This window comes from Cysteiniphilum marinum (assembly GCF_014857925.1).
GTDB classification, from domain to species: domain Bacteria; phylum Pseudomonadota; class Gammaproteobacteria; order Francisellales; family Francisellaceae; genus Caedibacter; species Caedibacter marinus.
In genome coordinates, this window is sequence record NZ_JACYVZ010000019.1 from 1 (window position 1) to 50,136 (window position 50,136).

The following is a 50,136-nucleotide window of genomic DNA, read 5'->3' on the forward strand; positions in this document are numbered from 1 at the left end:
AAAAACAAGAACTAACAACCCGCAAAAATTTTTGCTCAAAGTATTTAAGTATCTACATTTTATATCTCTTTAAACATCTTCAAAACCTTGCTACCAAGGCATTCTTGCGAACATTCTCGCTGAGAACGAGGTGCCATTATACACACCAATTACAACCCCGCAACCCCTTTTTTTATCTTTTTTAACTTTTACAACTTTTTATTGGATTTTGGTTGAATAGCGACCTGAAAATCCATAATTATGACCACGCCCCTCTACTCTTTGATTTATTCCTAATATTACCTTGGTTTTAACATCAATCTATGACACCCTTGAAAAGAACTGGATATTAAAACCTTATATTTCACGATGAAAAAGTCTCTTATTAGCTTCGCTCGTCTTTCCTTTGGTAATATTATCGAATGGTATGATTTCTCTTTATATATCTACTTTGCGATCTATATAGCAAAAGATTTCTTTCCAAGCCATGATCCTTATGTCAGCTTACTGCTAACCTTTACCACATTTTTTCTTGGCTCACTGGTTCGTCCTCTAGGTGGTTTTTTGATTGGCTGGCTCAGTGATTATTATCACCCCAAGATCATGATTAACTTCTGTGTCATTGCGATGGGCATCTCAACTTTTCTAGTTGCGCTATTACCTGATTATCAGATGATTGGCGTTTGGGCGCCAATATTATTAATTATATTGCGCATCATCCAAGGTCTATCCGTTGGTGGACAATTTCCCGGCCTTATCTCACTATCTGTAAAAGATCATCATAGTGATAAAGGCTTTGCAGTTGGCATGGTGTTTTCCATATCATCATTAGGCTTTCTTCTTGCCTCCATTGTTGGTTTTTTTGCCTCTAGCGTTTTTTCACATCATGATACACAGTGGATTTGGCGCATCCCTTTTGCTTTAAGTGGTATTTTATTCCTTATCTATCTTTATCTTAATCGCAATGAAAGCTACCCAAGTATTAATAAGAATAAAAGCGCACGACAAAATGTTTTTATTTGGCTTGCCAGTCAATACAAAGCCGTAATTGCTGTCAGTCTTTTAACAACGATGGCAGCATCACTATATTATATTGTCTTTACCTATTTAGTGAATTATCAAATTACTGAGCTTAACATCTCTGAACAGACCGCCTTTTTAATTAATAGCCTCACCTTGGTATTAGCCTGTATCTTCTATCCTATCTTTGGGCAACATGCCGATAAAATTGGTGCTAAGCGACTTTTTTATATCGCTGCAATCTTGTTTTTCCTTTTAACCATTCCACTGATTTATTTGATACAAACCAAATCTCCAACATGGGTGTTTTTGGCAATCACCATCTTGACTCTGCTAATGGCAGCCATTCAAGGCGCTATCTCACCATTGTTTGCTGAGGCGTTTGATAGCCAATGGCAAACAACAGGATGCGCACTTTCCTACAGCATTGGTAATGGCATCAGTGGCGGGGCCCCTCTTGTGGCACTATCACTTGTACATATCCATCCAGTATATGGTCTGAGCATATTAATTATGGGATTACTCTTTCTTGGTGGCATTGGACTATTGCTCATTGGACGCATTAAACATTTGAAACAGCAATTAAGTTATCCAGTGAGCGTTAATTAACCAAGCGCTTGAGCAAGATCATCAACAATATCCTGTGGGTGCTCTCCGCCCACACTTAAGCGAATAAGGTTTACTGGAATATCAGCAATATCACGTCCAGACTCTCCTTGCTGTTGATGCGTTGATATCGCAGGAATCGTTGCAACTGATTTAATACGTCCTAAATCCGTTGCTCTAAAAATCATTTGCAAACGACTTAATACTGATTTAGTTTTCTCCAAATCACCCTTAACTAAAAAGGATAACAAGTGCCCGTAGCGATTCACCCCATTACCTGCATCAACTAAAGTAAAATAAGACTGCGCTAAATCATGCTGCGGATGATCTTTAAGCCCTGGATAAATCACCTTTTCAACCATCTTATGATCATTTAAGAAATTTGCCACCGTAAGCGCTGTTTGCGACAGTTGATCTACGCGCATCCGCAAAGTACGCAATTCAGACAAAGTAAGAAACGCACTCATTGATGATAAACATGCACCATTATCACGATTTGGCAATAGCTTAAGATATGATGCAAAGTCTTTTTTCATCTCATCAAGCAAATAAGATCCACGCATATTCGCTCGACTAATAATAGCTCCCCCTATCACCATTCCAGAAGCACTCATAATTTTTGACAGCGAGTGAATGACAATATCAGCACCATATTGCAAAGGTCTTAACAAGGCAGGTGTTGCCAAAGTTGAATCAACAATTAATGGAATATCATGCCTTTGCGCAAGATTAGCTAAAGATTCAATATCACAAATCGTTAAGCCGGGATTTGAGGGGATTTCAATATAGATAAAACGTGTTTGTTCATCGATTGCTGCTTGCCATATCTCAAGTGCCGAAGATGCTGCCACCCAACGAACCTCGCGCCCCTTTTCATGCTGGCGCACGCTAAATTGCTGAAATGTCCCACCATATACTTGAGAGCATGCGACAAAATTAGCTTTTTTTGCATTTGCCAGTAATGCATCAGCTACTGCTGTAATAGCCGCCATACCTGAGCTCATCACACAACAAGAAGCCTCTTGTGATGTTTGATAGGACTCCAATAAAGCAAGCGTTGATTCCAAATAATAAACACTCGGGTTATGGATGCGTGAATATGCCCAACTGGGGATTTCATAGGCTAGCGCCTGCTGCAACGCGTCAGCACTGGAGAATGCTTGTGCTGTGGTCATATAAACCGGCTCAATAATGGATCCTTGATTTAACGTTACTTCATGTAAATCATAGACGCCATGCGTAGCAATCGTGTCAAATGACTTGGTTGAGATTTTCTTATAGGCTTTCTCTCTTGCATCAATAAGTGCGGCTATTTTATCCCTATCCACAAACTGGCCTCCTTATATAGTAATACTGGAGTTATGCACTTTTTCTAAAGTACATAACTTCAGTTTAATTATTAAAGCGCTTCCCTCTTAATAATCTTAGGTGTAATAAAAATTAATAACTCTTTGTTTTCAGAACTATTACTAACACTGCTAAATAGCCAACCGAGTAATGGAATATCACCTAAGAAAGGTACCTTACTTTTTGAGTGTTCAACTGTTTTCTCGTAAATGCCGCCTAATACAACCGTCTGACCATTCTTAACCATAAGCTTTGTCTCGATTTCACGCTTATCAAGCGCAGGCTCCCCAGAAGAACCCGTTGTGCCATCAGTTGATGGTGCGTCTTTTTTAACAGTCACATCCAAGACCACATGACCATTTGGCGCAACCTGTGGTTTTACTTTAAGTTCAAGTACGGCTTCTTTAAAGGCAATACTTGCAGCCCCTGAGGCACTGCTTTCATTATAAGGGATCTCTTTACCTTGTTTGATATAGGCCTCTGTATTCTCAGCAACAACTAAATGAGGGGACGAGACAATCTTAGCGTCACCCTCAGTTTCAAGCGCTGATAACTCTAGGCTTAAATCAATACCACCAAATAAGCCACTAAACGCCAAGCTTGCATTGGTTGAACCGCCTTTATTATCAGATGGCTTTAAATAGTTTGGTAAAATACTAATGGTACTTCCTGAGCTGTTTTTAGCTGTGTATCCGATCCCTAAATCAAATGCTGATTTTCTTGAGACCTCGACAATACGCGCTTCAATGAGCACTTGGTCAACTGGCTCATCTAAACTTTCAATCATTGCGCGCACGGAATTGATATAGTCCTTGGTATCGGTAATCACAATAGTATTGGTACGCTCGTCGGTAGCAATTGACCCACGTGATGATAAAAATCCAGACTTCCCCGCTTCAATTACTTTCATCACTTCTTCTGCTTTAGCATAGTTAAGATGAATATACTCAGTAACAAGCGGCGCTGCTGCTTGATTGGCTTTTTGCGCTGCTGCTGCTTCTTGATCTTGTGCTGCAATTTCTGCATTCGGTGCAATATACAAAATATTACCCATCAAGCGCTTCCCAAGACCCTTTGATACAAGGATAATATTCAAAGCCTCTTCCCAAGGAACTTGATTCAAGTTTAACGAAACATTACCTTCAACCCCTTCGCTGACAACAAGATTAAGACCAGCAAACTGCGCCATTGTTTGTAGTAACGCGCGCACTGACACGTCTTGAAACTTTAACGATATCTTTTTATTAACATTAAAACCATCAACCTCTGTCTGCTGATTAGTTAAATCAACCTCAAGCATCTTATCTGTTGTTTTGCGGGTAAAGTTAAATGGCACAGCACTGTGAACAACAATAACGACATCATTGCCTTCTTGTGACAAATCAATCGAGTTGACAATTGTATTAAAGATTGTTGTATCAATATTATGCAGCCAATAATCAGCAATACGAGTATTTTTTAAGGTAATCAATAATGCGTTTTTGTGCTCTGAAAACTCAACGTGTTGTGGTTGTTTTTTCCAAAGCAGCTTCAACACGCCACCATTATTCAATGAACGCTGATAACGAATATCGTCAATATAGGCTTGTGAGCTGTTTAAATTAACTTTACTTGCTTCTTTAATTGATGTTAATACGTTTTGCTCAACAACACTTTTCTTACCATTTGTTGTCGATAAATTTTTAGGAGAGTGAGTACTAGTTGTCGCAGAAATTTTAGCAGCATTCTTTAAATAATGCGCCATATCTATATCAAGCGTCACTTTACCAAAATGCAACGTATCCGCCGCAATTGGTATCGTCACTGCACATGCCAACACACATGCTGTTAATCTTAAGACACTTGCCTTTAATAACATATTATTCCGCCTGATCTAATTTTAATACGGTATCTACTTTGAGCCATTGCCCCTCTTTTCCTTTCTTCCTTTCATCAATCTCCACATACTTTGCCGTAATTTTATCAACGCGTCCATAATCACGTCCAATATAATCACCAACTTGGACGATATTTGTATGTTGATTTTTTACATTGGTTATAATAGCCCAAAAATGTCCATTTTGCTCGATAACACCTGAAAATTTAAGATTTTCTAACGGGATTTTTTCCAATGGAGTCTTGCGTCGCGCCAAATCAGGTTCATGTTGTTTGTCATCAATTACCTGTGTTGGTGCCTCTTTTACTTTAAGCTTTGCGGGCGTGTCAAATGGATTACGCATTCCCTTTGTATTCATGGCTTGGGTTTTAACCATTCTAAGTTCTGGCAAAGGTTGTATTTTATCAGCCAAGGTTTGCGTCTTGGCTTCCTTAACAAAGAGCACAAGATCTTTTGGTGTTGCGAAGCCCAAACCTGATGAGCCAAACGCAATAATAGCCAATATAATACGGTTAAACATCTACACACCCTCCTTGCCCAGCTTTGACTTCAGGCTAAAGGTTTGTAGATTCATATTCATCTGCAGAATGCCATTTTCACTCACCGTGTTATAAGGAACAATGCGATAACTCTCAATCAAAATAATTCGCGGTAATGTTTCAAGCTTATTAACAAAATTCGTCAGCTGCTCAAATGTGCCGTCACACGCCAGTTGAATATGAAGCACTGCATAATTATCTTTATAATCCAAAGGCTGTGGGTTTAGCACTTTCACGCGCAAACCATTTTGAAATGCCAAATCCGATAACTGTTCAATTAATTGTGGTAATTCACTATCGGTTGGCAATGCTTGCAGTGATGTATTGAATTTATTATGTAGGATCTCGACTTGTTGCTGCAAAATAGGTAAAGACTTGCTTCGTGCAATATTCTTGATTAGCTCATTTTTATATTGCTCTTCTAGGGCAAAGGCATTTGTTCTCTCTTGATAGCGCATACTAACAATGGTTGAATAGCCTAGTAGCACAACAAGAATAAGCACAACAGTTGACACAATCAACTTCAACCACAAAGGTTGTGTGCTTAGCTTATCTAGCAACAAAATGAGCTTTTTCTTCATTTTGTCACCTCCTGTTTCACACTTATTTTAAAGGCATTTTCAGCGCCAAAGCCAGGCTTTCCAATCAAACTGATATTCGCTAGAGTAGGTCGGTCAAACTCCGGTGAGTCTTCTAAGGCACGCATAAACTGTGCTACTGCTTTGCTATTTTCAGCGCGCCCTTCTAGCAGCAACTCGTTTTTGTTTTTCTCAATACTAATTAGATAAGCAGTATCCGGTAGCGTTTGTGATAATCCAAACCACACACCTAAAACTTTTTGCCTTTCTTTCTCTAAATTATTTAACAGTTCAATTTTGCGAATGAGTTCTAGCTTCTCTTTTTCAAGCTTAACCAACTCTGCATTATTCTTTAAAAAATCAACATTTTGTGTGCGTAAATATTCATTGCGTGCATACTGGTTAGACAACCCTTTTGATGCAATGATAAGCCAAATAAATGTAATGACCACACCCACAAGTACAACAAACCCAAAATCAAGTGCCAAAGATTTTAAATGCTTCTTTTGGCGCATTTCACGCCATGGTAAAAGATTAAAGTTATGCATCAGTTCACCTCCGGTCGCGTTGCCAGAGCAATAGTCAATAGATATGACGCCTTGTGTTCAATATTCACCGCTACCTGTGAATTCCCTAAATGTACAAATGGATCTAATACCATCACATCTAATTGCATCATTTCTTTAAAACTGGCAATGATATTTTCAATCTCAACACGATCACCATATAACACAATTTTTTGTGGCTTTTTACCACGATTAGATACTTCAAACATCTGCATATTACGCATTAACCAAGCATTCAAAGCATTTAAGTACTCTGCTTCACTTAAGCCCGCTGAAATGGTTTTCTGCTCAGAAAGGTAAATTTGATTTTCATCAAGAATGTGCAATTTAAAACGTTTAAAGTTCAAACAAATCAACGCCCAGCAGTCTTGTTTTTCCTCAGGATAAAAGATCTCAACAAAACGCTGTAATACATAATTATCAATATCGATAACCTCAAGATGTAAACGGCATATGTGGGCTAACTGTTCATATTGTGCAATTTGATCTTTATGCGCTGCGATAAACAACACTTGCTGTTTGCCAGAATTAGCACTTTCTTTTTTTTGCACCTCGAAATCATAAAAGGTTTCTTCTGGAGGGTAGGAAACATGCTTATTAAAGTCTATCACGATTCCATCATGAATTTGTGCATCAGTCAATCCTTCATCAAATCGCAAGCGCTTACTGATAACATTCGTACCATTGATGACAAAGGCTGCCTGTTTATGCTTAATCTTATTGCGTTTTAAAAGTCCTAACAAGCGCTCTGCCACTTCAGCAAAGTCAATGATCTGTCCATTTTCAATCATGCCGTGTTCAAGCTCAGCACTATCAGCTGCGACTAATTCATAGCCTTGATTTTTTTTTCTTAATACAACAATACGCAGGAAATAATCTGACCAATCAATAGCGACCAATCCTTTGCTTTTGAAGCGTGTCATCATATAAGAAAGCGGCATGCTCATTCGTCCTTTTAACTTCAACTTCTGACAGTATAGCCAAGCTTAAAGCAAAAAACAGCGTCAATACTATATTTTGTAGGGTTTTAAGAGGTATTCACCGTTTTCATAACCTGATAACTCGACCAAATCTGTAATTTTACGCTTACCTGCTTTATCTCGCGAAATAAATACAATCAGATCAATTGCTTGCAAAATAAGCGTTCTAGGCACAGTAACGACTGCTTCTTGAATCAAGTCTTCAAAACGATAGGGCGCTGACTCAACGCTATTGGCGTGAATCGTACACACCCCGCCAGGATGCCCTGTATTCCAGGCTTTCAACAAATCAAGCGCTGAACCGTCTCTTACCTCACCGATAACAATTCTATCCGGACGCATTCTTAATGATCCCTTGACCAAATCACGCATTGTCACCGATGTTGTTGTTGTCATCGTCACCAAATCATCAACTTCCACTTGGAGTTCAGGCAAATCCTCAATCACTAAAATACGATCTTGGCTACCTTGCAATTCTGCTAATAACGCATTACAAAACGTTGTTTTACCAGAGCCTGTGCCACCAACAACGACAATATTTTTGCGCTCAAGAACAGCACGCCTTAAGCCTTCTGCTTGATCATGTGTTAAAGCGCCTTGCTCAACATATTGATCTAAAGTAAAAATTGCAATAGCACGTCTTCTAATTGAAAAACACGCACGATTAACTACCGGAGGTAACCAACCTTGAAAACGCGCACCTTGAAAGGGAAGCTCTGCTGAAACTTCAGGGTGTTCATCATTTGCAACATGGTTTTTAAACGATGCAACAAGCTTGACAATATTTTCACTTTGCTCTGCCGGAATATAAATATCTGTTGCTACTTTGCCTTCACCAATACGCTCATAATGTAAACGTCCATCAGGATTTAGCATAATCTCAATGATTTTTTCATCATAAAGGTAGTCCATTACCTCTTTGCCAAAGGCAGTTTTTAACATATTTAACTGCCGCTCTTCAATCAGTGCTCTTTGTATCATAATTTTACTGCCTTACTCATAATCTGTGACTTATCAATCAATCCATAGTAACGACTATCGAATGAATGAGGATTTGCAACACCTTGCATAAAGTAATTATCTTTAGGTATTTTTCCACAAAAACTAAATATTGGTAAAGCATTTCCTTTACCGTCCGTTTGGTAGACTTTGCCAATCCACTGTTCATTAATATAGACATTCTGCGCTTTTGTGCATAAGAAATCTCCTGGAACGCCCACTATTTTCTTTAAAAGCGGAATGTCCTTAGGCAACCATTCTCTTGCTAGAATATAATCTTGCGTTTGTTCATTAGGGATAAACACCACATTGTCACCTTTATGATAGTCTGAGACGGGATAAGTAAAATACCAACCTTCAGGCATGCTTGGCGTCAATTGCTGAATAAAACCAATATGTAAGGCTTTTAACAGCCACAATAAAGCATAAAGTATCGCTAAAACGGCAAGAATTTTATATAAAAATGAAAGTCTTGCCACTGCTTTATCAATCTTCTTTTATTTTGCGAATGGTACTATCAGAAATACTCTTATTAACATTGGAGGCATCAGAAACCTTATCTTGTTTCTTACCAGCCATGGCACCACCTTGCACCGTTGTTGAGACATTGACATTAGTACTTCCGCTACCTACTGCACCACCGCCAGTAACAACTGTGGCACCTGATTGGATTGAACCACCCATTGCCGTACTCGATCCAGCAACACCATGCATCGAAGAAGCAGCACCCACTGGTGATACAGACACTGAAGTGGATTGCGCTGGCTGATTAACCACAACATTTGCTGCTGCAGGGGATGACATATTCTGGAAGATATTACCACCGGGCTTACCAACGGCTTTAGCAAGATAGTTTGGCAAAGTATAAATCAAGATCAACAAAATAAAGGAGGTAAAGAATAATGCCAAAGGTTTCTCAAGACTTGTTGAATCACTAATCGCTGTTATTTTTAAGCTTTGGAATAACGTAAATGCCACACCCAAAATAAATATCACAGCAAGTAATCTCACGCCTGCTCTTAATAAATGTTGTATTGATTTGTAAAATAAATCCTGTATTGGCTTAAACACACCCAGCGGCACCACAATTAAAGACAGTACTGCCACGAAATAAAATAGTACGACTGAAATAATAATCTGCGCACCAATGGCAGCAAAGATAAGCAAGAGCCCCATGCCCAACACCAGATAAAGCATTGACAGCCCCATGTTGAATGTCCCGTATTGCACAGAAATCTTAAGCATCGACACACCCGCTTTAAAACCGATCCCCCACAGTTTTCCTGGACTATATAACAAGGCTTGAGATTTCTCAGGTGCCACAATATAGCCAACCTTTATAAAGGTTGCCAATATCATCTGCAGCAGCTCAGGGAAATATTTGACAATGGTAAAAAACAAGCCAATTTTAATAATCTTAACAATAAGATTACCAACACCCTCATCTTGTTTAATAATCCAAACAAGTCCAAAAATCACAAGCTCAAGACTCGCAACAATTGCCAAAAGCGCTAACGCAGAACCTTGCAATGCACTAAACTTTGCATTGATTTGCTCAATAAATCCAAACTGGATTTTATCAAGTAGCTGTGTTCCTAACACACTGGTTACATCTGCCATACTTTACCTACTGGTTACCTTGCGCATCATTGCCTAAAATCTTCGCAAATGGATTCTCAACTGGGCCACCACTGCCATCACCGCCTTCAAACTGATCTGCCGTTGGATTTTGCCCAACATCAGCAAAGAAATCTTGTTTTGACTGCCCATCATCCTTCAATAGTTTATCGAATACTTTAAGCCCTTTAGATGTTTTTTTATTCATCTCTTGTAGCAACTGTTGGTTTCCTTGATTACTACTTGTACTACTATTTGTCGTATTATTAGTGTCATTATTTGAGCTATAGGGATTATTGTAATTATTATTATCCGACGAGCTATCATAAGCAACAACCTGTGCGCACAAACCCAGTGACATCAAAACACCCCATAGAAGACGCATTATTGACTCTGCCCATATGGTGGTAAATAAGTATCTTTAGTGACTAATACTGAGAACTCTTTACCGGAATTAATGGTAATTGTTGGTTTCAAATTCATCGCACGATCGGTAATCTTACCACCAACTTGCGATGCAGTTTGCCCTAAACTTTGCAGCACAGAGTTTTGAGCAACACTACCATAGTTAGGTGTACAATTCCCGTTGGCATCACAAACTGTAGCATTAGATTGTGTTGCTACTTGTGCTGCTACCGCTGGTACGTTAAAGACTGTGGACAAGGCCGCTGCACCAATTAACTGTCCCCAGTGGTTATTGACTTCATCCGCCAAACCTGAGACGCCTGAGTCATCCATACCTTGCTGATTTGGTAAGATAATTGATGTACCATCCGGACGAATTAAACGAATGAACTTAACCTGTACACTGGTATCACCATAAACCGTACTTGAGTTATACTGCCCAATCAACGAGCTCCCTCTTGGAATTAACAACACTGTACCTGTTAATGTGTCATAAACATCTTTAGCAACACGCGCGACAATAGTTCCTGGCAAATCCGATACAATTTTGGTTTGCAAAATCGCAGGGATGGAATTACCCGCCATAATCACATTATCTGAAATTGGCTTTTGAATGGTATTTTCATTGGTAATGTCTTTTGCGGTTAAACCACCTTTCATAAAGTTTTCACGTTGCTCTTCTGGTGTTTTAGCTGCTTGCTGACCACTTTGCTTTAATTTATCTTTATCTTGATTATCCTGAGGAATTGGCCGTGGCGCGCCACCACCAAAGAAAATTGGCGCATTCATTGCTTCGCGATCCATTGGCGAATAACTTGGTTGAGCAGGTTTTTCGGGGCTTCTTGGTTGATTTTTCAGGCCATTAATCTGTGTTTGTAGTTCTTGAAGTTGTGAACGCTGTTGATTAATCATACGCTGTAACTCTGGGTTTTCTTGTTGCACCACCTTAACAGGCTGATCCATACCCAAACGCTTACGAATTGCTTGTGCATCTTTATAACTGGAGAGCTCATCAGAGACTTTGAGGCTTTTTCCTGAAGCGTTTGCGCTAAGGTCAGAACTATTCATGCCAGTCGAGCCTTTCTTTGGTGCATTAATCGAAAAAATAAACGCCACAATAATAATTAAAAGCAAACCGCCACCAACAATAGTGATTAACTTTTTGTTTAGCTCTGATGATTTTGGCGGTGACGCCCTTAATCCCAGTTTATCTTGTTCTTTCTTAGCCATAATAACCCTTGATTATGCTTACTTTTGTGAAATCTCAACAACTGTTTCACCTGATTCTTTAGTGCCTGCTTTCAAGTAGGCATTCTTAATAACCGTGTCAATCACCATATAATCACCCTTCATGCGCCAGTTAAAGTTTGCTGTACCATAATCACCATCATTTGACTGGACAAATGGCACTGGCATCGTCGCATTGCTCACTACTACCTCATGTGGGAATTTGATAAAGGTCTGATGTCCTGAGCTAAATATCTGCTCAGGATACCATTTTGGTGTATCACCTTTTAACATGCGCCAATTATAATTGAAGCTCATATTAGATAAACTCAAATCAAGTCCTGCATTTTGCTGGGGTGGGGGTAATAATTTGCTATCACCATCAGAGGCATTCATATCACCTAGATTGCCACCATTAAAACCTTGCACCATCGAGCTTGGGTATTGCCATTTAACCGATACCATTGCTTGGTCTTGATCCACTGATTTCAAAATCAAATGATACGTTCGTTTATTCGTTGTGATAATCATTGAGTTGGTTAGATCTGATTTTTGTGGCTTAACTAAGATATGCCAACGTAGATCTTTACCTTCGCCACTATAGGTTGAAGCGATCTGCCAACGAAGCGTATCACCTGCCGCTTGTGAGATAATTTTCTCACCTGGTTCAAATACTACATCAGTAATATTCAGAGGTGCCGTATAGATCGTATACATCGCACCTGGCATATAGCTATAAGTCATCATCGCATTAAAGAAATCACTTTGATCTGGGAATTGCTGAGCATCTTTATTCGCTTCGGCAACTGCTGCTTCTTTGGTTAAAACCGGCTTTTTGGCAGCTTTCTCAGCTTTACTATTTGGCACAGGGCGAAGTTGTCCTGGCATTGGTACTGGAATATACTCACGCACAACTTTAGTGCCTGCGGCATCTGCAGATTTTGCTTGCACAAATTTACCTGAGTCAATGTCACCTTGATAACTATTTGTCGCACAGCCTGCCATTGCAATTGCAGTAAGTGGTAATAAACGGCTAATTTTATTTAATTTCATTGACTTGATCCTTTTTCGCTAAATGAGAAGAAACCTATTTTTAAACCCAGTGGGTTAATCACCATTTGATTTAATGTCTTAGGTGGAGTACTCGGTGAGAAAGTAAATATTCCACTGTATGTTTTAACACTTTCAATACCACCATCTTTATTATATGTCGTTGACTGAAAAGTCACTTCAAAACTGTTATTACTGGCTTCATTGGCATTTGTAACCACGGTCGTAATGGTTTTATCACCGACAAGTTTTAATGGATTAACTGCCTGATAGACTTGTTTTAGTTGATCTTCAGCACGCCCTGACACTGACAATAATGCCGATTGCCACTGACGATTAAGAACGACGGGATCCAAAGGAATCTCGGTAATATTTTTAATAAAATCACTAACAAATGCAATTTTCTGGGCAACCGTTGGTGTATAGCTTTGTGATGCAGTTTGCACATTAACCACACTTTCCTGCGGTTTGACCTCAGCAACATATACATACATTTGTTGGCGGTTCGCCTCAATAATAATTGCAAGCAGTAATAAGATGCAAACGACTAAAATAGCAACTGCTGCCATCATCCAGTTACGCGCTTGCTTTTTAGCACTACCAATACGTAATTCCCATTCTTCATAGGCCTTTTGATAGTCTGTTTTCTGCACTTTCTGCATTTTTTGCATTTCTTTTTCCATCTACAATAACCTTTCAATTGCTAGATTTTGAATATAGATTCCTAAAGGATTAATTTTTACTTGCTCTTTTGTTGTCAGCGGTTGATGGCCAAACTGCCCAGAAACAACCAATATTGCCGTATCTTCTTTATCAACTAACTCACCACTGAAATTTAGATCATTCATCGTAAATTTATCAAATGTTGCTGCTTTAAGCTCACTCTGCGCAACCCCAACAACACCTTGTTTTAATGCAAGCTGTGAAGCTTCATCCAAAAACTTACTATAAACACCACCTGATTGATCATTGATCAAAAGTGACTTAACGAACTCCTCTAACACTGTTTGACTAACGGTATAATTAGGGCTCAACAGCTCAGGTGGGGATTTTAAAAAACCTTTACTCGTAACCTGTTCAACCAGTATTTTATAAGGAATTGAATTTAAGTAACCCACTAAAATTAGTGACAGTAAAAAACTCACCCCAACACCACTAAAAAAAACAACACGCCAAATATATGCCTTATGAATCAGCTGCCCAATAGGTTTATCAAACAACTGGTTTTGCTTTTGAAATGGTGTAATCACTTCAGTTTGTCGATAAGATTGAACTTCTTTACCAAAGGGAAATCCGCTAGGTTGCATCTATATCCCCCTTGTAATGCTTTTTGACAATATCATATGCCCAGTCAAGGCCTCTGCCATGCAAATAGCTTTTTAAGAAATAATCATAGCCCTTATGTTGCGCCAATATTTCCCTAATATGCTTACGATCCTCAGGTCGACTTACTGCACAAAAAGCTAGCGCAATGGGTCCTAAACCTAGATCAAATAAGCAATTTCCTTTATGTGATTGGAAATAATATTGCCGCTTTGGCATCGCATGCGCTAAAATTTGCACTTGTCTTAAATTAAGCCCAAGTGACTCATAGCCTTGCGAAACCGCAGGCTCCATCGCGCGATCATTTGGCAAGAAGATGCGTGACGGGCAGGATTCATTCAGCGCTGATACTAGAGGTGATTTCACCGCATCATCAACTGATTGTGTTGCAAAGATCACTGATACATTAAGCTTCCTTAATGTTTTTAACCATTCTTTAATTTTTGAGGCGAAAATCGGGTGATCTAAAAACAACCATGCCTCATCAAGGATCATTAAACTAGGTCGACCATCAAAACGCTTCTCAAGAATATGGAAAATATAAGCCAATACAGGTGCAATAATATTTGGCATTGCCATCAAGCGCTCCATCTCAAAACACTGCCAATTAGCATCACTAAAGTGCTCTTCATCGCAATCGAGTATCTCGCCATATGGACCACCTAGGACATAGGAATCAAGCGCCATTCTTAGCGCTCTATCTTGCACAAAAGAACGAAGACCTGTTAATGTGCGCTGCTCTTTTGGCACCTCTGATAAGTTCATTAAAGCAAGCCAAATGGTTTCTTTAACCTCAGGTGTGATCTCTACTTTCTCATTTTCTAAAAGCCCAAGCACCCAATCATGCGCCCAAACACGTTCAGTCGTTTGGTCTATTTCGGCTAATGGCTGAAATACTAAGCCGCCTTTACCAACATCGCCCACTTCATAGAAATGACCTTTAACCCCTTGCGTTAATGCAAAGAAGCTGCCGCCTTTATCAAATATAAATACTTGCGCATTGTCATAACGCAGAAATTGCGCTGCCATTACGTTTAATAGCACCGATTTACCCGCGCCAGTTGGCCCCAAAATCATTTGATGCCCAACATCACCAATGTGATTAGATAATCTAAATGGTGTATTACCTGCTGTACGCGCATACAATAATGGCGGCGCTTTTAAATGCGCGTTGATCTCAGGTCCTGCCCAAACTGCTGAGAATGGTAATAAGTGTGCCAAGTTTAAACTATGCATCAATGGCGTGCGCACATTCGCATTTGCCTGCCCTGGAATCGATGACAACCATGCTTCAACTGAGTTAATCGTCTCTGAAACAGTAACAAAGCCAAGCCCATTGACAACACGCTCTACTTCACGCTGTTTCTCATAGACTTTATCTTTATCCGTATCCCATACGGTCACTGTTGCTGTGTAGTAACCAAATGATACTAAATCATCTGAAAGCTCCGATAGCGCTTCGTCGGCATCATTAGATTTTTGTACAGCCGCACTATCAACCATCGCGCTTTCGCTTTTTGACATCACTTCTTTTAAAATCGTCAACCCGCCCTTGCGCTTCGCAAACCACTGACGTTTATAACTTTTAAGCACTTTTTCGGCATCAGTTTTATCCAATGGTAAAAAACGGGTCACCCAACGGTATTGCAATGGCAAATGATTTAATCCATCTAAAATCGCAGGTACTGATGTTGTTGGAAAGCCTAAAATAGAAATTGTTTTTAAATAATACTTACCCAGCTTTGGCTCAAGTCCACCAAGTAGAGGTGTATCGGCTAACACACCATCTAAGTAGCTTGGATTATCAGGTACATTGACTTTGTGCGCGCGCTCTGAAACGCAATTATGTAAATAACTTAATGTCTCTTCATCACTTAGCTCAGCAATTTCATACATATAATCTTGCATGATATCGTACAAGTGATTCACCGTTGCTGAGAAATAATTCATCAACTTCTTATAACCGGCATCATGCTCATCATCACTTTTTTTCTCTTTAACGAAAAGACCTGAAAGCTTAGAAACCGATTCTTTCTGTGGCAAATATTGAAAGGTTAAGAAATATTCACTTTCATAATTCTCACCTTTGCGCTCAAAGAGGTCTTTACGTTCAACATCAATTAACCAACTTACTGCATCAGGAAAATAGTTCTCTGAAGGATAACTCATTGCCGCTTTGCGTCGCGCCTCAACATACAATGCCCAACCAGAACCTAATCGCTTTAAGGTATTATTTAGTCGCGCGGTAATTGATACCAATTGCGACTGCGTTGAAGACTCCAAATCCGGCCCTCTAAACGCAAATGTTTTTTGAAACGAACCATCTTTATTCAATATCACGCCTTTATCAACAAGCACAGCCCAAGGCAGCAAGTCACTTATTCTGTCAGGCTTTTTTCTATACTCTGCGATATTGAACATATTAGCTATACACCATAATAATTTCGTTGTTTAACATGACGCACCATGACTTGAAAAAACTGCGGGTCTTTCTTGGTCATTAAAACGGCAACAGTATGCATGATAATAAAAATAGGAATGCCATACCAAGATTGCATACCAAGCACAATAGCTGCCCCCAAAGTACCATTTAAGATAAAAAACTGTCTGGGCACACCTGCCGTTAAAAGCGGTGTTGTTAATGAATTGTGTATCTTAATCACAAATCCAGGCACTGCCATTGTTACGCATCCTTTTTTAGTTGTTGAGTTTTGTATTTTTTTAGTTATTAAAAAATATTAGAAAATCAACCCTGATCCACGGTTAAATAATCCAGAAATCAAGCTGGCTGCAGTAAAGGCAATTGCTAACCCCATCACCACTTGAAAAAGGCGCCTAACACCACTACCACCTTCACCAAAGGCAATACCTAAACCTGCAATTACGATACAAATCACACCTGCCATTTGCGCAATTGGCCCTGAGATTACATCCATAATCTGTTGTAATGGGCCTGTCATCGCTGAAAATGCATTATTCTGCGTATCCGTTGCAAAACTCACTGCCACAGTGAATGGCAACATTGATAATGCAAATAGTGCACGCTTTAAAAACTCAAGATAATGCTTCATTCTTTATTTCTCCTTTCAAAAGGGTTCCTGACTAAATGTTTAAGGTTATATTAGTCAAATATATCGGCAAATCAAGAATTGGATGCTGCAAAAGCTACAAAATAGGATAAATATGCGATTAAGTAATATCTTGCTGTTACACATAAATGATGACTGCAGATATTTTTACAACGTTAAATGTATATTATTTTCTCTTAAGAATTTTATCTCAACACCTAAAAGATAAGCATCAAGTGACACGTCCTGAGCAGACAATGTAACATCATAATCATTAGACTGTATATATAGCTCAATATTTTTAAGCTCAGCCTCATTTGATGTTTCAACAAGCGCTTTAAGCAAATCGTGCACTTTTGCCACTTGCTGCTGAGGAAGTGATAGCTTAAATGATTTAATATTTTTATCAACATACTTAGCAATCGGCTCAATTGATAATGCATTAATTCGTAGCTGATCATTATAAGCATCGATACTTGCCTCACCTTCAACAATGACGGTTTCATCAACAGAGATCAAATGCTTAACCGCGTCATATAATTCACTAAAAATCACCAACTCCAAGCGCTCACAACCATCATCAAGCTGCAAAACGCCCATCAACTTCCCTGCCTTTGTTTTTCGTTGCGCCATCGCTACGACAACACCTGCAAGCAGAATAGACTCTTTGCGTGTTGTTGCTGCAATGCGATTTAAAGGCTGAACATTGAAGTGCTTAAGCCACATTCTATCTTCATCAATAATATGCCCTGACAAGAACATTCCTAACACTGATTTTTCAAAAATCAACTTATCTTTAGTGCTCCAACTCGGTACATTGATATGTGATATATCGCGTGCTATGTCATTTGATGACTCAGGTTCGCTAAAACCGAACAAATCAAGCTGACCGCTATTTTGCATCTGGCTTTTTTGCTCAGCTGCCTTCATTGCATCTTCAATTGTTGCAACAAGTGTTTGCCTATTTTCAGCAAAACCATCCATTGCACCTGCGTAAATAAGCGCCTCACAGACACGTTTATTGGCTTTTCGTGTATCGACACGCGCACAAAAATCATATAAATCTTTAAACGCCCCATTTTGTTGACGTTCTGCCAAAATCCCTTCAATTGCCGCAAGACCAACGCCTTTGATCGCACCAAGACCATAGACAAGCTCCGTCTGTTGATTTACGGTAAAATAATAATCACTGACATTGATATGTGGCAAAATGAGCTTTAATTGCATCTTTTGGCATTCTGAAATAAAGTTGACCACCTTATCCGTGTTATCCATATCCGACGATAATACCGCTGCCATAAAGGCTTCCGGATAATGTGCCTTTAAAAAGGCAGTTTGATAAGACACCAAAGCATATGCTGCAGAATGTGATTTATTAAAGCCGTATTTTGCGAACTCTTCCATCAAGTCAAAGATTGAGCTTGCAAGCTTGGCATCAATGCCATTTTCAGATGCCCCTTTTTCAAAAGTCTCACGCTGTTTTGCCATCTCTTCAGGGATCTTTTTGCCCATCGCGCGACGCAACAAATCTGCACCACCTAGAGAATAATTTGCTAGAATTTGCGCAATCTGCATCACTTGCTCTTGATACAAAATCGTGCCATAGGTTTCTTCCAAGACATCTTTCAAATCAGGATGCGGATAGCTTACCTCTTGTCTGCCATGCTTACGATTAACAAAGTCATCTACCATGCCCGAGCCTAAAGGTCCTGGACGATACAAGGCCACCAAAGCGATAATATCTTCAAAGCAATCCGGTCTTAGACGTTTGATCAACTCCTTCATGCCGCGCGACTCTAGCTGGAAAACACCGGTGGTTTCGCCATTTTGCAAAAGCTGAAAGGTTCTTTTATCGGTCATTGGAATCAGCGCAATATCAAGCGCAGACTCATTCTGTAAACGTCTTTGTTTATTAACAATTTTTAAAGCATTATCAATGATGGTTAAGTTTCTTAAACCCAAAAAGTCAAACTTAACCAAGCCAACTTCTTCAACATCTTTTTTGTCAAACTGTGTTACTAGTTGTTTGGTACCTTCTTCACAATACACCGGTGAGAAGTCAGTCACCTTAGAAGGTGAAATCACCACCCCTGCTGCATGCTTACCGACACTGCGCGTCAAACCCTCAAGCTTTAGTGCAATCTTAACAATTTCATCCGCTGTTTCATCTTGTTGGCATAAATCATGCAATGGTGTTTCAGGTGCTGAAGCATCTTTAAGTTTAATCCCAAGATCATTGGGAATTAACTTGGCAATTCTATCGACAAAACCATAAGGCTGCCCAAGCACACGCCCAACATCACGCACTACGGCTTTGGCTGCCATCGACCCATAGGTAATGATTTGTGAAACACTCTCGCTACCATATTTTTGTGCAACATACTCAATCACACGATCACGACCATCCATACAAAAATCAATATCAAAATCCGGCATCGATACCCGCTCTGGATTTAGAAAACGCTCAAACAGCAAACCATAAGGAATCGGGTCAATATCGGTAATCTTAAGCGCGTAAGCAACTAACGATCCAGCACCGGAGCCTCGCCCTGGACCGACAGGAATATCATGATCTTTTGACCATTGAATAAAGTCTGCAACGATTAGGAAATACCCAGGAAATCCCATCTGGCAAATCACATCAATCTCAACTTGCAAGCGCGCTTTATAACTTTCGATAATGGCGGATCTATCTTCATCTTTTTTACCCATCAGAATAAAATCAAAACGCTCATCCAATCCCTTAAAAGACACTTCAGCAAAATACTCAGCTTCCGTCATCCCCTCTGGGATGTCAAAACACGGTAACACCGCATCACCTAAATTAAACGTGACATTAGCATTTTGTGCAATGTATACACTATTGCTTAAACTTTGCGGGATATCCGAAAATAGCTCGCACATCTCATCTGCTGAGCGCAAGTATTGTTTAGGCGTGTATTGACTTTTACGTGTTTGATCTAACAAGGTATAGCCTTGATAGATACCCACACGTACCTCGTGATCCGAGTACTCCTCTTCATTTAAGAAACACACATCATTGGTTGCCACCACAGCAACTTGATAATCTTGTGCTAAGGCAACTGCTTTTTGGATATAATCTTCCTCACCATCATGACCAATGCGTTGAAGCTCGATAAAGAAGTTTTCTTTTGGAATAAGTTTAAGATACGCCTCTAAAATACTTTCTGCTTCAGTATCTTTTTGCGCTAAATAGCTCTGTGCAATTTCACCTTTAAACCCACCGCTTAGCACAAAAACATGTGTAAAATCAAAGCTTGCTAACGTGCTTTTTGGCAGCACAGGAATGCCGTTGACTCTATTGGCATAAAGATAGGCGTGTGAAATCAAATCAACAATGACTTGATAGCCTTGATTATCTTTAGCAATTAACGTTAATGGATAATGCGCACGATCAACCTCAATCCAAATTTCACTACCAAATATCGGCTTAACGCCACTGGCAAGTGCTGCCTTATAAAATTTCACTGCGGCAAACATATTGCACATATCGGTTAATGCAACCGCTGCTAATTTGCGCTTAACGCATTCCTCAAGCAGTGGCTTAATGCGGATAATGCTATCCATCAACGAGTATTCGCTGTGCAGTTTTAAATGAACAAAATTCGCTGGCATGATATCTTCTCTATTTGTTATGTGCCGCTGTAGATATAACAGCTGGCATATTTAACTTCATTAAGCATTGAGATTGCTAGATAACTTTATGAACCATCATTCTAACGATCCAGATAGAAATTGAATAGCATTTTTCAATGAAATCAAACAGACTTTGCTAATTTCCAACGTATTGCAACACTGAGGCCATTTGGCTTAATATTCTCAATCGTAATAATACCGTTGGTTTGATGGACAAGCTCATAAACAATAGCCAATCCAAGACCAAAGCCAGCACTTACACGCGCCTCACTTTGATTATCTGCTTGATAACGCGCTCTAAAAAGAGCATTAGGATCTTCCGCTTCTGGAATTCCTAGCCCATTGTCTTGTATAGATAATATGACAACATCTTTAACAACTGTTAGCTTAACCATTATCTTATCTGCAAATCTATTGGAGTTATTAATTAAGTTATACAATATTCGCTTAAAAATTAACATACTCCCAGTCACAATGACATTTCTATCTAAACCTTCATAGCTGATGTTAATTTCTTGAATTTGATACTCTTCAACAATCACCTCAGTAAGCGAGTTTAGCTCAATAGCTTCGAAGCTTTGCTGCGTTGTTGAACCAACTGTTAATATTTCTTTAATCATTTGATTCACTTCATCTATATCTTTAAGACTATTAACAACTTCTGTTGACTGCCCTAATGTGTGCAAACGATAATAAATACGCGTCAATGGCGTTTTCAAATCATGAGAGATTGCTTCTAGTGTTTTGATCCGTGTATTCATCAGATCGGTAATACGATTTCTTAACAGCCCAGCAAGGGAAGTACTTCCATTTAAAACATCTTTCAAAACGCTTTTCCCCTTAGGGATATGCAACTCTTCTAACACATTATGTGCTGCCCGAACAGACTTATATAGCCGATAAACAATTAGTCCTGATATCAATAAAAGTAAAATGATGAAAAGACTCAACGCTATGCGCCCTCCAATACTAAATAGCATATAACTATAGTTAGGCCTCACCTGCACGTTTAGCCATAAATTATCCTTAATATAAATAGATAAGTTACCATTTTTTACTTGATGATTATCCAAATATTTTTGCAGAGCATCTTTAGTTTTCACATGAAGCTCTGGCTCATAGAGAGGCTTAGGTGAAATATCAAGATCAAAGTAAAAATTATCAAAATATATATTGGCATAATGCGCTTTAGTCATTAGATTACTAAACACACCTTCTTCGTGTGTTTTGCCATAGTTTACAATATCCATAATGGTCCAAACAACACGATGATGAACATTAATTTTCACCACTTGAGTCACTTGTAGATACGTATGAGATACTAAAATAGCTATCGCTAAAACAAAGCTGCTAACAATCAATAAAGGAAAGCGCATTATTCATAGCAGGTGGCTCTGCCCATCTTTGAGATATTTACATCTGATGCTAGCATATAACCTTTATTATGAACAGTTTTTATCATAGCTGGTTGCTTAGGATCTTGCTCAATTTTCTTACGTAATAAACTGATACGCACATCAATACTTCTATCATATACATTCCGCTTGATATCCTTGAGCTCCTTAATCAAAAAATCACGTGATAAAATTTTACCTGGGTTTTTTAATAATAGGCGTAAAAGCTCGAAGTCCGAAGTAGACAAAGAGTAACTAATGCCTGAGGGTGACTTTAAACAAAAGGTTTTTGTATTAAGCTCCCAACCATCAAAATGATAAATGACAAAACCTTCAATACTCGTTTCACGCGATACAGACTTATTATCGACAGTCATGCCCGATGTACGCCTTAAAATAGCTTCACACCTTGCCACAAGTTCAGCAGGGTTGATGGGTTTAGTGATGCAAGCATCAATCCCAGAGTTAAATGCCAAAACAAACTTTGTTGGACGAATATCATTATCATCCAAGCACGTCATCATGATAATTGGAGTATTACATACCGTGCGAATTCTTTCACAAACAGAAACCCCATCTAGCTCCGGCATAATCAAATCTAGCAATATAATATCAAAACTATTTTCTGTCTGAGATAAATACACATCAATGTCAACCCCCGTCTTTCTTGTCTTAACCGATATACCAAAATAATCTACTAGATTTCTTTTTAAACACTCAGAAATAACCTCGTCATCATCAATGATTAATAAACTACTCAGCTTCGACAACTTAAACTCTCCCTATATTTTTTATCTATACGTCAGTATAAAAACATACCTACACTAAGTCTATATCAACACTACATTTATGTATAAAAAAAACCCAACAAATAATGGGCTCATAATCCTTTAAAAGGCATAACTCCAGCATTTTTCGAAACTAAAATACGAGAGTATTTACGCAATAGTTATATGCTCATCATAAACCAAGCAACAGTAATACAATGTGAAATTTTATATATTTTTGTAAATCAGATACCTTGATGTAAAGTTTGCTTCTAAATATGACGATTACAATCACCATAACACATGCAGGCATTACCTCTTTTGTCTTTATAACACTTTAGTTTAAAAATATTAATATTTAATAAAATACAATAATAACTTATTACTTTACAAAAAAATAACTTTAGAAATAATTAATGGTGCGAAACATAACTATTATGTTTTGCATACTTAGGGCTTAATGGCTAATAGTTTGCATCAGCTAGGAAACACTTAAAAGATACGTAATCACTAGACGATGGAAACTAAATCAGATGGATTTCAACTTAAGGTTTTAACAAAAATCCATCCAAGCTGTTTTGTATTTGATATAGACAAAATTTTGGAGATATAAACTATGAAGAAATTAATTCTTGTTGTTTTGGGATTTATTGCAGTTAGCAGCACCTTTGCATATGCAGGCACTAAAGCAAGATCTTGTGACTTTAATCCCGCACCGGATTATGGATCTAATTACTTTAGATGTGAGGTTGATGGTTGGGGAGACACAACATTAATGGCAGATTATCATTACATCACTGCAAGTAACATAGGAGGTAATGCAGGGGATCTTAAAAATTTAACATGTAGTTTCTATCATGCGCAGCTGAAAGATAAATTTCCTAGCACTAGCGATTATGAAGTGACGATGCAAGGCAATGTTAATTTCAATTTAAAAGCTCTGCGACAAAAGCCTCTATATGTCGCAAACCAAGTGTTAGCTGTTTCTGTTAGTAGCGAACAATCATCTAGAATGGGCATAATTTGCCATACAAACCCTTAATTTACTCTGCGTATGTAGTTTCTATGCGATCGAAGACAGAGCACCACGGGTTTGCCCATGAGTGAATAGATACCCCCGGGCTTACCCTCAGGTATCTATACATATTTGCGAATTTTTTTGTGAAGATACATTAACTATAAGCTTGGCAACTAGAGCTATGACCTGCAGTTCAATCGCCAAAAAACATCAAAAACTTCTTCGACACTTAACACAGCAAAGTGATTTACGAACAGTATAGAGCAAACTACGGTTTTTAAACACTTGGTCAGCCTGACGCTACCACCTATGTTGCAAGGCAAAGTGTTGAACTAGCAAAATGGATAACTTCAGATTAAAAAGGATAAATCAGCTATGAGAAAATATTCAAAAAATATGATAGGTATAGCCATAGGAGCAACCATAGGGGTCTTTAGTTATGGAGCCTCCATTAACCAAGTCCTCAACGAACCAATAAAACCTACGCAATGTCCAACAATAAAAAACCTAACAGGTGGGGATGCATACATACGTCTTACATTGCATAGTGGCGACTACTTTTATTTGTCACAACTGCTTAAAGCTTATGATGTAAGTGCAAGGATGTCTCAAGAAAAAGGAAAAATTAGTAATGAAGTTATATACACTTACCATTTCACCTTGAATGATCTTCGCCCTTGGTCTTTTGATAGCAATAGTCGATTACCTAATATATCACTAGAACCTGCATCGATTTATATTACAGCCAAATGTCTTAATGGAAATTTTTATGCAATTCATGATAACTCTCCTAGCACTGGATTTGACAGTGATCACGTAAAACTTGATGAATACACAGGCAATGGTAGCAATATTCACAATATACAACATAACTCTAATGATGCATTCTTTAACTTTAATCATGACACAATAGGACAAGGAACTATTGGTGATACTAAGATACCCACGTCAGCATCAGTGCAGTATACGATTTACTTTCAAGGTCACCAGAAAAATTCAGTCCATTAATCACATCCAAATTATCATAAAAATAAGCAATTACATAGCCAATAACAACTACCATACATACTACTGATAATATATAAAAAATATAACCTGAAATTGGGATAGTATCATTTGCTGCATCTTGCTGAGCATTAAAGATAGCTTCAGCATGCCTGACTCTAATGATCAATCCAACAACAACCCCAACGATAATTGCAAGCATTATTTGAGACACCGGCACCATAACAACATCAAAGCTTAACAAACTTTGTATGAAACCAACGACAAGCGAGAAAACAATCACCATAACCAACGGGTTATTATATTGCACCTTGATTATCTGTACGCAATGATATATCAAGCGCAAAGATAGTCCTACGATAATCACACTAATCACTATCCCCCACTCATAAAAAATCATAAGCCATATATTGTAAGGCTCGGCAATAAAAGCATGCCATGATAGATAAGATAGCATTGAATGCATAAGAGCTACCACAGCCAAAACAGGGTGTAATAAAAATCGCTTAAATGCTGAAACATATGAGTTTAATTGCTCAGCATAATGCCTATACTGCCCTGAATAAATTGATATCTTTATCAGTGAATGATGCTTTACTAAGCAACAACACAGGTAGCTTAAAACGGCAAACATAAGACCTAGCAACATTCCCCTTAAATATTGAAAGAAAATACTGCGAAAGCATAATAAACCTATAATGCTAATCGCTATCCATTCAACTAAAGCAGCTTTTGACCCCGTGATGATTAAAAAATACCAACCTATACTTGTTGTCGCTAACCCAAGCACTTGTCTTATTTGTTTTACTTTTTTTATTTTATTTTTTCCTTGCTGATGGATAAAAAAACAACCGATCAATGGCAATATTAAACTGACATATTGATCTAAAAAATGAAGCCGTGGGACTAAAATAACTGGCTTATGGTTATACAAGCTAATAAACAGTTCATTTGGTTCCTGTATGATTCCATAGCCATTTATTATTATCAAGATAGCTAAGAGCCAAAAACTCAATCCGCAAACTACAATAAGAGGCAAAATACTTCTATCACCATAGTTTATAACCAAGACCACAAAAAACAGTGCCAACATAATAAGAGCATAACTCATTGCCAACATCAGCAATGAAAAGTTTGCATAATCTGTGTCTAAAGCCAAGACCAAACCTGATATAAAACACAATCCAACTAAGATGCTTGTTTTATAATAAGTCGCGCAAATAAAACTGATCGACTGTAAACTGGTTTTGCTAAATAGTGCAAACAATACTAGACAGAAAATAGTAAGCTGAATTAGTCTGTGCTCGTTATAAAAGTTTAGTTGATTAATCTGGAAAGGTATGACGATGGCAAAAAATACTACCATTAACACTAAGCTATACCACAATAAGAAGCTACTTTTTAGATAAAGCCACAAGCAACCTATACATTTTTTCAATGCGTGCATAGCCCTCTGCATGCCCATTAACTCCTAAATCTAAGTTATGAATGATTAACCCAAGGTCGACTTAAGCAGTTATAAATGTTCATTTCCCCTGATAATAATCCTTGCTGAAAAGGTGTTCTTTTGATTGTTGACTGGATTTTACTTGGCGTTATTAATACAATTTTATAGCGTCTAGTCCATTTGCGAATCGTCGGCATTGCAAAACCCGTTATCTCTGAAACTTGGCAATAACTAAGCTTCATATTTTGAAAATCCAGTAGAACTTCCTTGGCTGATTTACCGAAACGTTGACACATCATAGTTTCAAAATTTGCCCCGTATTGATTTACCGCTGGCATACACCCTCCTCAATTATTGTTCGCTTACGTTACAAACGCATCTTAAAACACTTCATGGAATTGCTATTTGCGGAGCAGCAAAACAAATATGTTACTTATTGTTTGGGGTCAATAGGCATCACGATTATTTTACTGCTCAACCTCGTTAAAAAGATGCTACTGCCTGCAGGGTAATCTTACCTTGGTATTCTCCTGAAGGCGCATCTGCTAAATTTGGTGCCACTATATCTATATTTGTCAAAGCATATTCAAAACCATCTGGCTTCACAGTGACTTGTTCAAAAACAGGTTTATCAGGTAATAATAACGATTTTATAACGGGCGTGATCTGACCTGTCTCTGCTGATAAGGAAATAATTAAAGGGTTCATCACAAGATTTGATTGACTCAATGATGGCGATTTTACTAAAGTTGCCATATGCGTATTCGCCATAGCACAGTATGACTGTCCAAGATAGGTCGTAGTATATTCACAGCTTAGGTGAAATTTCACCTTGTCATACTGCAAAGTATTACTTTTATATTGTAAGCTTAAATGTGCTTTTGTTATGTAATCATGACTAGAAATGTCTTTCACCAAATGTACCACTGTATCTCGACTTTGAATGCCATTTTTAAGAAGCATCAGCGACATCATTTTCTGAACAGAGATAGTAAAGTTATTTAATACAACCGTATTTATACTATCTGTTAAGGGATGCATGACACCATCAATCATAAGCTGCGATGGCATAAGATTGACTTTAAAACTCACAGGAGAAACCAAACGATAATCTCCCGCGCCTAACTTTAATGCCTCACTGGCAGGATAAGGCGTAAGATAAAGCGCACTTAATTGTAAGGCAAGATTTTTATTAGTACCCGCAGCTGATGTGATACGAAAGCCCTGATAACAGCTATTTAAATGAATAAACTGTGCAAGCCCTGAATGTATAAGATTACATTTATCATCAGTTAAACGTCCTAAACCTGCTAGAAAGTGATATTCACTACCAACTAACGCTAATTGTAAGGTGACAACCCTTCCTGTTTCAATGCTTTCAAATTGTGCTTTTACAGGAATGATCAAATTCTGCAGACTATCGGCTTGTAGTATCGCATTTGTTTGTGTTCTGACTTGCCAAATAAATGACTGTGGTAGCCTAATTTGTGTTGCTAAAGGGTAGCGATTAAGCATCATGATATTACGACTACCTGAGGCTAGTGATGTTCTATCTGCATTATAATATGCGCTGGCATTAATATTCAGCGTATGCGTATCTATATTCTGACAAATCTGAGCATTGGTTCCACTAAGTAGATGACAATGATCTGCTGGAACTAATGAAAGCATTTGGTGCTGACTAAAAGAATTCGCCATTGCAGGATGTGATGTATAAGACAGCATAGTAGGCAATGCCGTAGGTTTATTAACTCTAGCCATTGCTGGTGTGAATGCTTGCATACTTGCTGCTTGGGCATATGAGAAAGACCAACACCCAAGTAACATCCCCATACAAATGACCATGTATCCCATCATCAAGCTTATTAGCTTATTTTTGACTGTTGTCCTGGAGTGAATGGTAAAGTCTATTTGATTAAACTGCATGATTTTCCCCATTAAGCTCTTTGTTTATCTTCGTATTCGTATTGATATCTAAATATCTTGCCAGCATGTCACTTGCCAAGGTAATGGGGTTATGCTCATCATATTGTTTCTTCAGCCTAAGCGCTTCGTGTGCTAATGCAATGGAAGCACAATGAATAACTCCAAGCCAGCTTCCTTGATGCAACGTAGCAACTTGCTGGGCTGTTAAGTGATAGTTACAGTGATGATGATCGCTATCGACAATATGTAAGACAGGGTCTGTTTTGTCCATTTCAATATCAAAAAAACCACTGCCATCACTAACGCTTACATTTGATTGGTTACTAACATTAGCATACTCAAGCGGCTTATCCTCCACCATAATTTGACCTAACACCTGAGTAACCGCTGTAATATGCCGTGTTGTTCCATATATATTGCCAGGATATAAAACAAAATCATCATCAAAATGCTTCCATACAAGCTGCTGATCGCTGCTGTCTCCATCTAGAAGATAAGCATGATAGGGTTGATATGGTGATAAAGGAATATAGTTTCGCCCACTATGTACAGGATAAAACGCGCCATTAATAACCATGTTCATATCAGCATCATCTGCACCTTCTAAGTTTAGCAGCATGCCGCTATCACCTTCATCTCCACTTGCTGCCAAACCATGACTATTGGCAACAAAACTACCTTGCAACGAGCCATTGAGCGATTGTGTGCGTGTTGGATTAAACTGTGCTTGTGCATTTAAATTACCCTGTAACCAACGATGATTAAAACCTAGATCACTATAAACAGTCGTCGTACGATCAGAATTATCATCGGCAGCTTTTGAATAGCTTGCCCCAACATCAAAAGAAGAAATGGTATCTTCTGCATCCAATGCTGGCGTAAAGGTCATATTATTATCCGATGAACGTGTATAAGGATGATACGTCGAGTTAAGATTAATGCTCGAACCATTCTCAAAGTTATAACTTAGCGTCAAACCAACACTATAATCAAAACTTCTTCCTGTGACGTTTTCCCCAGTTTGATCTTGCCAAGTGGCATTGATATTTCCTGTAATATAAAATCCATAATCTTGAAATAAAGTTAACGAATAATTGGCATTATAATTGGGTCTATGCTGTCGTATATCATAACTGGCATTTAATCCCAAAGCGCCAAAATTTGACAACCCTAAAGAAAGATTAGCACCAATTTGTGATGCATCAAATGAAAAAGGAGAGCGTGCTGTATTGCTCTTGCCGGTCTGATTATAATAAACACCACCACTTAACCAATCTGTAAATGCCTTATTTGTGTTGACATTCACCCCATATCCCCCAGCACTGTCATGTCCGGCAGATGTTGTAATGCTTATCCAAGGGAAACTCACTAAAGCATCTACCTCATAAACACTTAATGCACCTACGGCATAAGCTGCTAGGTTTGTCATAACATATCGGCTGACTACTGCTTTTAAGCTAGCACCTGCATAGGGCAAGCCAAAAGCAGTGGAGTTGATGTTCTGCGCCACGCCAACCCAAAGTGCGAAAGCTGTTTTACTTTTAGGATCAAGGTTTGACATATCAAAAGGCTTATTGACAGTCTGAATGATGGTTCTGATTAAGTCAGATCCTTGATACACCTTAATCTCAACTTGGTAAACACCACTTGGAAAGCTGCTGGTATCTATTTCATGAGAACCAATACCATAACTTTGTACGGTCAATAACTGTGAATTTCGATACACTCTCACCGTTGCTTTTTGGTCCAAAAAAATAATCAAGGGATTGATTGAGCTTGAACCTTTATTCTCGATCATGTTTGTAGTAGAATACCACGCCACACCCAAGGTTCCACTACTATAACCATAAGTCAGATTAAGTGCATTGGAGCTAAAGATACTCCCCGCGTTATTATAACCGATTGACAACGAAGTCTTTTTAAAGTCATGTATCAGCTGCAACTGGCTTAAGCTGCCCTCATTACCATTATCTGTTGTCGACAAATAACCTGCACTATCTAAATGTGTCTTACCAAAACCGGTAATATTTTTAACTGCTAATGAGGCAACAGAATCATACTTCTCATCACCAAAATTCTGCGAGACATTTAGGTTATACTGAAACATGCTCGATAAATAACGCCGATAAGGATCGGGTAAATAGTCGATACCTTGAGACTGCTGATGTGCAAAGAGTGACTGATCAACATAGAAGCTCAGCCGTAGAGTATCCAAATCAAGATTAGCCAAAAAAGCAGGTTGACCCACTTTACAATCAGCTAAACTACTTAGCATTGGTGTACAGTAAAGGATCTGGTTAATCAACATTCCTTTAGTAAAGTGCTTAGCAAGATAGTGCTTGACTTCTGGCTTAAGCTTTAATTGATGAAAGACTTTCTCTAAATCTATCTTTAAATAATGATTTGATAACAACCGCACACTAAAATCACCCAATGGACTATCAGCAAACTGTGCAGTTACCGTAAAATTTGCTTGGGTGAAATCAGCTAAAAACACCTTGGGAATCGCTGACCAATCTAGAGGTTTTATGGTTTTTGGAAAGCTTGCTACCTTAGTTTCTTCCGATAGTTTGGCATTTTCCTTTGTTACGTTTATTTTGCGCTCTTTGATCCTTTTATCCTCTGTGTGGCTATGTCCCTCTTTGAGGATGGGTGAGTTCTGAGAGAAATCATTATGTAATGAGAGATTATAAAGCGCCAATGCCCGCTCATAGGGTTTTGTCAACCACGGCATTCGCATAGGCAGCTTAATCGTTTGAATAAAGGGAGTAGTATCTGTATTAGAATCTGTATGTTCATCGCTCGTTGTCAATACATTTTTTTGCGTTTGCCTATGCATTATCGGTAACGTAGAAACACCATACGCACACGGTAGTGATAACACACTACCTATTAGCAATGACAAACATTTATAGTTAAAAGACATAATACTTCCCCACTAGCATTATAATATAAAAATTTGGTAACTACCCAGCAGCATGATAAGCAGATAGAAAGTGGACCATTTTAAAGCCAGATATATTTGAAAATAAATCAAACTTCTTGTTGAGTGATGATTGTCGAACAAAATTGATTTTATTTAGCTCTGTTTTTCTGTGCATTTTTAGACCTACCGAGTAAAATTTAAAACAAAGCACACAACCTTAAAATTCGCTTTTAAAAACCATATGAATCACCATTGATAGAAACAGTTTTCGCTTAGAACACTGCCATGGTAATAAGCTATCTATGCAGTTGAAGACAGAGCAGCACGGGTTTGCCCGTAGGTATCTATCGATATCCTATTTTAAGAATCACATATTCTATGGATCACAGGTGCATTAATAACCTATTACCCCCACCCTTCCTCTGTAATTGTCAAAGTAATCTGAGCTCTATAATATCCTTTAAATTTTGAATCTGCTAGATCATACCCTGAACTAGTATTATCAACTCCTGCCATATAACCAAAAGCGATATAGCCAGACTGATTTGCTGCAATGGTCTGTTTATATGTATAGCCCTTAGAGTTTTGAGCTGAAGTTGCTGAAGCATTCCACTTATTAGGAGTCCAGAAACTACGACTAAGTGCTGTACTAGTTATATCAGATGGCAATTGATTTACAGAACCAACCTCAAGTTTATTGCTTGGCGGCATATATATAAAAGAGCCAATATGATAGGGGCTAACATTCCCATACCCATCTAAGGTACTTACGTTAACTGTAAGTTTAAAAGTGGTTAATGGCTTACCAGAAGATGGATTACTATCATATACTTCCAATACTGTTTGCTCAAGAAAGGATGAAAGTTTAGTTGGTTCAGGGTTAGCTGCTGTAACATTAGCACATAGCCTATAATCGTTATAAGTTGTCACAAATGGGGTATAATCAGGACAGGTTATTTGACCTTGTGAATCAATTTGACCGTTATTCCAAAGACGAAGACCTATTTCAGGATTCATGTGATAGCTTGCAATAACGTCTATTTGCTGACTATTTGAAGCACCACTCACTACAGTAGAAGGCACTGCCAGCGCCGCTGTAGTCATACTTAATGTTAAAAAACCTATTAATACTAATTTTGTTTTCATCTTTACTCCCCTTATAGCACATTGGTAAATGTTGGTGTAACTGTGATAGTTAACTGACCTTTAAAGCTATCCATAGACCAGCTACCGACATCCGTATTAGTAGCTTCACCTAGAATCGCCACTGGCAAGATGATTGCTTTGGATTGATTAGCTGAACTTATGGAATATGTTGGTGAACCGCTCAAAGGTACGACACCTTCAGCTTCAAGATTCTGATAATAGGAAGGAGGCAAAGCATTTCCTAAGCCTTTAGGATCAAAAGTAATTTCACTCTGATCAACAGTATTAGCCGCACCATAGACCTTCGCTGATATTTTTTGACTAGTGTGAGTTTTACCCACAAGTTCAGCGTCATCATTAGCTGAAAGCTTAATACTACTAAACTGTATTAACCCTGTATCTCCCGAGTCATAAATCTCTACTGCTCCCATAGCATTTAATTGTGAAAAATCACTAAATTTCGTTGGAGCATCTTGCAAAGTACTAATCCCCCCCCAATAAGTATCAGTGGCACCAGTCGAACTTTTTCCTCCCAGATTGAAAGCTACTGTTCCTCCTGCAAGGTTATTCCCCACAAAATAACGAATACTCACCGCAGGTGGTTGCGGATTACCAATCGTTGCATTAACAATTAGGTTAGTAGATGCCGAAAAGGCACTACTTGCAGCACCTATAGCCACTATTAATAATGGTATTTTTAAAGCACTTTTCATTTTTCTCTCCCATAGATTAGGCATAAAGTTAAACATTACCTACATTAAGGCTTAGGCATACCTCCCCAAAAAAATAACTATTTCTAATGAGCAATTAAAAGATACCTTCTATCTTGCTCCCCTCCTTTGCTGACAATTAAGCTAACTTTAGATTTATACTCTGAAAGGTCTAAGGTACGAGTTTGATCCGGATACAATCTAAATTGATGACTTACGTAACCCTTGCCGCAAAATAACTCTACAAACTGCCCAGCTGCAATCATGTGTTTTGATTTCAATATAGGCTTACTAAGAATATGACTCCCTATACATTCCCCACTAAAATCAAGCAATAACAATGCATTGCCATCATTTTTAATTTGAACGGTATTATGTGTTTGCTTAAGACTATAGTGATAATCTGGTTCTTTAGGTTCTACAACTACTGCTGTCGAGACGCCCATGCCAATTGTAGTTACTGCTGCTAATTTCTTCTGTTGCTCATCACTGACATCAAAACCATACTTCTTACTAGGAATAACCGGTTGAAAATCAATACGGTAAAACCCAAGTTTATTAAGCTTATTTCCTTGCGGCATAATCAGATTAACCGCCACCTTATGTTTAGGCGCAAGTACAATATGCTGTTTGGTTGGCAATATACTTTCAGCCATCTCTTTTGGTGTTAATAACACATCTTTTTCTTTGTGCTTCCCTTTACCAAAAGGATTCTCTGCCTTGTATATCCTGACGATATAATACAAAACTGCTGAACAACTATTATTTGTAATTGTTTTAGTAAGCTCCATTTTGCCATCTTTATCTTTATGCCAATAATCAAACAAACCATTAACGGCAATCCCCCCAGAGCAGTCCTTATATGGCACAGCCTGAACTGTTGTAAACGCCATAGCTCCTGCAAGAACACATGCAGATAGCTGTGCTTTTCTTATTGCATTTGTCACATTAAAATATTTTTTTAGTTTACCCATAGACTTTATTATCAACATTGATACCACCCCAAAAAGTTAATCATCCCATTGTTGTTTACAAAAATTGAAAGCTTGATGAATGTCATTAATAGAACAACATCAACCTAGCCCCTCCTCCAAGGCACTCCCCCTAGAGCAAGGTCATTAAAACCCATCTAAAAGTAAATTTGCGTCAAATAATGTAAATATATGTAAATGTTATAGCATATAAATTTACATATATTTACACTTGATTACGTGGGAAACAATAAAATATTGAGAGGCTATCTACTGCTCGCGAATAATCTTAGTTCTAGGGGGCGTTTATCTTTCAAACCAAAGTTAATATAAGGAAAACATATGAAAAAACAAATTATGATGACAACGATCACAGGAGCCCTGATATGCGCATCTTCCTTAGCAATAGCAAATGCACGTTCAGGGCTTGTTGTTGGCGGTCAAATTGGTTATGCGAAACCTAATGTGCAATGGAACAGCATCAATTCTTCTGATATTAAAAAAGGTAATCTACTTTTTGGCGCACACATTGGCTTTGATGTCGCCTTGTCAAATTACTTATCTTTTGGACCTGAGGTTGGTGTATTTTATAGTAATAATTTATCCAAGATTAGCTCTTCAGGAGACACCGATAAAGTCAGCAACCTCATTGTACCAGTATTAGCTGATATCAAGTTGTATACACCGATTGGAATCAACTTCTTTGCTAAGATGGGGGTTTCTTATGTTAACCCTTCTGCAAGCAAGACCGGCTCCTCTTATTCAATCAATTGGAAAAGTAGTTGGAACTTCACTGCGGCTGCCGGTGTTGGCTATCAAATTGGACCGGTGAATATTTTTGCACAATATATGCATATCTTTGGCAAAGATGGTGTTAGTGTAGATGGCAAAAAAGGTACAGGCTACGCCGCTAAAATCGATGCGATTACTTTAGGTTTAGCTTATACGTTCTAAATGACTAAAATCTTTCTTTTGCAACTGACTATACTGTGCGCGGTCTTAGTCATTGGGAATGTGTTGAAGCATTTTGTTGTAGATTTGGCGTATTGATTTGCAGACAATAGTCAGCTCTATTATCAAAAATGAATACGCCAAAGATGCTCAAAAGTCAAAATAAAGGGGGATCAGCTAGTGAAATTCGTCGCATACGTGCTATTGGTAATTACCACTATAGTATGGGGACTTGGCTTTGTTGCACAAAAATATGCCATGGGCACAATGCAACCCTTCTTTTTTAATGCGATACGCTTTAGTATCGGTGCTGTTGCACTTATGCCCATGGCATTATGTTTTAAGAGTAAACACAAACACCCCAAACAGTTAGATTGGCAAGAGTTACGTACGGGTATTATCTGCGGTGTTATTTTGTTCACCGCAGCAACCATGCAACAAATTGGTATCTGTTATACCACAGCAAGTAAAACAAGCTTTATTACAGGCATGTATATTGTACTGGTTCCAATACTTGGACTTCTGCTGTTCAAACAAAAAACCCGTAAGCTTATTTTTGTGACCACCTTAACAGCATTGGTTGGACTTGGGTTATTGGTACTAAATAAAAACCTGACGATTAAACTTGGTGACAGTATTGTCTTTATTGGTGCTATATTTTGGGCATTACACGTGCTTTATATCTGTAAAGTCTCAGCCAAATATAATGCATTAAGACTCACGATATACCAGATTATGATTGCCTCATTGATTAGTTATTTTTTTGCATTTATGTTGGAAAACATCACCATTAAAAACATCTATTTATCCGCTGTACCATTACTATACTCTGGTATTTTAGCAACAGGTGTTGCCTACCTTTTTCAAATTATTGGTCAGCGCTATGTCTCCTCAACAAATGCGGCGTTAATCCTTAGCTCTGAATCGGTTTTTGGCGCACTTGGCAGTATGGTTATTTTAGGAGAATCGCTTTCCATAATACAAATTATCGGCTGTATAATTATGTTTTTGAGTATCATTATCGCTCAACTGATTCCAAACACTTAATCCATTACTAGCCATCGTAAATCATTTTATGAGCGGTATAGATATCTTGTAATTAGCTAAAGCATTTCCCAAGGTCACTATACGATGTTGAAACTAAGGTGGCTTTAATAACTGCTGAAGATGGCATGCTTTGCTTTACTATAAAAGGTACTGATGGTTGATATTTAGTATTAACTAAGGTTATTTTATTCTCCCCTTTACTAGGTGAACTCAACGCCACAATTATAGATGATAATGATTTACCACCAAAGCTACTGTCAAAATGATGTGGGGTTGTGTCTGTAAATGCAAGTGTCGGAGTCTTAGGGTCAACTGACCTAGCTATCTTTCCACAATACCATTCCATATTAGTTTTACCATTTTCTTGGTAGAAAAAAGTAAGTGCAAATTTATAGTTTGCAGCTCCAACAGTCGCCCCCTGAAAATTAATCCCAATAACCTTGCTGGTGATATCAGCATATGACATTGTACAAGATAGAAACATCATAGATAGTATTAAGTATTTTTTCATTGTTTTACTCCTTTTAAATGACTTAAAGCCCATGTTGTAAGGCTGTTTATTACACACAAAGGAACCCACTAAGCCATTTATTGTTAGACAAATATTTGATTTTTTTGATATTAACCTGACGTTACGCATTTTGCTTGCTCAATACCTTACCTTGAAAGCCTAACACCTTCTCTTGCAAAAAGATGGTAGTGCAGATTGCATGCAGCGTTTTATTTCTCTAAAAATATGTAACCTCAGACATTAAGATGATTCATGGGATATTGATCAAGTATCCACAAGGATTAGATTACCCTAACATATCTGAAATGCAATTTAAAATATGTTATGAATTATTAAGGAATATTAAACAATGTAATGAACTGGGTTTCTTACACAACTGGCGTTTTGCACTTAGCAATTTTTTTTAAATATCATCTTGTCTGCTTCGTAACCACCCCTTTGATAATCGGTTATTTTTTTGCGATACACTGGCGAGATATAACATTGCCAGACTTTATTGAAATCGGTTAAATCTGAATACGCTAGCAATACTTCGTCAATATACTGCATCACCCGTGGTAAATAACACAGGTAATTTTTGCGTTTATTCTGAATATCTTGGCGTGTAAAAATACCCAAACATTTCAAGTGGCGTTGTAAGCCCATCAAATCAAACCAGCGCCTAAACTTAGGCAATGTTATTTCTTGATTAAGCAAACCCTGCTCAATTGCCATGCGATGACATGACACCACACTTTGATCAACTAACTGCTTTGGTAATGTTAAATAGCAGTCTTTTAATACCGATACTAAATCATAGGTAATCGGACCATTCACTGCGTCCTGAAAATCAATGAGCCCTAATGTTTGATCCGGCAAACACATCATGTTTTTACTGTGAAAATCTCTAAACACAAACACATTGGGCTGCTCAAGTGCATTAGCAACAAGAAGCGATTGCAGTTGATGATAAGGCGCCTCCAATAGATGCAAGGTCTCCGCATCAAGTCCCAACCATTGCCAAAACCAAAGCTTCATCACATCAAGTTCAGAGGCAAATTTTGTTTTTTCATAATTAGGGAAAAGCGCTTTATCAATCTGCCAGAACTTTGGAATCAGTGCCAGAACCTGATCATATTGCTTAATATTTTTTTCAGCATTTTTTTCAGCACGCACTGCATGATAAAGCTGAGTATCACCAAAATCATCCAATAATAAAAAACCACTTTCTTGGTCATAGGCATAACACTCTGGTGTTTGCAAATTAAAGTGGCGCAAAAGGCGCGTAACTCTAAAGAACACATCAGGTTTCTCTCGATCCAATGGCGCATCCATCACGACATAGCTTTTATTTTCAAGATTAACGCGATAGTACTGGCGAAAACTGGCATCACCAACAATTGACACCAAAGTTGGTTCCACATTTGGAAATAGTCCTTTTAGCCACTCAATAATCTGTAAAAATCTAGATTGCACGACTTTTTCCTAGAAATCTAACAACAACGCGATAGAATAGCAGTAGTTTTGGTTTGATGAAACCTAGAATTCCTAGCAAATAGGCAAAAGGATAATATTTATTCAATGAACAAGTTTACAAATTTACACCGAAAAATTTTGCATTTGGCAATGCTTTGCGCCATCCCTGGTATTGGACTAAGCAAAATCACCATTGAAAATCCTTTGCAGAAATCTTGGCAATGTAGCGCTGACGGTGATACGTGGAAATGCGTTGAAGTTAACAACAATAATGCAGACTTATTTAAAAAAGGTGTATTACCTAAAGAAAAGAAACAAATTATTGCTGATGCTTTAGGCTGGGTACCAACCAACGATCCCAACAATATTTGTGGCGGTTACTATTACCAATCCCCTATTAATAAAAACCCCTCTGATGAAGCCAAAATCAATGCCCAACAGTATCAATACGCACGTAGTGGCACGATTACTGCGGAAGGTGCCGTTGAAGTAAACAAAGGCAATCAATACCTTGCTGCTGACAAGGCTGTTTTAAAACAAAACAAAGACAAAAAAATCGACCAGATTGACTTAACCGGTAATGTTAACTTGAGTCAACCTGGGCAGCTGGCAATTGGCTCACAAGGACAAGCTAACATCAGCACTAATACTGCAACACTTGATGATACCTACTACTTAATCCGCGTACGTGAGAAACCAGGTGGCTCAATGGCAAACTTAACCTCTGATGAAATCGATAACAAAGCAAACAATTTCACGGGTTACGCCCATGGTCATGCCAATAAAATTATTCAAAAAAGCAAGACAGATTACACGCTACAAAAAGCAACCTATGCCACAGATAACCCTTACGGCAATGACTGGATGATGAGCGCGACAACTATTGACCTTGATCGAGCATCAGGGCTTGGCACCGCTTATAACACATTGTTTTATGTAAAAGATGTGCCTATTTTATATTGGCCATATATGACCTTCCCAATTGATAACCGTCGACGCACTGGTTTCTTATATCCAACAGCAGGCTACAATAGCAACTCTGGCTACTATTTATCGACACCTTTTTATTGGAATATGGCACCCAACTATGATTTGCTATTAACGCCAACCATTTATAATCACCGCGGAATCTTACTAGATGGTAACTTCCGCTATCTAACTGAAACGCAAAGCGGCAATCTTGATGTGCAATACATGCCACATGACAGACGTAATAACACTGATCGCAAAGCATTTTCTTTTACTGACAATGGTCAATATGGCAAGAATTGGTCAAGCTATATCAACTACCAATATATTGGTGATAAAGATTTCTACAATGATTTTGATAGTGACAATATCGGTCTTTCAACACAAACTTTACTTGATCGCCAGGCATCGGTTAGTTACAGCGACTCGCACTGGAATTTTAATACCACAGTACAATCATACGATGTCATTGATGATACAATGTATCTGGCAAACCGGCCTTATTCAACCTTGCCACAAATCAATGCCAACGCAACTTACCCGGGACTCCTACCACACATGGATTTCAACTGGGATAATCAGTTTACCTACTTTACTAAACCTAGCTTAAATGGCGTATCACAAGTTGGGGGGCAACGTTATTATAGCGCGCCGAAAGTAAGCTTTCCTTTCCAGAAAAGCTGGGGCTTTTTCACACCATCACTGACGCTATCTGAAACAGCGTATACCTTGCAAAATAGGAGTGCAGCAAGCACAACTGGTTTCAGTCAAAACCAATACCCTGAACAAAACATCATTAGAAGTTTGCCCATTATCAATATTGATACCGGCTTATACTTTGATCGCAAGTTTAGCTTCAACAATCATAATTACACGCAAACGCTAGAACCACGACTATTCTATACGTATATCCCGTATCAAAACCAAAGCAATATTCCATTATTTGATACATCATTAAGCAATTTTAGCTACGCATCTTTATTCCAGAGCAATATTTTCACTGGGATTGATCGCATTAATAATGCCAATCAAATCTCTTATGCACTTGAGACTTCGGTTAATGATCAAGATACTGGTATGAGCGTGTTAAGTGCCGGTATTGGGCAGATTCTTTATTTTGCTGATCGCAAAGTGTCATTATGCTCCGGCACAAATACTAATTGCGCTAACTCGTATGTACCTTTTCACGACAGCTCTACTTCTGATATCGCGGCATTTTTTAACTATCGCTTTTTACCACACTGGCAATTAATGACCTCAGGCACTTACAACCCGATCAACAACAATGTCGACTCGCAAACTTACCAAGTGCAATACATGCCGGATAGCAACCACATCTTTAATGTGGCATACCAAAATATCAAAAATAACTACGCAGCTTTAACACCTGCGCAAATTCAAGCAGGCACCTTACCCGACCCATTGTCACAAGTAACTGTTTCAAGCATCTGGCGCTTAACACCACATTGGTCAGTCACCGGTCTTTGGAGCTATGCATTTAATTCAAGACATACAACAAATATGTTTGCAGGCATTCAATACGATGCTTGCAGCTGGGCGGTTCGTTTCTTAGCACAGCGCTATGTCAACTCATCAAGTGACCCTAATAATCCAACCAACATCACAGGACCATTGACCAATGCCTTTATTGTTCAGTTTGAATTAAAAGGCTTGGGTGGCAGCAGTGAAAGCTCACTTGATGAACGTCTGACCATGATTCCAGGCTATACACCAAACAGTGGATTTAACTAACGCTGAGAAAGACTATTCAACACTTCGCTATGGGTATATAATGCATGGCATTACAAAGCTTTAGTTGATTTTTTCATGCACTTACGCACTAAATTTATGGCTTTTGCCAGCACACTTGCTCTTGGCACATTGGCATTCGCCAACACCCCTCCCGCCCTATTACAAAAACCGGGCGCCACACATGCGCAAAACACCACCATCAAAGGCAAACATTTAATCAATGGGATTGTTGCCATTGTCAATGATCAAGCGATTACCTTAGATCAGTTAAATATTGAAGTTGCTAAAACCAAAGCACAACTTGATAGCAATCCTAATGCACCAATACCGGACGATCTCACGCTACAGCGCCAAGTCTTGCAACAGTTGATTAATCAGACCATTGCGCTACAAATGGCTAAACGTCAAGGCATAAATGTGACTGACAATGAAGTTAATAATTCAATTGCCGAAGTAACAGCGCAAAATGGCATCACATTGGCACAGCTCAAGCAAAAGCTTAAAGCGTCAAATCTTGACTACAGCACCTATTATCAAACGGTAAAAGATCAGCTCATTATTAATAAACTACAACAGCGTGCCGTTGCAGGTAAGGTTTATATCTCACCAACAGAAGTTGATAAGTATATCAAAAAGCATTTTAGTGATAATCAAACTGAATATTTAGTTAACAATATCGTTTTGTCTCTACCTGACAACCCAACAACTGAAGATCAACAGAAAGTCATTACCGAAGCGAAAGAGATTATTCAATCAATCAAAGATAAAAAAATCACCTTTGCCGATGCTGCTAAGAAATATTCACAAGCAGGCAATGCAAGTAGTGGTGGCTCGCTTGATTGGAAAACAATTAATAAACTACCAAGCATCTATCAAAACGAAGTTGAAGCGCTGCAAAACGGACAAATCAGTGCACCATTTATTGCTAATGGTAGTGTTCAAATTATTGAACTCGCCGACAGTAAAACACCGGAAAGTGCCAAGCACTTTGTTGAACAATATCACGTTCAACAAATCGTCATTAACACGTCTCCAGTTGTTACTGACAATGATGCAAAAGCCAAATTAATGCGCATTTTAACCGCACTTGATAACCACCAGTCATTTAGTGATCTTGCCAAAGCAAACTCTGATGCACTTGATAATGCTGATAGCGGTGGCGACATGGGCTGGATTAGCTTAAATGCTCAACCGTCAGCATTAGCACAAGCAATTAAGGCCGCTAAACTAAAGAAAGTAAGCGCACCTTTTAAAGTAAATAATGGTTGGCAAATCATCGAGGTGCTTGCCAAACGCAAACAAGATGACACGGCTAATTATCAAAAAGAGCAAGCGATGATGGCTTTATTTAATGAAAATGCGCAGCAAGCCTTAAAAACGTGGATGTTATCATTGCGTGATAGCGCGTATGTTGAGATTGTTGATAAAAACTTAAATTTGCCTGAAGCATAAAAACACAAGAGACATTAAATGCATAAAGCCAAAAAGTCTTTAGGGCAAAACTTTTTACAAGATGAAAACATTATTGCCAATATCGTTCGTCAGTCTGGGATAAAGGTAGATGATGATGTGATTGAGATTGGCCCTGGTCTTGGCGCATTAACACGCCATATTCTTAAAACCACCAAAGCCATCCAAGTTATCGAGTTTGATGAAGATGTTATCCTGCCATTGAAAGCAGCTTGCGCGATGTATGGCAAACTTAACATTTGTCAACAAGATGTATTAACCGTTAATTTTAATGATTTTTATCATGGCAAAAAAATAAAGCTCATTGGCAACTTACCCTATAATATTTCCTCACCTATTCTTTTTCATTTAATTAAATATGCCGAGCTTTTCAAAGATATGCACTTTATGCTGCAAAAAGAAGTCGTTGACCGTGTTGCTGCCGCGCCTTCCGAGAAAAACTATGGTCGCTTAAGTGTCATGCTGCAATACCACTTTCAATGTGAAGCGTTATTCACTGTTCCAGCCACCGCCTTTAAACCAGTGCCAAAAGTAGAGTCACGCATTTTACGCTTAACGCCTTATAATGAATTACCATTTATTGCTAATGACTATACACTTTTTGCTAAGGTCGTTAAACAAGCTTTCCAAATGCGTCGCAAGACTTTGCGCAACAATCTCAAATCACTTGTACCCGCGAGTGAACTAGATAACTTACCCGTTGATTTGACACTTCGCCCTGAAAATCTAAACGTTGCTGATTTTGTTAAACTAAGCAATCACATAGGCGCGCTATAAATGGCAAGTTATGTGATTGGTGATGTTCAAGGGTGCTATGCTGAGTTAATGCAATTAATTGATAAAATTCAGTTTAACCCTGACAATGATAAACTTATTTTTGCTGGTGACCTTGTTAATCGTGGACCACACTCTCTTGAAGTATTGCGTTTTGTTAAATCTTTAGGCAAGTCTGCCAAAGTGGTCTTAGGCAATCATGATTTATATCTTCTTGCCATAGCCTATGGTTATTTGCCCACTGCTAAAAAAGACACATTTAGCCCAATTCTCGAGGCTGAAGATAAAAATGAATTAATCCAATGGTTGCGACAACAGCATTTTCTTTGCAGCCATAAAAAACACATTGTCACTCATGCGGGCATCCCACCAATTTGGTCCCTTAAAAAAGCTAAACGCTTGGGGTTAGAGCTTGAGTTTGTGCTACAAACCGATATGTGCTTTCAACTTTTTATGAGCAACCTCTTTGGTAATGAGCCTGATCTTTGGCAAGATAATTTAGAAGCAGTTAATCGTTGGCGCTGCATTGCTAATTATTTCACACGCATGCGCTTATGTGATCAAAATGGTCGTTTGGATTTTTCTTTCAAAGGAGAACTTAAGAAAAAGCCTAACCATCTTGATGCATGGTTTAACATCCCTAATGCCAGAATTGATGCCAAATACACACTTGTTTTTGGACATTGGGCAGCACTAAATGGTGTTAGTAACAACCCACGCTGTATTGCAATTGATACAGGTTGCGTATGGGGTGGCAAGTTAAGCGCTTACTGTATTGATACACAAGAAATTCATCAGGTCGATGCAATTAATTTAATTAAGGAGATCGAATAAATGGCAAAAATACTGGTTATTCATGGACCTAATTTAAACTTACTAGGTCAACGTGAGACGGATATTTACGGCACTGCAACATTAGACAATGTAAATAACAAGCTTATCGAGCTTGCTGAGTCAAAAAAAATGCATTGCAGCTGTTTTCAGTCAAACCATGAAGGCGCAATTGTTGATCAATTGCAACAAGCGCAAGGTAATTATGATTTTATTATTATTAACCCTGCCGCTTATACGCATACCAGTGTTGCCATCCGTGATGCACTCCTTGCCATCAACATCCCTTTTATTGAAACACATTTATCAAACCCTGATAAACGCGAGCTTTTCCGCCACCATTCATACCTTTCTGACATTGCTTACGGCATCGTTTCCGGTATGGGTGCTAAAAGCTATGAACTGGCTATGCACGCAGCAATTGATTACTGTCAACACAATTGTATATAGCAGTTTACAAGATAGTTTTTGGACAACGGCTACGCTTAAAAAGCAAAAACAACACGTGACATTTTGATTATTTGCCGCAACAATGTCTGGTTGGAATGAGTTAAACATAAAGTTAAATCTAAACAAAGGTTAATTAAAACAGATGGATATTCAAAAGATTGAACAACTGATCGCATTGATTGAAAAGTCAAATGTTAATGAAATTGAAATCAAAGAAGGCGAAACTTCCATTCGCATTACCGGCAGTCATCCACAGCCAGTCCAAGCGTTGACACCACAGCAGTTCATTCATCATGCCCCTGCTGCTATGTCACAACAGTCTGTCGCTGCTGAGCCACAAGCTCAACAAGCAACACCTACAGAGAAACCTGCTGAAAGTTTACCACAAGGCAAACATCTTAAGTCACCAATGGTTGGTACTTTCTATCAATCACCTTCACCAGGTGCTGCCTCTTTCGTTACTGAAGGTCAAGCTGTAAAAGCAGGTGATACCTTATGTATTATTGAAGCAATGAAGATCATGAACCAAATCGAAGCAGAGCATTCTGGCACTGTGATTAAAATTCTTGTTGAAGATGGTTCACCCGTTGAATACGATCAACCACTTTTCATCATTGGCTAAACCAATCACTTATTGATAAATACAAAAATAGTTTTTAACAGGTTTGATATGATTAAAAAACTCTTAATTGCAAATCGCGGTGAAATTGCGCTTAGAATCCTTCGTGCATGCCGCGAATTAGGCATTAAAACCGTCGCTGTTCACTCGACAGTTGATCGCGATTTGATGCACGTAAAACTCGCGGATGAAACCATTTGCATTGGCCCTGCGAGCCCAACACAAAGCTATTTGCATATTCCTGCAATCATCGCTGCCGCTGAAGTCTCTGGCGCTGATGCGATTCACCCAGGTTATGGCTTTTTATCTGAAAACGCTGACTTTGCCGATGCCGTTGAATCTAGTGGTTTCATCTTTGTTGGCCCACGAGCAGAAAGCATTCGTGTAATGGGGGATAAGGTTGCTGCAATTAAAGCGATGAAAGAGGCAGGCGTGCCATGCGTACCTGGCTCTAACGGCCCCATTAGCAAAGACCCACAAAAAAATCTAGCGATGGCCGATAGCATTGGCTATCCGATCATGATCAAAGCCGCTGGTGGCGGTGGCGGTCGTGGCATGCGTGTTGTGCGTAAAAAAGAAGACTTGCTAAAATTCATTGAAATGACACAAGCTGAAGCGAAGATGGCATTTAATAATGACATGGTTTATATGGAGAAATTCCTTGAGAACCCACGTCATATTGAGATTCAAGTCTTTGGTGATGGTGAAGGCAATGCCATTCATCTATTTGAGCGCGATTGCTCAACACAACGTCGTCATCAAAAAGTCATTGAAGAGGCACCTGCTGTAGGTCTTACTGACAAGCAACGTGCTGAAATCGGCAAACGCTGTGTTGATGCTTGTAAGATGCTTAAATACCGTGGTGCTGGAACTTTTGAATTCTTATATGAGAATGGTGAGTTCTACTTTATTGAGATGAACACACGTATTCAGGTTGAACATCCAGTGACTGAATCGATCACGAATATCGACTTAATTAAAGAGCAAATCCGCGTTGCTTCAGGTGGTTCACTGACATTTAAACAAGAAGATATCAAAATCATAGGGCATGCGATTGAATGCCGTATTAATGCCGAAGATCCCGAAAAAATGATGCCTTGCCCTGGCAAGATTGATATCTATCACGCACCAGGTGGCCCTGGTGTGCGTGTTGATTCACACATTTATTCTCAATATTTTGTACCACCTAATTATGACTCAATGATTGCTAAAGTAATCGTCCATGCGCGCACACGTGATATTGCTATTCAACGTATGCAAAGCGCGCTTGAAGAGATGATTATCAGCGGTATTAAAACCAATATTCCATTGCATCATAAGATTCTTGCTGAGCGTGATTTCCAAAATGGTGGCACCAATATCCACTATCTTGAGAAGATGCTCGAGCGTGATAAAGCGTAACCCCATGTTGTGGAAAGAGTTATCCGTTACTTGTCTTAAAGCTAACCTTCAAATATTAGAAGACTATCTTTTAATGCAAGGTGCTTGTTCTGTTACTTATCAAGATGCTAAAGATCAACCGATCCTTGAACCTAAGCCCGATGAAAACCCTTTATGGGATGAAGTGGTTTTGGTCGCCCTTTTTACTGAAGAATATCAACTATCTGACATTGTCACATCACTTGATGAAAGTGCATTAAAGCCCAATATTATTGGCGATATTCATACACGTGAATTTGCTGATCAAGATTGGACACGCACATGGATGGATGATTTTAAACCAATGCAGTTTGGACGTCGTTTATGGATTTATCCAAGCTGGTGCATACCAGAAATCCACAGTGACGATCAAGTCAACATCCTCCTTGACCCAGGACTTGCCTTTGGTACAGGCACACATCAAACAACTGCTTTGTGCCTTAAATGGCTTGAGCAACATGTCACCGCCAAAGATCATGTGATTGATCTAGGTTGTGGTTCCGGCATTTTGGCAGTTGCCGCCAAGAAGCTTGGTGCGCATGACGTCATCGCTATTGACAATGATCCACAAGCAATTTTAGCAACGCATGCGAATGCTGAGAAAAACGGTATTAATGCTAATTTCGCGGCTTTCCTACCAGATGAAGCACCTAAGTCAGTCAAAGCCGATATTTTAATTGCTAATATTCTTGCCGGCATTTTAATTGATCTTAAAGAAGTTATTGCTGATTTTGTTAAACCACATGGTAAGCTTGCTTTATCAGGTATTTTACAAGAGCAAGTGGATGATATTATTAAAGCTTTTTCACCTTATTTCGTATTAAATGAGCCAGCTTTCAAGGATGAATGGACATTAATCTCAGGCATTCGCAAACCATAAAAAAACATGAAAATAGGTCAATTCCACTCAGATAATATTTTATTCTTGGCACCTATGGCAGGCGTAACTGATTTGCCATTTCGCAAGCTGTGCAAAACACATGGCGCAGGTTGGGTCGTCTCAGAAATGGTTTGGTCACACAAACATCTATATGAAACACCCAAAACACAGCGCCGTATTGATCATAGTGATGAAGTCGCCCCCAAGATTATTCAAATCGCAGGTGGGGATCCTATCATCCTTGCCGAATCTGCGAGTTTAAACGTTCATAAAGGTGCTGATATTATCGATATCAATATGGGCTGTCCGGCTAAAAAAGTCTGTAATAAATTAGCAGGTTCTGCACTAATGCAAAATGAGCAATTAGTCGATGAGATTCTTTGTGCAGTTGTGAATGCGGTTGATGTCCCTGTAACCCTAAAGATCCGAACTGGCTGGAGTAAGGATAATAAAAACGCCTTTAAAATTGCGCAAATTGCAGAGGATGCAGGCATTCAAGCGCTTACTGTTCATGGGCGAACGCGCGATCAGAAATATACTGGTAATGCTGAATATGACCTTATTGCTCAAATTAAACAGCGCATTAATATACCTGTCATTGCTAATGGTGATATCACCACACCTGAAAAAGCCAAAGAAGTGCTTAATTATACCCAAGCTAATGCACTAATGATTGGCAGAGGCGCACATGGCAATCCTTGGCTATTTAAGCAAATCAATGATTTTTTGCAAACTGGTCATTATCAGCTATCACCTAACTTCACACAAAAATTAAATACCATCATTGATCATGTCAAAGCCATGCATAGCTTTTATGGTGATTACATGGGTGTGCGTTTTGCGCGCAAACACATTACTTGGTATTTTGAGCAAATCCAAGAGTTTGATTTGACTAAGGCACGTCAACATTTTAACAAATTAACAACACCTGAAGCTCAGCTTGATTTTTTAGCCAATGACCTTTTAATCGCACCCTGAGCACAGTCGAAGGGTAGTCATAAAGGTGACGTAACAATACATATGTAATGAATAGGAAATAAATTGTATTTCAACTATTCCCCTCACCCGCGCAGCGTAAGCTGCACGACCTCTCCCACAAGGGGAGAGGTAATAGTTGATGCAACTTATTTTTTCACCATTACTATGTTGGCTGAGCGTCAGTCGAAGCCATTGTTTCACCCTTCGACTGTGCTCAGGGTACGGAGAAAATTTAGTTAATGCCAAAAATGATTTCCGATGGATATAAAATCCGCTATTCTAACCTGCATATTTTATATTATGTACTTAACGTTAAAATGCTTATCAATTCTGAGACAATTGCCGCAATTGCCACAGCCCCTGGAAAAGGCGGCGTTGGCATTATTCGCATTTCCGGCAAAGATGCCTATGCCATTGCGCATAAGATCACGCAAACACCGCTTAAGGCAAGACACGCCCATTTTCTGCCATTTAAAGACGTCAATAATGAAACATTAGATCAAGGCATTGCATTGTATTTCAAAGCGCCTCATTCCTATACTGGCGAGGACGTTGTTGAACTGCAAGCTCATGGCGGTCCAGTAGTATTAAACCTTATTTTACAAACCACTATTGAACACGGTGCACGCCTTGCCAAACCTGGCGAGTTTACTGAACGTGCTTACCTTAATGACAAAATTGATTTAGCCCAAGCTGAAGCCATTGCCGATATGATTGATGCGTCATCTGAACAAGCTGGTAAATCAGCCATGCGTTCATTGCAAGGGGACTTCTCTCAACATATTGATACTTTAGTTGAGTCTTTAATTCAGCTACGCATTCATGTTGAAGCGGCAATTGACTTTCCTGAAGAAGAAATCGACTTTTTGGCTGATGAACATATCAAAACGCAATTACTACAAGTACAGCATAATGTTGACTCAGTACTACACAACTCCAAACAAGGCGCACTATTACGCGAAGGTGTTGAGATCGTTATCGCGGGCAAACCAAATGCAGGGAAATCAAGCTTGTTAAATGCTTTAGCCGGCAAAGAAAGTGCGATTGTTACTGATATTGAGGGCACCACGCGTGATACCTTACGCGAATATATTCAAATCAATGGCATTCCTGTGCATATTATCGATACTGCAGGGCTTAGAGTCAGCAATGATGTGATTGAAACCGAAGGTGTAAGACGCGCGCTAGAGGCGATTAAAAAAGCGGATCATATTCTATTAGTCGCTGATATTAACGACACCAAAGATAAAAAGATTACCGAGCTTGCCCCTGAGTTTTTCACGCATATTCCATCACACATCCCGATTACTTATATCTACAATAAAGTTGATCTAACTGAGAACAACAGCGAGAATCATGACAATCACCTCTATATTTCTGCCAAGCATGATATTGGCATTAATAAATTGCGCGATTATCTGCTTAAAGCCATTGGCTATGAGCAAACCACTGAAGGCGTTTTTACCGCGAGAAAACGTCATATTAATGCCTTAACTAAAGCACAGGATCACCTAGAGATGGCTTTTAGTCACCTGATGCATAAAGATGGTGAGCTATTAGCTGAAGAGTTGAACCTTGCCCAAAAGCAGCTTTCATCGATTACTGGCGAGTTTAGCGCCGATGATCTATTGGGTGAGATATTTAGTAGTTTTTGTATTGGGAAGTAGGGTATTTGCTGATATCGCTTGATTTAGTAAACTCACAATGTATATGACAGCGCCAAGCTTTAACCTTCCCTGATTTTTTGCGTTTGGTTGAGACTGTTCACTCAACTGTGTCACCCTAAAGCTCAAGTTTTAACCGTTCAGGAAAAAAGATGTTGAGCTGCGAAACGGTTGTTGCCCAGTTTGCCACTGGCATCGTCCATTTCTTTTTAATGTGCT

Annotated in this window: 44 protein-coding genes; 15 read left to right on the forward strand and 29 right to left on the reverse strand. The window is 38.7% G+C overall.

Annotated elements, in window-relative coordinates:
- Positions 1-348: 348 nt before the first annotated feature.
- Entirely contained in the window at positions 349-1,608 is a 1,260-nt protein-coding gene (locus IE867_RS09155; protein WP_192484423.1) for an MFS transporter, read from the forward strand.
- On the opposite strand, the gene IE867_RS09160 is transcribed toward IE867_RS09155, so the two are convergent.
- The 20 genes from IE867_RS09160 to IE867_RS09255 all read right to left on the reverse strand — a co-directional run bounded on the left by IE867_RS09160 (position 1,605) and on the right by IE867_RS09255 (position 23,001).
- Positions 1,605-2,933: a trans-sulfuration enzyme family protein gene (locus tag IE867_RS09160; RefSeq protein WP_192484424.1), complete on the reverse strand. Its 1,329-nt coding sequence runs from the start codon at positions 2,931-2,933 to the stop codon at positions 1,605-1,607. The two genes, IE867_RS09155 and IE867_RS09160, sit on opposite strands and share 4 nt — an antisense overlap.
- Before the next feature lie 71 nt (positions 2,934-3,004).
- Complete coding sequence (locus IE867_RS09165; protein WP_192484425.1) at positions 3,005-4,810, reverse strand: type IV pilus secretin PilQ; 1,806 nt, start codon at positions 4,808-4,810, stop codon at positions 3,005-3,007.
- Between the two features lies 1 nt (position 4,811).
- The gene (locus tag IE867_RS09170; protein ID WP_192484426.1) at positions 4,812-5,348 is read right to left on the reverse strand and encodes a pilus assembly protein PilP; all 537 of its coding nucleotides are present in this window, start codon (positions 5,346-5,348) and stop codon (positions 4,812-4,814) included.
- The gene (gene pilO, locus IE867_RS09175) at positions 5,349-5,948 is read right to left on the reverse strand and encodes a type IV pilus inner membrane component PilO (protein ID WP_192484427.1); all 600 of its coding nucleotides are present in this window, start codon (positions 5,946-5,948) and stop codon (positions 5,349-5,351) included.
- On the reverse strand, positions 5,945-6,493 hold the full coding sequence (locus IE867_RS09180; RefSeq protein WP_192484428.1) for a PilN domain-containing protein: 549 nt from the start codon (positions 6,491-6,493) through the stop codon (positions 5,945-5,947). The genes pilO and IE867_RS09180 overlap by 4 nt, the downstream gene beginning before the upstream one ends.
- A complete protein-coding gene (gene pilM, locus IE867_RS09185; RefSeq protein WP_192484429.1) occupies positions 6,493-7,452 on the reverse strand; it encodes a type IV pilus biogenesis protein PilM in 960 nt (319 codons plus the stop codon). The genes IE867_RS09180 and pilM overlap by 1 nt, the downstream gene beginning before the upstream one ends.
- A gap of 69 nt (positions 7,453-7,521) precedes the next feature.
- The gene (gene trbB, locus IE867_RS09190) at positions 7,522-8,472 is read right to left on the reverse strand and encodes a P-type conjugative transfer ATPase TrbB (RefSeq protein WP_192484430.1); all 951 of its coding nucleotides are present in this window, start codon (positions 8,470-8,472) and stop codon (positions 7,522-7,524) included.
- Entirely contained in the window at positions 8,469-8,969 is a 501-nt protein-coding gene (lepB, locus tag IE867_RS09195) for a signal peptidase I (protein WP_192484431.1), read from the reverse strand. The genes trbB and lepB overlap by 4 nt, the downstream gene beginning before the upstream one ends.
- Before the next feature lie 7 nt (positions 8,970-8,976).
- Complete coding sequence (locus tag IE867_RS09200) at positions 8,977-10,110, reverse strand: type IV secretion system protein (protein WP_192484432.1); 1,134 nt, start codon at positions 10,108-10,110, stop codon at positions 8,977-8,979.
- A 7-nt stretch (positions 10,111-10,117) separates the two neighbouring features.
- The gene (locus IE867_RS09205; protein WP_192484433.1) at positions 10,118-10,468 is read right to left on the reverse strand and encodes a hypothetical protein; all 351 of its coding nucleotides are present in this window, start codon (positions 10,466-10,468) and stop codon (positions 10,118-10,120) included.
- Between the two features lie 23 nt (positions 10,469-10,491).
- Entirely contained in the window at positions 10,492-11,742 is a 1,251-nt protein-coding gene (locus tag IE867_RS09210) for a TrbI/VirB10 family protein (RefSeq protein WP_192484434.1), read from the reverse strand.
- 18 nt (positions 11,743-11,760) lie between these two features.
- A complete protein-coding gene (locus IE867_RS09215; protein WP_192484435.1) occupies positions 11,761-12,792 on the reverse strand; it encodes a TrbG/VirB9 family P-type conjugative transfer protein in 1,032 nt (343 codons plus the stop codon).
- Positions 12,789-13,472, reverse strand: coding sequence for a type IV secretion system protein (locus IE867_RS09220; protein ID WP_192484436.1), 684 nt, complete (start codon positions 13,470-13,472; stop codon positions 12,789-12,791). Before IE867_RS09220 ends, IE867_RS09215 begins: the two co-directional genes overlap by 4 nt.
- Positions 13,473-14,096 carry a hypothetical protein gene (locus tag IE867_RS09225; RefSeq protein WP_192484437.1) on the reverse strand — a complete coding sequence of 208 codons (624 nt, stop codon included), beginning with the start codon at positions 14,094-14,096 and terminating at the stop codon, positions 13,473-13,475.
- Positions 14,086-16,533 carry a conjugal transfer protein TrbE gene (gene trbE, locus IE867_RS09230; RefSeq protein ID WP_192484438.1) on the reverse strand — a complete coding sequence of 816 codons (2,448 nt, stop codon included), beginning with the start codon at positions 16,531-16,533 and terminating at the stop codon, positions 14,086-14,088. The genes IE867_RS09225 and trbE overlap by 11 nt, the downstream gene beginning before the upstream one ends.
- A 5-nt stretch (positions 16,534-16,538) precedes the next feature.
- Positions 16,539-16,793 carry a VirB3 family type IV secretion system protein gene (locus IE867_RS09235; RefSeq protein ID WP_117002874.1) on the reverse strand — a complete coding sequence of 85 codons (255 nt, stop codon included), beginning with the start codon at positions 16,791-16,793 and terminating at the stop codon, positions 16,539-16,541.
- A gap of 57 nt (positions 16,794-16,850) precedes the next feature.
- The gene (locus IE867_RS09240; protein WP_192484439.1) at positions 16,851-17,183 is read right to left on the reverse strand and encodes a TrbC/VirB2 family protein; all 333 of its coding nucleotides are present in this window, start codon (positions 17,181-17,183) and stop codon (positions 16,851-16,853) included.
- Between the two features lie 165 nt (positions 17,184-17,348).
- The gene (dnaE, locus tag IE867_RS09245) at positions 17,349-20,816 is read right to left on the reverse strand and encodes a DNA polymerase III subunit alpha (protein WP_192484440.1); all 3,468 of its coding nucleotides are present in this window, start codon (positions 20,814-20,816) and stop codon (positions 17,349-17,351) included.
- Positions 20,817-20,959: 143 nt separating this feature from the next.
- Positions 20,960-22,213, reverse strand: coding sequence for a sensor histidine kinase (locus IE867_RS09250; protein ID WP_192484441.1), 1,254 nt, complete (start codon positions 22,211-22,213; stop codon positions 20,960-20,962).
- Complete coding sequence (locus tag IE867_RS09255; RefSeq protein ID WP_192484442.1) at positions 22,213-23,001, reverse strand: response regulator transcription factor; 789 nt, start codon at positions 22,999-23,001, stop codon at positions 22,213-22,215. The genes IE867_RS09250 and IE867_RS09255 overlap by 1 nt, the downstream gene beginning before the upstream one ends.
- A gap of 613 nt (positions 23,002-23,614) precedes the next feature.
- Here IE867_RS09255 and IE867_RS09260 point away from each other — a divergent pair.
- Both IE867_RS09260 and IE867_RS09265 read left to right on the forward strand, forming a co-directional pair.
- Positions 23,615-24,040: a hypothetical protein gene (locus tag IE867_RS09260; RefSeq protein ID WP_192484443.1), complete on the forward strand. Its 426-nt coding sequence runs from the start codon at positions 23,615-23,617 to the stop codon at positions 24,038-24,040.
- 351 nt (positions 24,041-24,391) lie between these two features.
- On the forward strand, positions 24,392-25,024 hold the full coding sequence (locus tag IE867_RS09265) for a hypothetical protein (protein WP_192484444.1): 633 nt from the start codon (positions 24,392-24,394) through the stop codon (positions 25,022-25,024).
- Here the strand turns inward: IE867_RS09265 and IE867_RS09270 are convergent.
- The 7 genes from IE867_RS09270 to IE867_RS09300 form a co-directional block, all read right to left on the reverse strand.
- Positions 24,951-26,480 (reverse strand): hypothetical protein, encoded by a 1,530-nt coding sequence (locus IE867_RS09270; RefSeq protein WP_192484445.1) that lies wholly within the window; start codon positions 26,478-26,480, stop codon positions 24,951-24,953. The two genes, IE867_RS09265 and IE867_RS09270, sit on opposite strands and share 74 nt — an antisense overlap.
- Before the next feature lie 23 nt (positions 26,481-26,503).
- Entirely contained in the window at positions 26,504-26,806 is a 303-nt protein-coding gene (locus IE867_RS09275) for a MerR family transcriptional regulator (RefSeq protein WP_192484446.1), read from the reverse strand.
- Positions 26,807-26,951: 145 nt separating this feature from the next.
- A complete protein-coding gene (locus IE867_RS09280) occupies positions 26,952-28,394 on the reverse strand; it encodes a hypothetical protein (RefSeq protein ID WP_192484447.1) in 1,443 nt (480 codons plus the stop codon).
- The gene (locus tag IE867_RS09285; RefSeq protein WP_192484448.1) at positions 28,384-31,320 is read right to left on the reverse strand and encodes a TcfC E-set like domain-containing protein; all 2,937 of its coding nucleotides are present in this window, start codon (positions 31,318-31,320) and stop codon (positions 28,384-28,386) included. The genes IE867_RS09280 and IE867_RS09285 overlap by 11 nt, the downstream gene beginning before the upstream one ends.
- Positions 31,321-31,725: 405 nt before the next feature.
- The gene (locus IE867_RS09290) at positions 31,726-32,466 is read right to left on the reverse strand and encodes a hypothetical protein (RefSeq protein WP_192484449.1); all 741 of its coding nucleotides are present in this window, start codon (positions 32,464-32,466) and stop codon (positions 31,726-31,728) included.
- Between the two features lie 11 nt (positions 32,467-32,477).
- Positions 32,478-33,179, reverse strand: coding sequence for a hypothetical protein (locus IE867_RS09295; protein WP_192484450.1), 702 nt, complete (start codon positions 33,177-33,179; stop codon positions 32,478-32,480).
- An 83-nt stretch (positions 33,180-33,262) separates the two neighbouring features.
- Positions 33,263-34,168 (reverse strand): hypothetical protein, encoded by a 906-nt coding sequence (locus IE867_RS09300; protein ID WP_192484451.1) that lies wholly within the window; start codon positions 34,166-34,168, stop codon positions 33,263-33,265.
- A 321-nt stretch (positions 34,169-34,489) separates the two neighbouring features.
- On the opposite strand from IE867_RS09300, the gene IE867_RS09305 reads away from it, so the two are divergent.
- Positions 34,490-35,101 (forward strand): outer membrane beta-barrel protein, encoded by a 612-nt coding sequence (locus tag IE867_RS09305; RefSeq protein WP_192484452.1) that lies wholly within the window; start codon positions 34,490-34,492, stop codon positions 35,099-35,101.
- Positions 35,102-35,278: 177 nt separating this feature from the next.
- The gene (locus IE867_RS09310) at positions 35,279-36,145 is read left to right on the forward strand and encodes a DMT family transporter (RefSeq protein ID WP_192484453.1); all 867 of its coding nucleotides are present in this window, start codon (positions 35,279-35,281) and stop codon (positions 36,143-36,145) included.
- A 52-nt stretch (positions 36,146-36,197) separates the two neighbouring features.
- On the opposite strand, the gene IE867_RS09315 is transcribed toward IE867_RS09310, so the two are convergent.
- Together IE867_RS09315 and IE867_RS09320 are read right to left on the reverse strand one after the other, a co-directional pair.
- A complete protein-coding gene (locus IE867_RS09315) occupies positions 36,198-36,656 on the reverse strand; it encodes a hypothetical protein (RefSeq protein ID WP_192484454.1) in 459 nt (152 codons plus the stop codon).
- Positions 36,657-37,046: 390 nt separating this feature from the next.
- Positions 37,047-38,111, reverse strand: a complete 1,065-nt coding sequence (locus IE867_RS09320; RefSeq protein WP_192484455.1) for an aminoglycoside phosphotransferase family protein — start codon at positions 38,109-38,111, stop codon at positions 37,047-37,049.
- Positions 38,112-38,216: 105 nt separating this feature from the next.
- On the opposite strand from IE867_RS09320, the gene IE867_RS09325 reads away from it, so the two are divergent.
- From IE867_RS09325 to mnmE, 10 genes are all read left to right on the forward strand, one after another.
- The gene (locus tag IE867_RS09325; protein WP_192484456.1) at positions 38,217-40,832 is read left to right on the forward strand and encodes an LPS-assembly protein LptD; all 2,616 of its coding nucleotides are present in this window, start codon (positions 38,217-38,219) and stop codon (positions 40,830-40,832) included.
- 75 nt (positions 40,833-40,907) lie between these two features.
- Positions 40,908-42,284, forward strand: coding sequence for a peptidylprolyl isomerase (locus tag IE867_RS09330; protein ID WP_192484457.1), 1,377 nt, complete (start codon positions 40,908-40,910; stop codon positions 42,282-42,284).
- 18 nt (positions 42,285-42,302) lie between these two features.
- Positions 42,303-43,079, forward strand: a complete 777-nt coding sequence (gene rsmA, locus IE867_RS09335; RefSeq protein WP_192484458.1) for a 16S rRNA (adenine(1518)-N(6)/adenine(1519)-N(6))-dimethyltransferase RsmA — start codon at positions 42,303-42,305, stop codon at positions 43,077-43,079.
- Positions 43,080-43,910, forward strand: coding sequence for a symmetrical bis(5'-nucleosyl)-tetraphosphatase (locus IE867_RS09340; protein ID WP_192484459.1), 831 nt, complete (start codon positions 43,080-43,082; stop codon positions 43,908-43,910). It abuts the gene before it with no gap.
- Positions 43,911-44,357: a type II 3-dehydroquinate dehydratase gene (aroQ, locus tag IE867_RS09345; protein ID WP_117002882.1), complete on the forward strand. Its 447-nt coding sequence runs from the start codon at positions 43,911-43,913 to the stop codon at positions 44,355-44,357.
- Positions 44,358-44,499: 142 nt separating this feature from the next.
- Positions 44,500-44,979, forward strand: coding sequence for an acetyl-CoA carboxylase biotin carboxyl carrier protein (accB, locus tag IE867_RS09350; RefSeq protein WP_192484460.1), 480 nt, complete (start codon positions 44,500-44,502; stop codon positions 44,977-44,979).
- A 48-nt stretch (positions 44,980-45,027) separates the two neighbouring features.
- Positions 45,028-46,377 (forward strand): acetyl-CoA carboxylase biotin carboxylase subunit, encoded by a 1,350-nt coding sequence (accC, locus tag IE867_RS09355; RefSeq protein WP_192484461.1) that lies wholly within the window; start codon positions 45,028-45,030, stop codon positions 46,375-46,377.
- A gap of 4 nt (positions 46,378-46,381) precedes the next feature.
- Positions 46,382-47,275, forward strand: a complete 894-nt coding sequence (gene prmA, locus IE867_RS09360) for a 50S ribosomal protein L11 methyltransferase (protein WP_192484462.1) — start codon at positions 46,382-46,384, stop codon at positions 47,273-47,275.
- 6 nt (positions 47,276-47,281) lie between these two features.
- A complete protein-coding gene (gene dusB / locus IE867_RS09365; protein ID WP_192484463.1) occupies positions 47,282-48,253 on the forward strand; it encodes a tRNA dihydrouridine synthase DusB in 972 nt (323 codons plus the stop codon).
- Between the two features lie 317 nt (positions 48,254-48,570).
- Entirely contained in the window at positions 48,571-49,920 is a 1,350-nt protein-coding gene (gene mnmE, locus IE867_RS09370) for a tRNA uridine-5-carboxymethylaminomethyl(34) synthesis GTPase MnmE (RefSeq protein ID WP_192484464.1), read from the forward strand.
- Positions 49,921-50,136: the final 216 nt, after the last annotated feature.

Excerpts from the sequence above, each read along its gene's own strand:
- prmA (WP_192484462.1), top strand. The coding sequence starts at position 46,382 with ATGTTGTGGAAAGAGTTATCCGTTACTTGTCTTAAAGCTAACCTTCAA.
- pilM (WP_192484429.1), bottom strand. The coding sequence starts at position 7,452 with ATGCCGCTTTCTTATATGATGACACGCTTCAAAAGCAAAGGATTGGTC.
- IE867_RS09290 (WP_192484449.1), bottom strand. The coding sequence starts at position 32,466 with ATGAAAACAAAATTAGTATTAATAGGTTTTTTAACATTAAGTATGACT.
- IE867_RS09165 (WP_192484425.1), bottom strand. The coding sequence starts at position 4,810 with ATGTTATTAAAGGCAAGTGTCTTAAGATTAACAGCATGTGTGTTGGCA.
- IE867_RS09235 (WP_117002874.1), bottom strand. The coding sequence starts at position 16,793 with ATGGCAGTGCCTGGATTTGTGATTAAGATACACAATTCATTAACAACA.
- dnaE (WP_192484440.1), bottom strand. The coding sequence starts at position 20,816 with ATGCCAGCGAATTTTGTTCATTTAAAACTGCACAGCGAATACTCGTTG.
- IE867_RS09215 (WP_192484435.1), bottom strand. The coding sequence starts at position 12,792 with ATGAAATTAAATAAAATTAGCCGTTTATTACCACTTACTGCAATTGCA.
- pilO (WP_192484427.1), bottom strand. The coding sequence starts at position 5,948 with ATGAAGAAAAAGCTCATTTTGTTGCTAGATAAGCTAAGCACACAACCT.
- IE867_RS09225 (WP_192484437.1), bottom strand. The coding sequence starts at position 14,096 with ATGCAACCTAGCGGATTTCCCTTTGGTAAAGAAGTTCAATCTTATCGA.
- mnmE (WP_192484464.1), top strand. The coding sequence starts at position 48,571 with ATGCTTATCAATTCTGAGACAATTGCCGCAATTGCCACAGCCCCTGGA.
- IE867_RS09250 (WP_192484441.1), bottom strand. The coding sequence starts at position 22,213 with ATGCGCTTTCCTTTATTGATTGTTAGCAGCTTTGTTTTAGCGATAGCT.
- IE867_RS09285 (WP_192484448.1), bottom strand. The coding sequence starts at position 31,320 with ATGTCTTTTAACTATAAATGTTTGTCATTGCTAATAGGTAGTGTGTTA.
- IE867_RS09280 (WP_192484447.1), bottom strand. The coding sequence starts at position 28,394 with ATGCAGTTTAATCAAATAGACTTTACCATTCACTCCAGGACAACAGTC.
- IE867_RS09305 (WP_192484452.1), top strand. The coding sequence starts at position 34,490 with ATGAAAAAACAAATTATGATGACAACGATCACAGGAGCCCTGATATGC.
- IE867_RS09180 (WP_192484428.1), bottom strand. The coding sequence starts at position 6,493 with ATGCATAACTTTAATCTTTTACCATGGCGTGAAATGCGCCAAAAGAAG.
- IE867_RS09260 (WP_192484443.1), top strand. The coding sequence starts at position 23,615 with ATGAAGAAATTAATTCTTGTTGTTTTGGGATTTATTGCAGTTAGCAGC.
- dusB (WP_192484463.1), top strand. The coding sequence starts at position 47,282 with ATGAAAATAGGTCAATTCCACTCAGATAATATTTTATTCTTGGCACCT.
- IE867_RS09265 (WP_192484444.1), top strand. The coding sequence starts at position 24,392 with ATGAGAAAATATTCAAAAAATATGATAGGTATAGCCATAGGAGCAACC.
- IE867_RS09300 (WP_192484451.1), bottom strand. The coding sequence starts at position 34,168 with ATGTTGATAATAAAGTCTATGGGTAAACTAAAAAAATATTTTAATGTG.
- IE867_RS09210 (WP_192484434.1), bottom strand. The coding sequence starts at position 11,742 with ATGGCTAAGAAAGAACAAGATAAACTGGGATTAAGGGCGTCACCGCCA.
- IE867_RS09200 (WP_192484432.1), bottom strand. The coding sequence starts at position 10,110 with ATGGCAGATGTAACCAGTGTGTTAGGAACACAGCTACTTGATAAAATC.
- IE867_RS09275 (WP_192484446.1), bottom strand. The coding sequence starts at position 26,806 with ATGCCAGCGGTAAATCAATACGGGGCAAATTTTGAAACTATGATGTGT.
- aroQ (WP_117002882.1), top strand. The coding sequence starts at position 43,911 with ATGGCAAAAATACTGGTTATTCATGGACCTAATTTAAACTTACTAGGT.
- IE867_RS09340 (WP_192484459.1), top strand. The coding sequence starts at position 43,080 with ATGGCAAGTTATGTGATTGGTGATGTTCAAGGGTGCTATGCTGAGTTA.
- IE867_RS09240 (WP_192484439.1), bottom strand. The coding sequence starts at position 17,183 with ATGAAGCATTATCTTGAGTTTTTAAAGCGTGCACTATTTGCATTATCA.
- accC (WP_192484461.1), top strand. The coding sequence starts at position 45,028 with ATGATTAAAAAACTCTTAATTGCAAATCGCGGTGAAATTGCGCTTAGA.
- IE867_RS09170 (WP_192484426.1), bottom strand. The coding sequence starts at position 5,348 with ATGTTTAACCGTATTATATTGGCTATTATTGCGTTTGGCTCATCAGGT.
- IE867_RS09220 (WP_192484436.1), bottom strand. The coding sequence starts at position 13,472 with ATGGAAAAAGAAATGCAAAAAATGCAGAAAGTGCAGAAAACAGACTAT.
- IE867_RS09295 (WP_192484450.1), bottom strand. The coding sequence starts at position 33,179 with ATGAAAAGTGCTTTAAAAATACCATTATTAATAGTGGCTATAGGTGCT.
- IE867_RS09205 (WP_192484433.1), bottom strand. The coding sequence starts at position 10,468 with ATGTCACTGGGTTTGTGCGCACAGGTTGTTGCTTATGATAGCTCGTCG.
- IE867_RS09315 (WP_192484454.1), bottom strand. The coding sequence starts at position 36,656 with ATGAAAAAATACTTAATACTATCTATGATGTTTCTATCTTGTACAATG.
- IE867_RS09330 (WP_192484457.1), top strand. The coding sequence starts at position 40,908 with ATGCACTTACGCACTAAATTTATGGCTTTTGCCAGCACACTTGCTCTT.
- trbB (WP_192484430.1), bottom strand. The coding sequence starts at position 8,472 with ATGATACAAAGAGCACTGATTGAAGAGCGGCAGTTAAATATGTTAAAA.
- trbE (WP_192484438.1), bottom strand. The coding sequence starts at position 16,533 with ATGTTCAATATCGCAGAGTATAGAAAAAAGCCTGACAGAATAAGTGAC.
- accB (WP_192484460.1), top strand. The coding sequence starts at position 44,500 with ATGGATATTCAAAAGATTGAACAACTGATCGCATTGATTGAAAAGTCA.
- IE867_RS09270 (WP_192484445.1), bottom strand. The coding sequence starts at position 26,480 with ATGCAGAGGGCTATGCACGCATTGAAAAAATGTATAGGTTGCTTGTGG.
- IE867_RS09155 (WP_192484423.1), top strand. The coding sequence starts at position 349 with ATGAAAAAGTCTCTTATTAGCTTCGCTCGTCTTTCCTTTGGTAATATT.
- IE867_RS09325 (WP_192484456.1), top strand. The coding sequence starts at position 38,217 with ATGAACAAGTTTACAAATTTACACCGAAAAATTTTGCATTTGGCAATG.
- rsmA (WP_192484458.1), top strand. The coding sequence starts at position 42,303 with ATGCATAAAGCCAAAAAGTCTTTAGGGCAAAACTTTTTACAAGATGAA.